General features: G+C 69.5%; 57 protein-coding genes (2 of these 57 running past the window's edge). 15 read left to right on the top strand and 42 right to left on the bottom strand.

Annotation, left to right across the window (positions count from 1 at the left end; translation table 11 throughout):
* The 22 genes from nagZ to AC3EGR_RS16695 all read right to left on the bottom strand — a co-directional run.
* On the bottom strand, window positions 1–404 hold the 5' end (the start) of the coding sequence (gene nagZ / locus AC3EGR_RS16800) for a beta-N-acetylhexosaminidase (RefSeq protein WP_488547650.1). Its footprint begins 682 nt before the window's first position; the window shows 404 of its 1,086 coding nt (coding positions 1–404); the start codon lies at window positions 402–404; the stop codon falls past the left edge of the window.
* Window positions 401–805 carry a holo-ACP synthase gene (acpS, locus tag AC3EGR_RS16795; RefSeq protein WP_488547649.1) on the bottom strand — a complete coding sequence of 135 codons (405 nt, stop codon included), beginning with the start codon at window positions 803–805 and terminating at the stop codon, window positions 401–403. The genes nagZ and acpS overlap by 4 nt, the downstream gene beginning before the upstream one ends.
* Entirely contained in the window at window positions 802–1,563 is a 762-nt protein-coding gene (locus AC3EGR_RS16790; protein ID WP_488547648.1) for a pyridoxine 5'-phosphate synthase, read from the bottom strand. Before AC3EGR_RS16790 ends, acpS begins: the two co-directional genes overlap by 4 nt.
* Window positions 1,560–2,309, bottom strand: coding sequence for a DNA repair protein RecO (gene recO / locus AC3EGR_RS16785; protein ID WP_488547647.1), 750 nt, complete (start codon window positions 2,307–2,309; stop codon window positions 1,560–1,562). Before recO ends, AC3EGR_RS16790 begins: the two co-directional genes overlap by 4 nt.
* An 87-nt stretch (window positions 2,310–2,396) precedes the next feature.
* Window positions 2,397–3,374: a GTPase Era gene (gene era, locus AC3EGR_RS16780; protein ID WP_488547646.1), complete on the bottom strand. Its 978-nt coding sequence runs from the start codon at window positions 3,372–3,374 to the stop codon at window positions 2,397–2,399.
* The gene (rnc, locus tag AC3EGR_RS16775) at window positions 3,371–4,054 is read right to left on the bottom strand and encodes a ribonuclease III (RefSeq protein ID WP_488547645.1); all 684 of its coding nucleotides are present in this window, start codon (window positions 4,052–4,054) and stop codon (window positions 3,371–3,373) included. The genes era and rnc overlap by 4 nt, the downstream gene beginning before the upstream one ends.
* 10 nt (window positions 4,055–4,064) lie before the next feature.
* Window positions 4,065–4,421, bottom strand: a complete 357-nt coding sequence (locus AC3EGR_RS16770; RefSeq protein WP_488547644.1) for a DUF4845 domain-containing protein — start codon at window positions 4,419–4,421, stop codon at window positions 4,065–4,067.
* 16 nt (window positions 4,422–4,437) lie between these two features.
* Entirely contained in the window at window positions 4,438–5,403 is a 966-nt protein-coding gene (gene lepB / locus AC3EGR_RS16765) for a signal peptidase I (RefSeq protein WP_488547678.1), read from the bottom strand.
* Entirely contained in the window at window positions 5,403–7,214 is a 1,812-nt protein-coding gene (gene lepA / locus AC3EGR_RS16760; RefSeq protein WP_488547643.1) for a translation elongation factor 4, read from the bottom strand. The genes lepB and lepA overlap by 1 nt, the downstream gene beginning before the upstream one ends.
* 510 nt (window positions 7,215–7,724) lie before the next feature.
* The gene (locus AC3EGR_RS16755) at window positions 7,725–9,263 is read right to left on the bottom strand and encodes a DegQ family serine endoprotease (protein ID WP_488547642.1); all 1,539 of its coding nucleotides are present in this window, start codon (window positions 9,261–9,263) and stop codon (window positions 7,725–7,727) included.
* 132 nt (window positions 9,264–9,395) lie between these two features.
* A complete protein-coding gene (locus tag AC3EGR_RS16750; RefSeq protein WP_488547641.1) occupies window positions 9,396–10,430 on the bottom strand; it encodes a MucB/RseB C-terminal domain-containing protein in 1,035 nt (344 codons plus the stop codon).
* Between the two features lie 11 nt (window positions 10,431–10,441).
* Window positions 10,442–11,014, bottom strand: coding sequence for an RseA family anti-sigma factor (locus AC3EGR_RS16745; RefSeq protein ID WP_488547640.1), 573 nt, complete (start codon window positions 11,012–11,014; stop codon window positions 10,442–10,444).
* Window positions 11,015–11,027: 13 nt separating this feature from the next.
* Complete coding sequence (gene rpoE / locus AC3EGR_RS16740) at window positions 11,028–11,669, bottom strand: RNA polymerase sigma factor RpoE (protein WP_488547639.1); 642 nt, start codon at window positions 11,667–11,669, stop codon at window positions 11,028–11,030.
* Complete coding sequence (locus AC3EGR_RS16735) at window positions 11,666–12,121, bottom strand: hypothetical protein (RefSeq protein ID WP_488547638.1); 456 nt, start codon at window positions 12,119–12,121, stop codon at window positions 11,666–11,668. The genes rpoE and AC3EGR_RS16735 overlap by 4 nt, the downstream gene beginning before the upstream one ends.
* A 10-nt stretch (window positions 12,122–12,131) precedes the next feature.
* Complete coding sequence (fabF, locus tag AC3EGR_RS16730) at window positions 12,132–13,373, bottom strand: beta-ketoacyl-ACP synthase II (RefSeq protein ID WP_488547637.1); 1,242 nt, start codon at window positions 13,371–13,373, stop codon at window positions 12,132–12,134.
* A 6-nt stretch (window positions 13,374–13,379) separates the two neighbouring features.
* Complete coding sequence (gene acpP / locus AC3EGR_RS16725) at window positions 13,380–13,619, bottom strand: acyl carrier protein (protein ID WP_488547636.1); 240 nt, start codon at window positions 13,617–13,619, stop codon at window positions 13,380–13,382.
* A 94-nt stretch (window positions 13,620–13,713) separates the two neighbouring features.
* Window positions 13,714–14,466: a 3-oxoacyl-ACP reductase FabG gene (fabG, locus tag AC3EGR_RS16720; RefSeq protein WP_488547635.1), complete on the bottom strand. Its 753-nt coding sequence runs from the start codon at window positions 14,464–14,466 to the stop codon at window positions 13,714–13,716.
* Window positions 14,463–15,413 carry an ACP S-malonyltransferase gene (gene fabD, locus AC3EGR_RS16715; RefSeq protein ID WP_488547634.1) on the bottom strand — a complete coding sequence of 317 codons (951 nt, stop codon included), beginning with the start codon at window positions 15,411–15,413 and terminating at the stop codon, window positions 14,463–14,465. The genes fabG and fabD overlap by 4 nt, the downstream gene beginning before the upstream one ends.
* A 39-nt stretch (window positions 15,414–15,452) precedes the next feature.
* Window positions 15,453–16,430, bottom strand: a complete 978-nt coding sequence (locus tag AC3EGR_RS16710) for a beta-ketoacyl-ACP synthase III (protein WP_488547633.1) — start codon at window positions 16,428–16,430, stop codon at window positions 15,453–15,455.
* A gap of 2 nt (window positions 16,431–16,432) precedes the next feature.
* Window positions 16,433–17,485: a phosphate acyltransferase PlsX gene (gene plsX / locus AC3EGR_RS16705; RefSeq protein ID WP_488547632.1), complete on the bottom strand. Its 1,053-nt coding sequence runs from the start codon at window positions 17,483–17,485 to the stop codon at window positions 16,433–16,435.
* Window positions 17,486–17,564: 79 nt separating this feature from the next.
* Window positions 17,565–17,747 (bottom strand): 50S ribosomal protein L32, encoded by a 183-nt coding sequence (gene rpmF / locus AC3EGR_RS16700; protein ID WP_187074695.1) that lies wholly within the window; start codon window positions 17,745–17,747, stop codon window positions 17,565–17,567.
* Between the two features lie 132 nt (window positions 17,748–17,879).
* Window positions 17,880–18,422: a YceD family protein gene (locus AC3EGR_RS16695; protein ID WP_488547631.1), complete on the bottom strand. Its 543-nt coding sequence runs from the start codon at window positions 18,420–18,422 to the stop codon at window positions 17,880–17,882.
* A 25-nt stretch (window positions 18,423–18,447) separates the two neighbouring features.
* On the opposite strand from AC3EGR_RS16695, the gene AC3EGR_RS16690 reads away from it, so the two are divergent.
* On the top strand, window positions 18,448–19,053 hold the full coding sequence (locus tag AC3EGR_RS16690) for a Maf family nucleotide pyrophosphatase (RefSeq protein ID WP_488547630.1): 606 nt from the start codon (window positions 18,448–18,450) through the stop codon (window positions 19,051–19,053).
* Complete coding sequence (locus AC3EGR_RS16685) at window positions 19,053–19,811, top strand: SAM-dependent methyltransferase (protein WP_488547629.1); 759 nt, start codon at window positions 19,053–19,055, stop codon at window positions 19,809–19,811. Before AC3EGR_RS16690 ends, AC3EGR_RS16685 begins: the two co-directional genes overlap by 1 nt.
* Before the next feature lie 51 nt (window positions 19,812–19,862).
* Here the strand turns inward: AC3EGR_RS16685 and AC3EGR_RS16680 are convergent, their stop codons facing one another.
* From AC3EGR_RS16680 to AC3EGR_RS16665, 4 genes are read right to left on the bottom strand one after another with little or no spacing between them, the layout of a single operon-like run.
* Entirely contained in the window at window positions 19,863–20,882 is a 1,020-nt protein-coding gene (locus AC3EGR_RS16680) for a S49 family peptidase (protein WP_488547628.1), read from the bottom strand.
* 10 nt (window positions 20,883–20,892) lie between these two features.
* Window positions 20,893–21,276 carry a Rieske (2Fe-2S) protein gene (locus tag AC3EGR_RS16675; protein WP_488547627.1) on the bottom strand — a complete coding sequence of 128 codons (384 nt, stop codon included), beginning with the start codon at window positions 21,274–21,276 and terminating at the stop codon, window positions 20,893–20,895.
* Window positions 21,273–21,938: an HAD family hydrolase gene (locus AC3EGR_RS16670; protein ID WP_488547626.1), complete on the bottom strand. Its 666-nt coding sequence runs from the start codon at window positions 21,936–21,938 to the stop codon at window positions 21,273–21,275. The genes AC3EGR_RS16675 and AC3EGR_RS16670 overlap by 4 nt, the downstream gene beginning before the upstream one ends.
* Window positions 21,898–22,944 (bottom strand): RluA family pseudouridine synthase, encoded by a 1,047-nt coding sequence (locus AC3EGR_RS16665; RefSeq protein WP_488547625.1) that lies wholly within the window; start codon window positions 22,942–22,944, stop codon window positions 21,898–21,900. Before AC3EGR_RS16665 ends, AC3EGR_RS16670 begins: the two co-directional genes overlap by 41 nt.
* 506 nt (window positions 22,945–23,450) lie before the next feature.
* Here AC3EGR_RS16665 and AC3EGR_RS16660 point away from each other — a divergent pair.
* Window positions 23,451–26,708, top strand: a complete 3,258-nt coding sequence (locus tag AC3EGR_RS16660; protein ID WP_488547624.1) for an Rne/Rng family ribonuclease — start codon at window positions 23,451–23,453, stop codon at window positions 26,706–26,708.
* 90 nt (window positions 26,709–26,798) lie between these two features.
* Here the strand turns inward: AC3EGR_RS16660 and AC3EGR_RS16655 are convergent, their stop codons facing one another.
* The 4 genes from AC3EGR_RS16655 to hemC are packed head-to-tail and all read right to left on the bottom strand — an operon-like array spanning window position 26,799 to window position 30,799.
* Window positions 26,799–28,052 (bottom strand): heme biosynthesis HemY N-terminal domain-containing protein, encoded by a 1,254-nt coding sequence (locus AC3EGR_RS16655; RefSeq protein WP_488547623.1) that lies wholly within the window; start codon window positions 28,050–28,052, stop codon window positions 26,799–26,801.
* A 3-nt stretch (window positions 28,053–28,055) separates the two neighbouring features.
* A complete protein-coding gene (locus tag AC3EGR_RS16650; RefSeq protein WP_488547622.1) occupies window positions 28,056–29,141 on the bottom strand; it encodes a uroporphyrinogen-III C-methyltransferase in 1,086 nt (361 codons plus the stop codon).
* The gene (locus tag AC3EGR_RS16645; RefSeq protein ID WP_488547621.1) at window positions 29,138–29,893 is read right to left on the bottom strand and encodes a uroporphyrinogen-III synthase; all 756 of its coding nucleotides are present in this window, start codon (window positions 29,891–29,893) and stop codon (window positions 29,138–29,140) included. The genes AC3EGR_RS16650 and AC3EGR_RS16645 overlap by 4 nt, the downstream gene beginning before the upstream one ends.
* 3 nt (window positions 29,894–29,896) lie before the next feature.
* Window positions 29,897–30,799: a hydroxymethylbilane synthase gene (gene hemC, locus AC3EGR_RS16640; RefSeq protein ID WP_488547620.1), complete on the bottom strand. Its 903-nt coding sequence runs from the start codon at window positions 30,797–30,799 to the stop codon at window positions 29,897–29,899.
* 75 nt (window positions 30,800–30,874) lie between these two features.
* On the opposite strand from hemC, the gene ppc reads away from it, so the two are divergent.
* Window positions 30,875–33,673, top strand: coding sequence for a phosphoenolpyruvate carboxylase (gene ppc, locus AC3EGR_RS16635; protein ID WP_488547619.1), 2,799 nt, complete (start codon window positions 30,875–30,877; stop codon window positions 33,671–33,673).
* A gap of 64 nt (window positions 33,674–33,737) precedes the next feature.
* On the opposite strand, the gene AC3EGR_RS16630 is transcribed toward ppc, so the two are convergent.
* From AC3EGR_RS16630 to AC3EGR_RS16615, 4 genes are read right to left on the bottom strand one after another with little or no spacing between them, the layout of a single operon-like run.
* Window positions 33,738–33,986: a DUF3297 family protein gene (locus tag AC3EGR_RS16630; RefSeq protein ID WP_488547618.1), complete on the bottom strand. Its 249-nt coding sequence runs from the start codon at window positions 33,984–33,986 to the stop codon at window positions 33,738–33,740.
* 14 nt (window positions 33,987–34,000) lie between these two features.
* Window positions 34,001–35,194: an AI-2E family transporter gene (locus AC3EGR_RS16625; RefSeq protein WP_488547617.1), complete on the bottom strand. Its 1,194-nt coding sequence runs from the start codon at window positions 35,192–35,194 to the stop codon at window positions 34,001–34,003.
* 40 nt (window positions 35,195–35,234) lie between these two features.
* Entirely contained in the window at window positions 35,235–35,972 is a 738-nt protein-coding gene (locus AC3EGR_RS16620) for a LytR/AlgR family response regulator transcription factor (protein ID WP_488547616.1), read from the bottom strand.
* A 23-nt stretch (window positions 35,973–35,995) separates the two neighbouring features.
* A complete protein-coding gene (locus AC3EGR_RS16615; protein ID WP_488547615.1) occupies window positions 35,996–37,033 on the bottom strand; it encodes a sensor histidine kinase in 1,038 nt (345 codons plus the stop codon).
* Between the two features lie 104 nt (window positions 37,034–37,137).
* Between AC3EGR_RS16615 and argH the strand changes: the two genes are divergently transcribed.
* From argH to AC3EGR_RS16595, 4 genes are all read left to right on the top strand, one after another.
* On the top strand, window positions 37,138–38,535 hold the full coding sequence (gene argH, locus AC3EGR_RS16610; RefSeq protein WP_488547614.1) for an argininosuccinate lyase: 1,398 nt from the start codon (window positions 37,138–37,140) through the stop codon (window positions 38,533–38,535).
* Window positions 38,536–38,691: 156 nt separating this feature from the next.
* Entirely contained in the window at window positions 38,692–39,840 is a 1,149-nt protein-coding gene (locus AC3EGR_RS16605) for an alpha-hydroxy acid oxidase (RefSeq protein WP_488547613.1), read from the top strand.
* Window positions 39,841–39,874: 34 nt separating this feature from the next.
* Entirely contained in the window at window positions 39,875–41,104 is a 1,230-nt protein-coding gene (gene dinB / locus AC3EGR_RS16600) for a DNA polymerase IV (RefSeq protein WP_488547677.1), read from the top strand.
* 94 nt (window positions 41,105–41,198) lie between these two features.
* The gene (locus AC3EGR_RS16595; protein ID WP_488547612.1) at window positions 41,199–41,465 is read left to right on the top strand and encodes a hypothetical protein; all 267 of its coding nucleotides are present in this window, start codon (window positions 41,199–41,201) and stop codon (window positions 41,463–41,465) included.
* A gap of 3 nt (window positions 41,466–41,468) precedes the next feature.
* Here the strand turns inward: AC3EGR_RS16595 and queF are convergent, their stop codons facing one another.
* From queF to AC3EGR_RS16570, 5 genes are read right to left on the bottom strand one after another with little or no spacing between them, the layout of a single operon-like run.
* Window positions 41,469–42,314, bottom strand: coding sequence for an NADPH-dependent 7-cyano-7-deazaguanine reductase QueF (gene queF / locus AC3EGR_RS16590; protein ID WP_488547611.1), 846 nt, complete (start codon window positions 42,312–42,314; stop codon window positions 41,469–41,471).
* Between the two features lie 9 nt (window positions 42,315–42,323).
* Window positions 42,324–43,205, bottom strand: a complete 882-nt coding sequence (locus tag AC3EGR_RS16585) for an alpha/beta fold hydrolase (protein WP_488547610.1) — start codon at window positions 43,203–43,205, stop codon at window positions 42,324–42,326.
* A complete protein-coding gene (locus AC3EGR_RS16580) occupies window positions 43,202–44,065 on the bottom strand; it encodes a 2OG-Fe(II) oxygenase (RefSeq protein WP_488547609.1) in 864 nt (287 codons plus the stop codon). Before AC3EGR_RS16580 ends, AC3EGR_RS16585 begins: the two co-directional genes overlap by 4 nt.
* Window positions 44,062–44,838, bottom strand: coding sequence for a peroxide stress protein YaaA (gene yaaA / locus AC3EGR_RS16575; protein WP_488547608.1), 777 nt, complete (start codon window positions 44,836–44,838; stop codon window positions 44,062–44,064). The genes AC3EGR_RS16580 and yaaA overlap by 4 nt, the downstream gene beginning before the upstream one ends.
* Before the next feature lie 8 nt (window positions 44,839–44,846).
* Entirely contained in the window at window positions 44,847–45,125 is a 279-nt protein-coding gene (locus AC3EGR_RS16570; protein WP_488547607.1) for a hypothetical protein, read from the bottom strand.
* Between the two features lie 77 nt (window positions 45,126–45,202).
* On the opposite strand from AC3EGR_RS16570, the gene hemA reads away from it, so the two are divergent.
* The 5 genes from hemA to AC3EGR_RS16545 all read left to right on the top strand — a co-directional run bounded on the left by hemA (window position 45,203) and on the right by AC3EGR_RS16545 (window position 50,050).
* The gene (hemA, locus tag AC3EGR_RS16565; protein ID WP_488547606.1) at window positions 45,203–46,474 is read left to right on the top strand and encodes a glutamyl-tRNA reductase; all 1,272 of its coding nucleotides are present in this window, start codon (window positions 45,203–45,205) and stop codon (window positions 46,472–46,474) included.
* 105 nt (window positions 46,475–46,579) lie between these two features.
* Window positions 46,580–47,677 carry a peptide chain release factor 1 gene (gene prfA, locus AC3EGR_RS16560; RefSeq protein WP_488547605.1) on the top strand — a complete coding sequence of 366 codons (1,098 nt, stop codon included), beginning with the start codon at window positions 46,580–46,582 and terminating at the stop codon, window positions 47,675–47,677.
* Window positions 47,674–48,498 carry a peptide chain release factor N(5)-glutamine methyltransferase gene (gene prmC, locus AC3EGR_RS16555; protein ID WP_488547604.1) on the top strand — a complete coding sequence of 275 codons (825 nt, stop codon included), beginning with the start codon at window positions 47,674–47,676 and terminating at the stop codon, window positions 48,496–48,498. The genes prfA and prmC overlap by 4 nt, the downstream gene beginning before the upstream one ends.
* A 48-nt stretch (window positions 48,499–48,546) precedes the next feature.
* Entirely contained in the window at window positions 48,547–48,876 is a 330-nt protein-coding gene (gene grxD / locus AC3EGR_RS16550) for a Grx4 family monothiol glutaredoxin (protein WP_488547603.1), read from the top strand.
* Between the two features lie 178 nt (window positions 48,877–49,054).
* Window positions 49,055–50,050, top strand: coding sequence for an AAA family ATPase (locus tag AC3EGR_RS16545; RefSeq protein WP_488547602.1), 996 nt, complete (start codon window positions 49,055–49,057; stop codon window positions 50,048–50,050).
* 3 nt (window positions 50,051–50,053) lie between these two features.
* On the opposite strand, the gene AC3EGR_RS16540 is transcribed toward AC3EGR_RS16545, so the two are convergent.
* A complete protein-coding gene (locus AC3EGR_RS16540) occupies window positions 50,054–50,731 on the bottom strand; it encodes a lytic transglycosylase domain-containing protein (protein WP_488547601.1) in 678 nt (225 codons plus the stop codon).
* On the bottom strand, window positions 50,728–52,473 hold the full coding sequence (locus tag AC3EGR_RS16535; protein ID WP_488547600.1) for a proline--tRNA ligase: 1,746 nt from the start codon (window positions 52,471–52,473) through the stop codon (window positions 50,728–50,730). The genes AC3EGR_RS16540 and AC3EGR_RS16535 overlap by 4 nt, the downstream gene beginning before the upstream one ends.
* A gap of 93 nt (window positions 52,474–52,566) precedes the next feature.
* Between AC3EGR_RS16535 and AC3EGR_RS16530 the strand changes: the two genes are divergently transcribed.
* Entirely contained in the window at window positions 52,567–53,223 is a 657-nt protein-coding gene (locus AC3EGR_RS16530) for an RNA pyrophosphohydrolase (RefSeq protein WP_488547676.1), read from the top strand.
* Complete coding sequence (locus AC3EGR_RS16525) at window positions 53,213–53,764, top strand: CNP1-like family protein (protein WP_488547599.1); 552 nt, start codon at window positions 53,213–53,215, stop codon at window positions 53,762–53,764. The genes AC3EGR_RS16530 and AC3EGR_RS16525 overlap by 11 nt, the downstream gene beginning before the upstream one ends.
* A gap of 40 nt (window positions 53,765–53,804) precedes the next feature.
* Here the strand turns inward: AC3EGR_RS16525 and proB are convergent, their stop codons facing one another.
* Window positions 53,805–54,838: the 3' portion of a glutamate 5-kinase gene (proB, locus tag AC3EGR_RS16520; protein WP_488547598.1), read on the bottom strand. The gene runs 100 nt beyond the window's last position; the window shows 1,034 of its 1,134 coding nt (coding positions 101–1,134); its start codon lies off the right edge, out of view — the gene reads right to left on this strand; its stop codon occupies window positions 53,805–53,807.

Raw genomic sequence — 54,838 nt, 5'->3', positions numbered from 1 at the left:
AGGTCCAGCACCGGCGTGAAGCTGAAGTCCACGCCGCAGGCGCGCAGCTCGGCGCCGAGCACGTAGCCCGCGCCCGTGGCAGCAGCCATCGCCTGCATCGCGGCTTCGCCCTCGCGGCCACCGTGCCGCAGCCACATCTCCCCGAAGCGGCGCATGGGCGGCAGGTGGGTGAAGCCGTCGGTGCGGAAGCGCTGCACGCGCCCGCCCTCGTGGTCCACCGAGATCAGCAGGTCGGGGCGGACCGCCTTGATCTCGGCGCACAGGGCGGCGAGCTGCTCGCGGTCCTGCCAGTTGCGGCCGAACAGGATCATGCCGCCCACCAGCGGGTGCGCCAGGCGGCGGCGGTCGTTGGCGGACAGGGCCAGGCCGGCGACGTCGATGATCACCGGTGCATGTTCACTCATTGCTTCTTCTCTTTCTGTTCGACGACCACGAAGCTCGCCGCGTAGTCGCTTTCGTCGGTGACGGTCACCAGGGCGCTGAGCCCCTTCGCCTCGCACCAGTCCTTGAGTTCGCCGTGCAGCACGATGACGGGCTTGCCGCTCGCCAGCTTGCCAACTTCGCAGGAACGCCAGGTCATGGGCATGCGCATGCCCAGCCCCACGGCCTTGCTGAAGGCTTCCTTGGCCGAGAAGCGCGTGGCGAGGTAGCGCACGCCGCGCTCGGGCCAGCGCGCGCTGCGCGCTTTCCAGGTGGCGAATTCGCCTTCGCTGAGGATCTTGTGCGCGAAGCGGTCGCCGTGGCGCTCCAGGGACGCGCGGATGCGCCGCACGTCGCAGATGTCGGTGCCTATCCCGTAGATCACTGGTCGAAGCCGCCCATGCGCGCACCCTGGATCGCCGCAAGGTAGGCCCGCACCGTGGCGGCATAGCCCAGCTCCAGGGCGTCGGCAACCAGGGCATGGCCGATGGAGACCTCCAGCACGCTGGGCACCGCGCGCAGGAAATCCGGCAGGTTGGCGCGGCTGAGGTCGTGGCCCGCGTTGACGCCCAGGCCGCACGCATGCGCCGCCTGCGCGGCCGCGGCGAAGCGGCGCAGCTGCTCGCCCTGGTGGGTGGTGCCCCAGGCCGCGGCATAGGGCTCGGTGTACAGCTCCACGCGATCGGCACCGACGGTCTTGGCGAAGGGGATCGCGCGCGGGTCGGCGTCCATGAACAGGCTCACCCGCACGCCCAGCGACTTGGCTTCGGCGATCAGGGGCTTCACGCGCTCGCCGTCCTTCTCCAGGTCCCAGCCATGGTCGCTGGTGAACTGGCCCTCGCTGTCCGGAACGAAGGTGCACTGGTGCGGGCGCAGCTCGCGCACGAAGTCCATCAGGTTGTGGAAGGGATTGCCCTCGATGTTGAACTCGGCCCGCGGCCAGTCCTTCTTCAGCAGGGCGTGCAGCTCCCGCACGTCGTGCGCGCGGATGTGGCGGGCATCCGGCCGCGGGTGCACGGTGATGCCGTGCGCGCCGGACTGCAGGCACAGGACGGCCGCGCGCGTGACGCTGGGGATGCCCAGGTGGCGCGTGTTGCGCACCAGCGCGACCTTGTTCAGGTTGACGGACAGCGCGGTGTTCATAGGGCTTGGAGATCCATCATCAGTTGCCGCGTGCGCAGGGTCGAGACGCCGCAATGGTAGTGCAGCAGGACGCGCAGTTGCGGCTTGAGCTCGCCCATGCCCGCGACCTGCCGCAAGGTGGCATGGAAAGGCGCCGGGTCGTCCAGCGCCTGCTGCAGCGCGAGCCACTGCGCGCCTTCCAGGCTGCCACGCTCGTCGCCCTCTTCCGCCTCGACCAGCCCGCCTTCCGCGCGCAGGCTGTAGCGCTGCGTGGGGTCCAGGCGCGCCAGCGTGCCGGTCTGCGCGTCCAGCGTCGGCAGCAGGCCGATCTCGCGCAGCAGCAGCAGCTCGAAGGCCCGCAGGGCGGGCTGCAGGGTCAGGGGATCGTCCGTCGCCAGCATGCGCACGGCGGCGGCGTAGACGTCGAACAGCGGCGGGTGCGGATCGTCGCGCGCCAGCAGGCGCAGCAGCAGCTCGTTGAGGTAATAGCCCGAAAGCAGCGCCTCGCCCGTGGGCATCACCTGGCCGCCCAGCCACTCCGCGGATTTCAGCGTGCGGATCTCGGCGTCGCCGCCGAAGGTCACGTGCAGCGGCTGCAGGGGCAGCAGCACCGGCCGGAAGTTGGAGCTGGGCTTCTTGGCGCCCTTGGCGACGACCGCGATGCGGCCGTGGTGCCGCGTGAGCACTTCCAGGATCAGGCTGGACTCGCTCCAGTCGTAGCGGTGCAGGACGAAGGCGGGTTCGTCGGCGATGCGGCGGGTGGCCATGACGAAAGGACGTGGCCGCTACGCGGCTTCCATCACGAAACGACGGGTCATGCTGTCACCGCGGCGCGCAGCGCCAGGGTCATCTGGTCATTCATAGCCGAAAGACCGCACCCGCGCCTCGTCGTCGGCCCAGCCCGATCGCACCTTCACGAAGATCTGCAGGAACACCTTGGCGTCGAACAGCTGCTCGAGCTCCTGGCGGGCCTCGGTGCCTATGCGCTTGAGCTTTTCACCGCCCTCCCCGATCACCATGGCCTTGTGGCTGTCACGCTCGACCACGATGGTCGCCGCGATGCGCACCATGCGCTTGAACTTGGGGCTCGGCTCCTCCTCGAACTTGTCGATGACCACCGTGGAGGTGTAAGGCAGCTCGTCGCCGGTCAGGCGGAACAGCTTTTCACGCACCATCTCGCCGGCCATGAAACGTTCGCTCTTGTCCGTGAGTTCCTCGGCCTCGTAGAACCAGGGCTGCTGCGGCAGGTACTTCGCGCACACTTCCAGCAGGCGCTGGACGTCCTTCGCATTCTTGGCCGAGATGGGCATGAACTCGGTGAAAGGATGGCGCTGCTGCATGTCGCGCAGCCAGGGCGCGAGCTCGCCGCGGCGGTGCACCAGGTCCAGCTTGTTGGCGATGAGGATGGCCGGGATGCCCGGCTTGAGCAGCGCCAGGACCTTGGCGTCGCCCAACGTGAAGTTGCCCGCCTCCACCACGAACAGCACCACGTCGACGTCGCCGACGACGCCCGTCACGGCGCGGTTCAGCGAGCGGTTCAGCGCGGAGCCGTGGCGGGTCTGGAAACCGGGCGTGTCGACGAACACGAACTGCGTGCTGCCCTCGGTGCGCACGCCCGTGATGCGGTGCCGCGTGGTCTGCGCCTTGCGCGAGGTGATGCTGATCTTCTGCCCGACCAGCGCGTTGAGCAGCGTGGACTTGCCCACGTTGGGCTTGCCCACGATCGCGACCAGTCCGCAGCGCTGCGCGCCGGAAAGGGCCTCGCCGGCGCCGGCGCCGGCCTCCGGGCCGGCGTCTTCGTCCGGGCCGGCCATCTCGCCTTCGGTATTCATTTGAGCTTCGTTTTCAACACCAGCAGCATAGCGGCTGCGGCGGCCTGTTCGCCGGCTCGCCGCGATGCGCCGGTGCCGCGTTCGGCAAGGCCGAGCTCGCTGACCTCGCACTCGACGTCGAAGGTCTGCTTGTGGGCGGCCCCCACGGTGCCGACCACGCGGTACAGCGGCAGCTTCATCTTGCGGCCCTGCAGCAGTTCCTGCAGCTCGGTCTTGGGATCCTTGGCCGCTGCCTGCATCTCCGGCTTGATCTCCAGCTCGCTGAAGAGCCGGTGCACCAGCGCCTCGGCCGAGGGGTAGCCGGCGTCGAGGTAGACGGCGCCGATCACGGCTTCGAGCGCATCGGCTAGGATGGAGGGTCTCTTGTGGCCGCCGGAACGCGCCTCGCCCTCGCCCAGCCGGATGAGCCCCGGCAGTTCCAGCCCGACGGCGAGCTGGTGCAGCGTTTCCTGCTTGACCAGGTTGGCCCGCACGCGCGACAGGTCGCCCTCCGGCAGGTCCTTCAGGCGCCCGTACAGCAGCGCCGCGACCGAGAGGTTGAGGACGGCGTCGCCCAGGAACTCCAGCCGCTCGTTGTGGTCGGCCGAGAAACTGCGGTGCGTGAGGGCCCGCGCCAGCAGGGCGGGGTCCTGGAAGCGGTGCCGCAGGCGGTCCTGCAGCGCCGCGAGCGCGTCGGCCACGTTCGGGGTACTACCTTCCGGGGCGCGATTGCCCCTCGTACTTCATGGTCAGCCAGGCCGGCCCGGCCAGGTGGAACTCCTTCTCGTAGGCGAAGGAGACCTGGATCTGGTCGCCGTTCTTCGTGATGGTGAGGTCCTTGCCCTGGATGGACGAGATGCTGTTGATGTCCGCCGCCTTGTCGAAGGACGAGCGCACTGCCGCGACGGTGGGCTCGTCCTTGGCCTTGTTGATGGCCTTCAGCGCCGCCTGGTACTCGAGCACCGATGGAAAGATCTGCAGCCCGATCGCGCCCAGCACGCCGAGCACGGCCAGGAAAAAGATGATCGTGAGCAGCGACGCGCCCGCCTGCCGCGACTTGAGTCCCATGAAGCCCTCCGTCCTATTATTCGAATGCCCCGATGCGCTTGAAGTCCCCGAAGTTCATCCAGATCAGGAAGGCCTTGCCCACGATGTTGCGGTCCGGCACGAAACCCCAGTAGCGCGAGTCGAGTGAATTATCACGGTTGTCGCCCATCATGAAGTAGTGCCCCTCCGGCACCTTGCAGACGACTCCCTCGACACTGTAGCGGCAATTCTGCTTGAACCGGAATTCCTCCACGCCCGGGACGAAGGCGGGGCGCTCGTCGTCGTTCAGGAGGCGGTGGGTCTTGTCGCCCAGCTTCTCCTCGAACTGCTTGAAGTAGCGCATCGCGTCGCGGTCGAAGTAGTCCGGCAGCCGCGACTGCGGCACCGGCTGGCCGTTGATGGTCAGCTTCTTGTTCAGGTAGGCCACTTCGTCGCCCGGCACGCCCACCACGCGCTTGATGTAGTCCAGCGAGGGTTTGGGCGGGTAGCGGAACACCATCACGTCGCCGCGCTTGGGCGCCGTGCCCTCGGTGAGCTTGGTGTTCAGCACCGGCAGGCGCAGGCCGTAGGTGAACTTGTTCACCAGGATCAGGTCGCCCACGAGCAGCGTCGGGATCATCGAGCCCGAGGGGATCTTGAAGGGCTCGAACAGGAAGGAACGCAGGACGAAGACGGCCAGGATCACCGGGAACAGGCCGGCAGTCCAGTCCAGCCACCAGGGCTGCGCCAGCACCCTGTGCCTGGCGTCGGCCAGCTGCGGGTCGTCCGCGACGATGCCGCGCGAATCCAGCGCCGCGCGGCGTTCGGCGGTACGCGCCTCCAGCTCCGCGGCGGCGCGCCGGCGCCTGGGCAGGTAGACCAGGCGCTCGGCGATCCAGTACACGCCGGTGACGATAGTCGCCAGGAACAGCAGCAGGGCGAAGTTGCCTTCGACGAGCTCGAAATACCACGCGCCGGCGTAACCGACGAAGGCCGCGAGGACCGCGGCGGTGAGAAAAGGCATCATTCTTCGACTTGGAGGATGGCCAGGAACGCTTCCTGAGGCACTTCGACCGAGCCGATCTGCTTCATGCGTTTCTTGCCAGCTTTTTGTTTTTCGAGCAGCTTGCGCTTGCGGGTGATATCGCCGCCGTAGCATTTTGCCAGCACGTTCTTGCGCAGCGCCTTGACCGTCTCGCGGGCGATCACGTTGGCGCCGATCGCCGCCTGGATGGCGACGTCGAACATCTGGCGGCTGATGATCTCGCGCATCTTGGCCACCACCGCGCGGCCGCGGTACTGCGCCTGGGTGCGGTGCACGATGATGGACAGCGCGTCCACCTTTTCGCCGTTGAGCAGGATGTCGACCTTCACCACGTCGGAGGCGCGGTACTCCTTGAACTCGTAGTCCATGGAGGCGTAGCCGCGGCTGACGGACTTGAGCTTGTCGAAGAAGTCCAGCACGATCTCGCCCAGGGGCAGCTCGTAGGTGAGCATCACCTGGCGGCCGTGGTAGGCCATGTTGATCTGCACGCCGCGCTTCTGGTTGGCCAGCGTCATCACCGCGCCGACGTATTCCTGCGGCATGTAGAGATGCACCGTGACGATGGGCTCGCGGATCTCCTGGATGCGGCCCTGCTCCGGCATCTTGGCCGGGTTCTCCACCATCGCCACTTCGCCGTCGGGCTTGAGCACCTGGTAGACCACGCTGGGCGCGGTGGTGATCAGGTCCTGGTCGAACTCGCGCTCGAGGCGCTCCTGCACGATGTCCATGTGCAGCAGGCCCAGGAAGCCGCAGCGGAAGCCGAAGCCCAGCGCCTGGCTCACCTCCGGCTCGTAGTGCAGCGAGGCATCGTTGAGCTTGAGCTTCTCCAGGCTGTCGCGCAGCGAGTCGTACTGGTTCGCCTCCACCGGATACAGGCCCGCGAACACCTGCGGCTGCACTTCCTTGAAGCCGGGCAGCGGCTCGGTCGCGGTGAAGGCGGCGCCGCCGGTGCCGGCCTTGACCATCGTGACGGTGTCGCCGACCTTGGCGGCCTGCAGTTCGCGGATGCCCGCGATGATGTAGCCCACCTCGCCGGCCTGCAGCATGTCGCGCGGCGAGTTCGCCGGCGTGAACACGCCGAGTTGCGTCGTCTCGTAGGTCGCCTCGGTCGCCATCAGCTTGATGCGCTCGCCCTTGGCGAGGCGGCCGTCGACCACGCGCACGAGCATCACGACGCCCACGTAGCTGTCGAACCAGCTGTCGATGATCATCGCGCGCAGCGGCGCGTCGGGCTTGCCCTTGGGCGCGGGAATGCGCGCGACGATCGCCTCGAGGATCTCGTCGATGCCCATGCCGGTCTTGGCGGAACACGGGATCGCATCGGCGGCGTCGATGCCGATCACGTCCTCGATCTCCTCCTTGGCGCGATCGGGGTCGGCCTGCGGCAGGTCCATCTTGTTCAGGACGGGCACCACCTCGACGCCGAGGTCGAGCGCCGTGTAGCAGTTGGCGACGGTCTGCGCTTCGACGCCCTGGCTCGCATCGACGACGAGCAGTGCGCCTTCGCATGCCGACAGCGAGCGGCTCACTTCATAGGAGAAGTCGACGTGTCCCGGCGTGTCGATCAGATTGAGGTTGTAGACCTGTCCGTCGCGCGCCTTGTAGGCGAGCGCAGCGGTCTGCGCCTTGATGGTTATCCCACGCTCCTTTTCGAGATCCATCGAGTCCAGGACTTGCTCTTCCATCTCGCGATCGGAGAGTCCGCCGCAACGCTGGATCAGGCGATCGGCGAGCGTTGATTTGCCGTGGTCGATGTGCGCGATGATCGAAAAGTTTCTGATGTGATTCATCAACGGGAACGGATAAGTGATTGATTCAAAAGCCGCGCACCAAGAAAAAAGGGCGCGTCATGAAGGTGACGCGCCCTGAACCAACAATCTATGGCAACTGCGATAGTTGGAGCTTCATTGTAGGCAAAACGCGCCGGGCGTACAGACACGGGGTGACTCGGACTCGGCCGTTGCGGACCCGCAACTCGCATTCTGTACACAGGTTTTCAACAATCCGGGAAGGCCCTTGGCAGGACAACATGTGGGCCACTTGTGGACTGCCTGCCAGCCCTCGCCCGGCATCCCGCATGGTGGTGGTGGAGCCCTGCGATATGCCGCGGCAAGCGGCCGATGCGGGCGATTCTACCGAATCCGGTTCTTAGGACCGACCAGATGTGAGCGGGCGCCAACCTGAAGCCCTGCACGACCGTTCACCAAAAATCCTTCGCCGCCTGTCGTTTTTGGATCAGCCCTGGAAAAAAGCCCCAAAGCCCTTGCACGGGCCTGGGGCTTTGCTTGCGCTGGACCGCGTCAGCCGCGCGCCGGGCGCAGCAGCAGGTAGCTGGCCAGCTCGCCCCGGCGCAGCAACACCGGGATGGGCTTGCTCTTGTCCAGTTTGGCGACCACGGCGTCGAACTCCTTGACGCTGTTGATCTCGGTGTTGCCGATGGCCACGATGATGTCGCCCTCGCGTACGCCCGCGCGCTGGGCCGCGCCTTCGCTCACCGAGTCCACCCGCACGCCGCCCTTGACCTTGGCTTCGCGCTTCTGCGTCGCCGTGAGCTCACTCACCGCCACGCCGATCGACTGCGCCGCCGGGGAGGCCTTCGGCGTCTCGTCCTTCTGCGGCGTGCCGCGCGGGCGTGCCGCAGCAGCCGTCTCCTGCTCTAACTCGGCAACGGTGACGCCCATGTCGCGCGAGCCGCCGCGGCGGAACACCGTCAGGTTCACCTTGCTGCCCGGCTTGGTGTTGCCCACCAGGCGCGGCAGGTCGGTGGCGCGTTCGATCGAGGTGCCGTTGAACTTGGTGATGATGTCGCCGGCCTCGATGCCCGCCTTGTCCGCGGGCGAACCCGTCTCGACGCTCCGCACCAGCGCGCCTTGCGGGCGGCCCAGGCCGATGGACTCGGCCACGTCGCGCGTCACCTGGTCGATCTGCACGCCGATGCGGCCGCGCTGCACGCGCCCGCTCACGCGCAGCTGCTCGGCGACGCGGCTGGCCTCGTCGATCGGGATGGCGAAGGAGATGCCCATGAAGCCGCCGGAGCGCGAGTAGATCTGGCTGTTGATGCCGACCACCTCGCCGCGCATGTTGATCAGCGGGCCGCCGGAGTTGCCGGGGTTGATCGCCACGTCGGTCTGGATGAAGGGCAAGTAGTCGCCGGTGTCGCGGCCCTTGGCGCTGACGATGCCCGCGGTGACGGTGTTGTCCAGGCCGAAGGGCGAGCCGATGGCCATCACCCACTCGCCGACCTTCAGCTTGCTCACGTCGCCCACGCGCACCGCCGGCAGGCCGGTGGCCTCGATCTTCACCACGGCGACGTCCGTGCGCTTGTCGGCACCGACGATCTTGGCCTTGAACTCGCGCTTGTCGGTGAGCGTGACCAGCACTTCGTCGGCCCCGTCCACCACGTGCGCGTTCGTCATCACGTAGCCGTCGGGGGTGAGGATGAAGCCCGAGCCGACGCCGCGCGGCTGCTCCTCCTCGCCGCCGCGGTCGCCCCGGTCACCGCGCTCGCCCCGCGGCGCGTTCGGGTTGGGCCGCGGCTGGCGCGGGGCATTGGGCATGGGCACGCCGAAGAAGCGCCGGAAGAACTCCTGCATCTCCTCGTCCATCTGCCCGTCGCCGCTGCCGCGGCTCGCCCCCGCGCGACCGCGCTCCAGGGTGCGGATGTTGACGACGGCGGGACCGACCTGGTCGACCAGGTCGGTGAAGTCGGGAAGGGACCGCGGCTGCGGCGCGGACTGCGCGTGCGCCGGAGCCACCGGGGTGAAGGCGGCCGCGCCGGCAAAGGCCAGGGCCATTGCCAGAGCGCAGCTGCGCAGGTTGATGGAATCCATGCGGAACATAGAGACCTCTCTTGACGGTCGGAACACGGTGAATCTGCTGAGAATACGGCCAGAACGTAAAGTTGCGCGTCAGCGAACAGCGCAAGGGCCGGATTTACCCGCGCACGGCATGGGTGAAGAGCAGATGGGTCCTCAGCGGCGCCGCTCAAGGCCGAGCGCGAACGCGCGCAGCGTCTGCGGCGGCACCTCGCCCACGACGGTGACCCACCAGTCCTGCATGCGCCGGGTCAGGGTGTTGGTGGACCCGCTGGAGAAGGTCCCCTCCTGCACGTGGCGCTCGCGGTCGTAGTCCTCGATGAACAGCGACACCGAGGCCAGGCCATCGGAGAAGATCCACTGCAGCACGCCTTCGGACGGCCGCTTGTAGCAGTTCTGGGGCCGGAAGCCCGCGATGGCCGACTTGAGGCCCCATCCCTCCGCCGCCGCGGTGGTCTTGACCGCCTGCGGTTTTTCCACGCGCCAGCCCTCGGGCACGGCCATCTCGCGGATCAGGCGGTCCATGCGCACGGGCGCGTCGAGCTGCAGCTCGGAAAAGGCGGCCTGCTCGAGGACGCGGCCGGCGTCGTCCAGGGTCTGCAGCTTCACCACCAGGCCGCTCTTCTTCTCGCTCCAGATCCGGTAGCCGAATCGCAGCGCGTCCTTGGGCAGCAACTGCACGATGTCGGCGTCGAAGCCGGCCACGCGGTCGCTGCCCACGCGGCGCGCCGTGTAGAACTCGGGAATGGTCGCTTCGTCCGGCTTGGTGAGCTCGGGAAAGATGCCCAGGGCTTCGCGCCGCTCGCTGCGCACGGTCCGGCTCTCGGGCAGGAAGGTCAGGACCTCGTCGTCGCGGCGGAAGGTGGAGCGGCGCTCGCCCGTCAGGCTCTCGACCCGCTCGACCTGGCGCTGGCCGTCGCAGGCGTGCCAGATGCGGGCGCTGGACATCGAGCCCCCGCTGGAGGAAACCACGAAGGTGCCGATGTAGCTGCGCAGGCGCGAGGCGTCGTGCATGCGCTCCAGCCACTCGCCTACGCTGCGCTCGGCACGGCCGTCGCTCGGCCGCGGATCGGCCACGCGCGGCGCAGCCGCGGCCTGGGTCGCCGCCAGCGTCAGGGCGGTGGCCGTCCACAGGACCAGCACGCCGTACGCAACGCGCAGGCTGGCCGGGCCGGGAGCGAATCGCGGCATGCCCAGCGCCATCAGCGTGCGGGCCCCTCGAAGGTGGCGTTGCGCAGGAAACCCGAGGTCGTGCCCAGGGCGGTGGCGCCGCCCAGCTGGCGGTGCGCGGCCAGCAGCTTGTCCAGGCGCGGGTCGCGCATCAGGGGTGCGGCGCTGGCCTCCACCACGGCGGCACTGGCCGGCGCAGCGGCGAGCTGCGGCTGGCCGCCGCTGCCCGCGCCCCACATGTTCCAGCCCACCGACGCCACGGCGGCCACCGAGGCGACGCCGGCCGCGACCTTCCAGCGCCAGTCGTTGGCCGCCTCGCGCGGCGGCGCCACCGGCACCGCACGCACCGCGGCCACGGGCGCCGCAGCCTGTTCTTCCTGCAGCCGGCGCTGCAACTTCGCCAGGAAGGCCTCGGACGGGGTGCACGTGTTCGCGCGCCCGGTGCGCAGCACCTCGCCGACCACGTGGTAGGCACACCAGGCCTCGCGTCCCTGCGCGTCGGCTGCGGCCGCCTGCACGCCCAGGGCGATGGCCTCGCCCTGCAGCTGCCCGTCGGCCAGTGCCGAAATCAATTCCTGGTTGTCCATCTTGTCCATCGCATTCATGTCGCGCCTCTTTTCACCAGCGCTTGCCCGACTGGTTTTCCAGCAGGGGTTTCACCTTGGCCGATATCGCCTCGCGCGCCCGGAAGATCCGGGAGCGCACCGTGCCGATCGGGCAATTCATCACCTCCGCGATCTCTTCGTAGCTGAGGCCCTCGATCTCCCGCAACGTGACTGCCTGGCGCAGTTCGTCGGGGAGGGCCTCCATGGCAGAGTTCACGGTCTGGGCGATTTCCTTGGCCGCCAGCACCGTCTCCGGCGTCTCGGCGGAGGTTAGTTCGTTCTCGACGCCGGAAGTTTCTTCGTCATCATCGCCGCCCTTCAGGGAGCTTTCGGAAACCACCGGATCGCGCTTGAGGTCGACCAGGGCTTTTTTCGCGGTGTTGACTGCGATCCGGTACAGCCAGGTATAGAACTGCGCCTCGCCGCGGAACTGGGACAGGGCGCGGTAGGCGCGGATGAAGGTTTCCTGGGCGATGTCCTCGACCAGGTCGGTGTCACGCACCATGCGCCCGATCAGGCGCTCGATGCGGCGCTGGTACTTCAGGACCAGCAACTCGAACGCCTTCTGGTCGCCCGCGACCGTGCGTTGCACGAGCATCAGGTCGGTATCGCCGGAGGAAGGGGGAGGCGCGGGAGCGGCGGGCGTCTTGTTCATTGTTCGGCCGCCGGGGGGGTGCCGGCAGCAGGCACTTGCGTGCTGGCGCGGGAATATACCGCACGCCGAAGCGCGTCCCAGTGGGACGCGTCCGACGCGCGCTCCAGCCACAGCCAGCGCGTGCCGCCCTCGCCGCGCCAGCGAACGAGGAGGCGGGATTGCAGGTCCAGTGCCGCTTCGGGCGCCCCCGCGGCGACGCGCCCGCCCTCCTCCCAGCGCCAGCCCACCCCGTCCCAGCACAGGCTGCCCACCGGCGAGCGACGCCAGGCGTGGTGCGACAGGGCGGCGCAAACGAGCACGGTGACCAAGCCGGCCACCTGGCGCCAGCCGAAAGGAGCCTGCCAGGACCAGGCGGCGGTCACGGCCAGGGCGAGGACGGCCACGCCGGCGCCCAGCCGGCGCGCGAACGGACTGCGCCCCACCGGGTAGCTCACCGATGGGGCGCCGTGCATGGGAGGAAACTCAGATGCGCTTGAAAACCAGCGAGCCGTTGGTGCCGCCGAAGCCGAAGTTGTTCTTCAGCGCCACGTCGATCTTCAGGTCCCGCGCCGTGTTGGCGCAGTAGTCCAGGTCGCATTCGGGGTCCTGGTTGAAGATGTTGATGGTGGGCGGGCTCTTCTGGTGGTGGATGGCCAGCACGGTGAAGACGGATTCGATGCCGCCGGCGCCGCCGAGCAGGTGGCCGGTCATCGACTTGGTGGAGTTCACCACCACCTTCTTCGCGTGCTCGCCCAGCGTGTTCTTGATCGCGTTGGTCTCGTTGACGTCGCCCAGGGGCGTCGAGGTGCCGTGCGCGTTGAGGTAATGCACCTGGTCCGGGTTCATGCCGGCATTCACCAGCGCCGCCGCCATGGAGCGGCGCGGGCCGTCCACGTTGGGCGCGGTCATGTGGTAGGCATCGGCGCTCATGCCGAAGCCGGCCAGTTCGGCGTAGATCTTCGCGCCGCGCTTCTTGGCGTGCTCGTATTCCTCGAGCACCAGCACGCCGCCGCCTTCGCCCAGCACGAAGCCGTCGCGGTCCTTGTCCCAGGGGCGGGAAGCCGTCTTCGGGTCCTCGTTGCGGGTGGACAGCGCGCGGGCCGCGGCGAAACCGCCGATGCCCAGCGGCGACACCGTGGATTCGGCACCGCCGGCAACCATGACGTCGGCATCACCCGCCTCGATGAGGCGCGCCGACAGGCCGATCGCGTGCAGGCCGGTCGTGCAGGCCGTGACCACCGCGATGTTGGGGCCCTGGAAGCCGTGGCGGATCGAGACGTGGCCGGAGATCATGTTGATGATCGACGCGGGCACGAAGAACGGCGAAATGCGGCGCGGGCCGCGGTTCACGTATTCGGAGTGGGTCTCCTCGATCATCGGCAGCCCGCCGATGCCCGAGCCGATGTTCACGCCGATGCGCGTGGCCAGTTCGGGGGACAGCTGCTCGCCCGAGGGCAGGCCGGCATCCTTGATCGCCTGGTCGGCCGCGGCCAGCCCCAGGTGGATGAAGCGGTCCATGTGCCGGGCTTCCTTCTCCGGCATGTAGTCGGCCACGTTGAAGCCCTTGACCTCGCCGGCGAAGCGGACCGACAGGTTGCCGGCATCGAACGAGGTGACCGTGTCGATGCCGCTCCTTCCCGCGAGCAGGTTGGACCAGGACTCGGCGACGGTGTTTCCCACCGGGCAGACACAGCCCAGTCCCGTCACGACAACGCGGCGACGCATGTTGGCTCAGGCCTTCTGGTGCTGCTGGGCGTAGTCGATCGCGTTCTGCACGGTCGTGATCTTCTCCGCGTCTTCATCGGGGATTTCGATGCCGAACTCGTCCTCGAGGGCCATGACCAGTTCCACCGTGTCCAGAGAGTCGGCGCCGAGGTCGGCCACGAAAGACTTTTCGTTGGTGACCTGGGACTCTTCCACGCCGAGTTGCTCGGCGATGATTTTCTTGACACGTGCTTCGATATCGCTCATGGGGTTCCCTCTGGGGGTTTATGTGAATCCGCGATTTTAAGCCGGGCGGAGGGTCCGGCTGGGCAGTGCCCGGGTGGCTGGACGGATGGCCGGTTCAGGCCATGAACATCCCGCCGTTGATGTGGATCTCCTGGCCGGTGACGTAGCCGGCCTGCGGCGACGCCAGCCAGGCCACCGCGTGCGCGATGTCGGCGGGCTTGCCCAGGTGGCCGAGCGGAATCTGGCCCAGCAGGGCTTTCTGCTGCTCTTCCGGCAGGGCGGCCGTCATGTCGGTCTCGATGAAGCCCGGCGCGACGCAGTTGACGGTGATGCCCCGGCTGCCGAGCTCGCGGGCGAGCGCGCGGGTCATGCCCGCAACGCCGGCCTTGGCGGCCGCGTAATTGGCCTGGCCGGGGTTGCCGGAGGCGCCGACGACGCTGGTGATGCTGATGATGCGGCCATAGCGCTGCTTCATCATGGTGCGCATGACCGCGCGGCTCATCCGGAACACGGCCTTGAGGTTGGTGTCGGTGACCGCGTCCCAGTCCTCGTCCTTCATGCGCATGGCGAGCTGGTCCCGGGTGATGCCGGCGTTGTTGACCAGCACATGCAAGGCGCCGTACTGCTTGGCGATCGCGTCGACCAGCGCTTCCCCCGCCTTGGCGTCGTTGACGTCGAGCCGGGCGCCCCTGCAATCGGTGTACTGCGACAAGGCCTGGGTGATCTTCTCCGCGCCTTCGTCGCTCGTCGCGGTGCCGATGACCTTCAGGCCGCGGGCGGCGAGTTCGTGGGCGATCGCGGCGCCGATGCCGCGCGAAGCGCCGGTCACCAGGGCCACCTGCCCGTGCATGTCGATGTGGGTGCTCATGCCAGCATTCCCTTTGCTTCCGCCAGCGTGGCCGGGTCGTAGATCGAAGCCGCGTTGAGCGTGCCGTCGATGCGTTTCGCGAGGCCGGCCAGCACCTTGCCGGGGCCGCACTCGATGATGGTGTCGATGCCGCGGCCCTGGATGGCCCGCACGCACTCGACCCAGCGCACCGGCCCGAACGCCTGCTCGTACAGGGCGGCGCGGATGCGGTCCGGGTCGCTTTCGGCCTGGACCTCGATGTTGTTCACCACCGCAATCCTGGGGGACTGCAACGGCGTCGCAGCCAGCTTCTGCCTGAGCTTCTCGGCCGCCGGCTTCATCAGGCTGGAGTGGAAGGGCGCGGACACCGGCAGCGGCAGCGCGCGCTTGGCGCCCATGCCCTTGAGCAGCTCGCAGGCCTTGTCGACCGCCGCCTTGCTGCCGGCGATCACGGTCTGCGCCGGATCGTTGAAGTTCACGGCTTCGACGACCTCGTCGGTGTTGGTGCCGAACGTGCGAACGGCCTCGGCGCAGCCTTCGATCACCTTCTGCGCCTCCAGGCCGAGGATCGCCGCCATGGCGCCGGTGCCCACGGGCACGGCTTCCTGCATGGCCTGGGCGCGAAAGCGCACCAGCGGCGCGGCGTCGGCCAGCGTCAGCGCGCCGGCGGCGACCAGCGCCGTGTATTCGCCGAGCGAGTGGCCCGCGACCACGGCCGGCTCCGCGCCGCCATCGGCGCGCCAGGCGCGGTAGGCCGCGATGCCCGCCACCAGCATCACGGGCTGGGTGTTGGTGGTGAGCGCCAGCGCCTCCTTGGGGCCCTGGCGGATCAGCGCGCCCACGTCCTCGCCCAGCGCCGCCGAAGCTTCCTTCAGCGTCTCGGCGACCGCGGGGTGGTCCCCCCACGCATCGAGCATGCCGACGGCCTGCGAGCCCTGGCCCGGGAACACGAAAGCGAACGGTTTCATGCTTGTCTCTCTATGGTGATGACCGAAGCCGCGCGGGCTTCAGAAGTCCAGCAGGACCGCGCCCCAGGTGAAGCCGCCGCCCACGCCTTCCAGCATGAGGGTGTCGCCCTTGCGGACCTTGCCGGAACGCACGGCTGCATCCATCGCCAGCGGGATCGAGGCGGCGGAGGTGTTGCCATGCTGGTCCACCGTGACCACCAGCTTTTCCGCCGGCAGCTTCAGCTTGCGGGCCGTGCCCTGCATGATGCGGATGTTGGCCTGGTGCGGGATGAGCCAGTCGATGTCGGCCTCGGTCTTGCCCGCCTTGGCGAGCGTCGCGCGCGCGGCCTGCTCCAGCACGCCCACGGCGAGCTTGAAGACGGCCTGGCCGTCCATGCGCAGCAGCGGGTTGCCGTGCACCTTGCCGCCGTACACGCCGCCGGGCACGCACAGGATCTCCACGTGCTTGCCATCGGCATGCAGGTCGCTGGCCAGGATGCCGGGCGTATCCGACGCTTCCAGCACCACGGCGCCGGCGCCGTCGCCGAACAGCACGCAGGTGGTGCGGTCGTTGAAATCCAGCAGGCGCGAGAACACCTCCGAACCGACCACCAGCGCCTTGCTCGCCGAGCCGGTGCGGATCATCGCGTCGGCCACCGTGAGCGCGTAGACGAAGCCGCTGCACACGGCCTGCACGTCGAAGGCGGGACAGCCGGCGACGCCCAGCTTGTTCTGCAGGATGGTGGCCGTCGAGGGGAAGACCATGTCCGGCGTGGACGTCGCGACGATGATGAGGTCGATGTCGGAGGCCTGGCGGCCGGCCATCTCCAGCGCGTGTTTCGCCGCCTCCAGGCCCAGGTCGCTGCTGCCCACGTCGCGTTCGGCGAAGTGGCGCGCCCGGATGCCGGTGCGTTCGACGATCCAGTCGTCGGAGGTTTCCACGCCGGTTGCGGCCAGTTGCACCGCGAGATCCGCATTGGTCACGCGCCGGGGCGGCAGGTAGCTGCCCGTGCCCGTGATCCGGGAATATCTGTTCATTCTCAATTGGTGGCGGTTTCGAGCGGGGCGTCGCCGGCGGCGCTCGCCAGGAGCGGCCGGGCGTGCGCGATGCGGCTCTGCACGCGGTCCAGCAGATTGTTCCGGGCCGCATCATACGCGCGGTTCAGGGCCTGCTCGAAGGCGAAGGCATCGGCGGAGCCGTGGCTCTTGAACACCAGTCCGCGCAGGCCCAGCAAGGCCGCTCCGTTGTAGCGGCGGTGGTCCACGCGGCGCTTCAGGGCGTTGAGGACGGGCATGGCGACCACCGCGGCCAGCTTGGTGAGGGCGCTGCGGGCGAACTCCTCCTTCAGGAAGCCGGAGATCAGCGAGGCCACGCCTTCGCCCGTCTTGAGCATCACGTTGCCGACGAAGCCGTCGCACACCACGATTTCGGTCGTGCCCTTGAAGATGTCGTTGCCTTCCACGTTGCCGTGGTAGTTCAGGTCGCCGGCCGCGCCCGCCGCGCGCAGCAGCTCGCCGGCTTTCTTGATCACGTCGTTGCCCTTGATCACTTCCTCGCCGATGTTCAGCAGGCCCACGGTGGGGTTGTCGTGCCCCTCCATCGCCGAGACCAGCGCCGAACCCATCACGGCGAACTGCAGCAGGTGCAGCTCGGTGCAGTCCACGTTGGCGCCGAGGTCCAGCACCGTGGTGGCCTCGCCCTTGGCGTTGGGCAGCTGCGTCGCGATCGCCGGCCGGTCTATGCCTTCCAGGGTCTTGAGCAGGTAGCGGGCGAGCGCCATCAGCGCGCCGGTGTTGCCGGCGGACACCGCGGCCTGCGCCTGGCCTTCCTTGACCTGCTGGATGGCCACGCGCATCGAGGAGTCCTTCTTCCTGCGCAGCGCCACTTCCACGTGGTCGTCCATCGCGACCACCTCGGAGGCGGGCACGACACGGGCACGCGGATGCTGCAGGGATGCGAGCGCCGCGGGAGCGCCCACGAGCAGCAGCTGCGCGTCGGGATGGGCTTCGAGGAACTGCCTGCAGGCCGCCAGCGTGACGGCGGGGCCGTGGTCGCCCCCCATGCAATCGACAGCCAGGGTGGTCGTCGTCATGGCGTCAACTGTAGAGCCGAACCGACAAGAAAAAGGCCCGGCGCGCGCAGCGCGGCCGGGCCTCTCGCCTGGATCGTGTTCAGGCGTCGTTCTTGGTCTTCAGCACCTTGCGGCCCTTGTAGAAGCCGTTGGGGCTGATGTGGTGACGCAGGTGCGTCTCGCCGGTGGTGGGCTCGACTGCGATGCCCGGCACCGTCAGCGCGTTGTGCGAACGGTGCATGCCGCGCTTGGAAGGCGACTTCTTGTTTTGCTGGACGGCCATGAGGGGCTCCTGGAATCCTGGTGCCGCCCGAAGCAGGCAGCCGGTGGTTGGGTTGGTCGGGGCGGCAAGTGGCATGCGCTGCCGAAGCGGCAGGCGCGCTCTTGGCGCGAAGCCCGCGATTATAGCCCAAGGCTACTTCCCCGTCTTCAGGCGGCCGAGCACGGCGAACGGGTTCTCCCGTTCGCCCCCCGCCGCCTCGAACTCCGCGTCGGCCGCGGACATCTTCACGGGCTCCGGGCAGGCCTCGTGGCGCGGCGCGACCGGCATCTCCATCAGCAGCTCGTCCTCGACCAGCTCCAGCAGGTCGAAACTGTGGGACAGGGCCAGCAGGTCCTCTTCCGCCGCGTCGTCCTGCGCCGCAGCCGTGGCCTCGTCGCCGACGAAGCGGAACGACCGGTCCACGGCGACCGGCAGGTGCACCGGCTGCAGGCAACGCTGGCACACCAGGGGCAGGATCGCGTCGGCATCCAGGTGCAGCCAGACCTGCGGCTGGACGTGGCTGGGGTTGCGCATCTCGCCGTGCGCGTGCCAGTGCACGGCCAGCGAGGGGTCGGCGTCGACGGTTTCACCGGACAGGCGCGTAAAGCCGCGCAGTTCGGTACTCGCCTGCAGCACGGCGCCTTCCTCGGCGAAGCGCTGCACGTCCAGGCGATGCGGGTCGAAGTCCTTGGCCATGAATCCAGTGTAAGAGAATCCCGGGATGCCCCCTGCCCCGGCCACGTCCCCGTCGCGCCCGCTCGTGCTCGGCTCGACCTCCGTCTACCGCCGCGAGTTGCTGTCGCGCTTGCGCCTGCCCTTCACCGTCGAGCCGCCGCAGGTGGATGAAACCCCGCGCGCGGGTGAATTGCCCGCTGAGCTTGCCCGGCGCCTGGCGGCGGCCAAGGCGGCGGCAGTGGCGGCGCGGCATCCCGAGGCAGTGGTGATCGGGTCCGACCAAGTCGCGGACCTGCAAGGCGAGCCGCTGGGCAAGCCCGGCAACCATGCGAACGCGCTGGCGCAGTTGCGGCGCATGAGCGGCCGCACGGTCGTCTTCCAGACCGCGCTGACCGTGATGTGCCAGGCCAGCGGTTTTGCCCAGCATGAACTCGCACCCGTGCGCGTGCGTTTCCGCGAGCTGGCCGAGGACGAGATCGAAGCCTACCTGCGCGCCGAGCAGCCCTACGACTGCGCGGGCAGCGCGAAGAGTGAAGGCCTGGGCATCGCCTTGCTGGAGGCGATCGACAGCGACGACCCGACGGCGCTGGTGGGCCTGCCCCTGATCCGGACCTGCCGCATGCTGCGCGCGGCCGGCCTGCGCGTCTTCTGATGGCCGGCCGGCTCTACCTCGTCCCCACGCCGCTGGACTTCGGCTGCGAGCAGCAGGCGCCGATCACGCAGGTGCTGCCCGCCGGCACGCTCGCGGTCGCGGCGGGCCTGAGCCGCTGGATCTGCGAGAACGCCAAGTCCGCGCGCGCCTTCCTCAAGCGCGTGGGCGAAGTGCAGCCGCTGGCGGCCCCCATCCAGCAACACGCCATCCAGGAGTTGCCGCGGGAGGTGCACAAGAAGGGGGACCACGCGCCCGGCGCCTTCGATGCGAAGCCGCTGCTGCAGCCGGCCTTGCAAGGCGAGGACGTGGGGCTGCTGAGCGAGGCCGGCATGCCCGCCGTGGCGGATCCGGGCTCCTCCGTCGTGCGCGCGGCGCAGGACCTGGGGATCGAAGTGGTGCCGCTGGTGGGTCCGGTTTCCCTGCTGCTGGCGCTCGCCGCCAGCGGCCTCAACGGCCAGAACTTCGCCTTCGTGGGCTACCTGCCGCAGGAGGCGGCGCAGCGTACGCAGCGGCTGCGCGAACTGGAGGCGCTCGCGCAGCGCACGGGCCAGACCCAGATCTTCATCGAGACGCCCTACCGCAATGCCGCCCTCTGGCAGGCGATGGTGCAGGCCCTGAAGCCGGGCACGCGGATCGCGCTGGCTTCGGGCTTGACGCTGCCGGGTGCGCGCTGCCGCAGTGCCACCGCCTCCTCGTGGAAGCAGCAGGCCTGCCCCGTTTCCAACGACACCCCGACCGTGTTCGCGATCGGCATGTAGGCCGGCGGCGTCGCCGCCGGCAGGTGAGCGGGAGCGAACCCCACCGCCCTGCTAGCGCAGCGGCTGCACCGTCCTCAGCGCCTTCACCGCGCCCTCGCCCATCGCGGCGCCGAAGCGCTTGGCCAGCTTCTCCGCCACGTTCTCGCGCCGTGTGTAGTCCACCAGGTCTTCGGCCTTGATCACCTCACGCGCGACGAAGTCCAGGTTGCCCAGCTGGTCGGCCAGGCCCAGGTCCACCGCCTGCTGGCCGGTCCAGAACAGTCCGCTGAACAGCTCGGGCGTGTCCACCTTCAGCCGCTTGCCGCGGCCGGTCTGCACCACGTCGATGAACTGCCGGTGGATCACGTTGAGCATGTCCTGCGCGTGCTGGCGGTGCCGCTCCGTCTGCGGGCTGAAGGGATCGAGGAAGCCCTTGTTCTCGCCGGCGGTGAGCAGGCGCCGCTCCACGCCCAGCTTTTCCATGAGGCCGACGAAGCCGAAGCCCTCCATCAGCACGCCGATGCTGCCCACGATGCTGGCCTTGTCGACGAAGATGCGGTCGGCCGAGACCGCGATGTAGTAGGCCGCCGAGGCGCAGGACTCCTCCACCACGGCGTACAGCGGCTTCTTGTACTTGGCCTTGAGCCGCCGCAGTTCGTCGTTGATGATGCCGGCCTGCACCGGGCTGCCGCCGGGCGAGTTGATCAGCAGCACCACGCCCTGGGAGCCCTCGTCCTCGAAGGCGGCCTTCGCGGCGGCGATGATGAATTCGGCGCTGGCCTCGCTCTTGGGCCCGATCTCGCCCTCGATCTCGATCACCGCGGTGTGCGGCGTGAGCTTCTCGCCGCTGACGTTGCCCTTGTAGGAGAGCACCCAGACCAGGAAGATGAAGAAGGCCAGCCAGGCCAGGCGCACGAAGGTGCGCCAGCGCCGCTGGGCGCGCTGCTCCTCCAGCGTGGCGAACAGCAGCCGCTCCATGGTGCTGCGCTCCCAGCCGGGGGCACCGGCCGCGGGAATGGCGGCGCCGACGACCGGCGGGGCCGCAGGCGCTTCGGCCGGACGTTCCGGCGGAAGGGTGTCGTTGTCGTTCATGGGGAATCTCTTAGAAAGAGATCGGTTGGAGATTCCAGGCAGTATGCCAGTGCACGACGCCGTCTTTTTCCGAGAGGGAGATGCGCACCAGGGAGCCGCGGCAGGGCCCGCCGCCGCAGGCGCCGGTGTCCGGCCGGTATGCGGCGCCGTGGGTGCTGCACAGGAGCCACTCGCCCGTGTCGTCGAAGAAGCGGTCCGGCTGCCAGTCCATCTCCATCGCGACGTGCGTGCAGCGATTGAGGTAGGCATGCGCCTGCCCGCGGTAGCGGATGGCGAACGCGCGGCAGGTCTGGCCGCCGTAGACCACGTCGAAGGACACCGCGAGCCCGCCGTCGACCAGGTCGCGGGAATTGCACAGGGGCACCAGCTCGGCGTCCTCGGGCGCGCCGCTCATGCGTTCTCGAGCAGCCAGTCGTGCAGCTCGCGCACCGAATGCACGATGGCCACCGGCTCCAGGGCGGCGAATCCGTCCGTGTCGTGCGCGCCATAGCTGACCGCCACGCTGGGGCAGCCGGCATTGCGCGCCATCTGCAGGTCGTGGGTGGTGTCGCCGATCATCAGCGTGCGCGCGGGCTCGGTGCCGAACTCGCGCATCAGCTCGTGCAGCATGCGCGGATCGGGTTTGCCGGCGGTCTCGTCGGCGGTGCGCGAGCCGTCGAACAGGCCGGCGAGCTCCACGGCGCGCAGCGTCTCGTCCAGGCCGCGGCGGGACTTGCCGGTGGCCACGGCGAGCCAGTGGTGCCGGGCGCGCAGGTCGGCGAGCATGGGCAGCACGCCGTCGAACAGCGACAGGTCTTCCTGGTGCGTCAGGTAGTGCTTGCGGTAGTTGGCCCCCAGCTCGCTGTAGCGCTCGCGCGGCACGTCCGGGGCCGCATGGGCCAGGGCGTCCATCAGCCCCATGCCGATCACGTACGCCGCCGCCTGGTCGGTCGGAACCGTGCCGCCCACGTCGCGCACGGCCTTCTGGATGCAGCGGACGATGATCTTCGTGGAGTCGAAGAGGGTGCCGTCCCAGTCAAAGGCGATCAGGTCGTACCGGAGCGGAGGCGCGGACATGGTCGTGGAATTTCTGCAGCTCGGGGGGCAGGGGCGCCTGCAGCGCGATGCGCTCCGCACTGGCGGGATGGTCGAACTGTAACCGCCACGCGTGCAGGAACATGCGCTTGAGGCCCTGCCGGGCCAGGGCCTTGTTGAGTTCGAAATCGCCGTACTTGTCGTCCCCCGCGATGGGGTGGCCGGCGCTGGCGAGGTGGACGCGGATCTGGTGGGTGCGGCCGGTCTTGATGGTTACTTCGAGCAGGGTCGCTTCGCGGCCATCCTCACCCCGGCCCTCTCCCGCCGGCGGGAGGGGGAGGAAAGTGCGCTCCGCGACTTTGACGAGGGTGATGGAGCGCATGCCGTCCGGGTCGTCCTTGGCCACGACGCGCACCCGCCGCTCGCCATCGGCCTGCAGGTACTTGTGCAAGGGCTGGTCGATCACCTTCCTGTTCGCCGGCCAGGCGCCGGTGACCAGCGCCAGGTAGGTCTTGCCGGTCTCGCGCTCGCGGAACTGGTCCTGCAGCTTCGTGAGCGCCGAACGCTTCTTGGCCACCAGCAGGATGCCCGAGGTCTCCCGGTCGAGCCGGTGCACGAGTTCCAGGAACTTCGCCCCGGGCCGCGCCTGCCGCAGCTGCTCGATGACGCCGAAGCTCACGCCGCTGCCGCCATGGACGGCCACGCCCGCCGGCTTGTCGATGGCCAGCACGTGCTCGTCCTCGAACAGGACGGGGAATTCGCGCGCGGGGGCAGGGTTCTGCGCCTTGGCGGCCGCGGCCTGGGACAGGCGCACGGGTGGCAGGCGGACCAGGTCGCCCAGGGCGATACGGGTGTCGGCCGAGGCCCGGCCCTTGTTCACCCGGACCTCGCCGGAGCGGATGATCCGGTAGACATGGGTCTTGGGCACGCCCTTGAGCATCCGGATGAGGAAATTATCGAGGCGCTGGCCCGCGGATTCCTCTCCCACTGTCAGAAATTGGACCTCCGCGCTTGCAGGGGACGGCTCGCCCCCTATAATCAGTTTCACCAGAGTTACGCCGTAAGTGGTTGATTTGGCTGGCAGTTTAGTCCACGCACCCCACCACGGCGCCCTGGCAGGTCGATGCCACCGGCAGCGATGCGTGCAGATTCCGGGCCACAGCCCGTCATGGCGCGCACGTTTCCGGCAGGTCTGACGCTTCGAAATACTGATTCGGAATACAAGGTTCGCCAGCCCTCGAAGGCTGGTGGACGGATCAAAGCGAGACAAACGGTGCTTCTGGTTTACCTCCTGGCTTTCTGGCGCTGGCTCCTGCCGGCGCCCGCCATGCAGGCACCGTGGCCACTGGCGGGCTCCTTCCCCACCGCAGTCCCTGCGGCGCGGCGCTGGCGTCCTCTCGCCCTCATCCCTGTGCCTTTGCGAAGGTTGCTGAGCTAGCGCTCGGCAGGCCTTTCCGCACTCCGGCAATTCCATCCGTTTCGTCGCGTCCGTCGGGCATCGTTGGACCTCTCGCAGGAGGGTCCTGGTTGTTTTGACAACAAGAAGGTGACGCTATGAAGCGGATGCTGATCAACGCCACGCAGGCGGAAGAACGCCGGCTGGCGATCGTGGACGGGCAGAAACTGCTCGACTACGAAATCGAGATCGAAGGGCGCGAACAGCGCAAGGGCAACATCTACAAGGCGGTCGTGACGCGGGTCGAACCCTCGCTCGAGGCCTGCTTCGTGGACTACGGCGAAGACCGCCACGGCTTCCTGCCGTTCAAGGAGATTTCCAAGCAGTACTTCGCCGCCGGCGTGTCCGTGTCCCAGGCACGCATCAACGAGGCGATCAAGGAAGGCCAGGAACTGCTGGTCCAGGTGGAGAAGGAAGAGCGCGGCAACAAGGGCGCGGCGCTGACCACCTTCATCTCGCTGGCCGGCCGCTACGTCGTGCTCATGCCCAACAACCCGCGCGGCGGTGGAGTTTCCCGACGGATCGAGGGCGAGGACCGGCAGGAGCTCAAGGAGAACATGGACCAGTTGGAATATCCCAACGGCATGTCCATCATCGCGCGCACGGCCGGCATCGGCCGCAGCGCCCCCGAGCTGCAGTGGGACCTGAACTACCTGCTCAAGCTGTGGACCGCCATCGAAGGCGCCTCCAAGGGCGGCAAGGGCGCGTTCCTGATCTACCAGGAGTCCAGCCTGGTGATCCGCGCGATCCGTGATTACTTCAATCACGACGTCGGCGACATCCTCATCGACACCGACGACATCTACGAGCAGGCGCACCAGTTCATGGCGCACGTCATGCCCGAGCATGCCGCCCGGGTGAAGCGCTACCGCGACGACGCCGCGCTGTTCAGCCGCTTCCAGATCGAGCACCAGATCGAGTCGGCCTATGCCCGCGAGGTCAAGCTGCCGTCGGGCGGCGTGATCGTGATCGACCACACCGAGGCGCTGGTCTCGATCGACGTGAACTCGGCGCGCGCCATCAAGGGCGGCGACATCGAGGAAACCGCCACCCGCACCAACCTGGAGGCCGCCGACGAGGTGGCGCGCCAGATGCGGCTGCGCGACCTGGGCGGCCTGATCGTCATCGACTTCATCGACATGGAGGAGTCCAAGAACCGCCGCGAGGTGGAGAACCGCCTGCGCGACGCGCTGCGGCAGGACCGCGCCCGCGTGCAGTTCGGCTCCATCAGCAAGTTCGGCCTGATGGAGATGAGCCGGCAGCGCCTGCGCCCGGCCCTGTCCGAAGGCGCTTCCATCCCCTGCCCGCGCTGCGGCGGCCACGGCCACATCCGCGACACGGAAAGCTCGGCGCTGCAGATCCTGCGGATCATCCAGGAAGAGTCCATGAAGGACGGCACCGCGGCCGTGCACTGCCAGGTGCCGGTGGAAGTCGCCTCCTTCCTGCTGAACGAAAAGCGCACCGAGATCGCCAAGATCGAGCTGAAGCAGCGCGTGGCCGTCCTGATGGTGCCCAACAAGTCCCTGGAGACGCCCAACTACAAGCTGGAACGCCTCAAGCACGACGATGCGCGCCTGGACAACCTCAAGGCCAGCTACCACATGGCCGAGGAGTTCGAGGACCCCACGACCGTGACGCGCCGCTCGCACGAGCGCGTGAACAAGCAGGAGCCGCTGATCAAGGGCGTGCTGCCCGACGCGCCCGCGCCCATGCCGGTGGCCAGGCCGCCGGCGCCGGAACCGGTCGCCAAGGCCGCACCGGCGGCCACCACCGCCCCGGCCCCCGCGCCGGTCGCGACGCCGGTACCGGCAGCGCCGGCCGAGCGTGGCTTCTTCTCCTGGTTGAAGACCGCTTTCGGTCTCGCGCCCGCCGCCCCGGCGGTGACGCCGACCGTGACACCGGCTGCCGCGCAGCCGCGCCGTGACGAGAAGCGCGCCGAAGGGCGAGGCGATGGCCGCCGCGACGGCCGCCGTGATGGCCGTGGCGAACGCGGCGAGCGTGGCGGGCGCGACCGCCGCCGCGATGGCGAACCGCGCCGTGACCAGCGCGCCGGCGCTGAAGCGGCCGAAGGCCAGCAGCGACCCGAGCAGCAGCAGCGCGACGGCCAGCCGCGCGGCGAAGGCCGGCGTGAACGTGGCGAGCGCGGGGAGCGCGGCGGCCGCGAACAGCGGGAAGGACGCGAGCAGCGCGAACCCCGGGAAGCGCGCGAGCAGCGCGAAGGACGGGAACAGCGCGAGCCGCGGGAAGCACGCGAGCCACGCGAAGGCCGCGAGCCGCGCGAGCAGCGTGAGCCCCGCGAAGCGCGCGAGCAGCGGGAAACGCGCGAGCAACGCGAGCCGCGGGAAGCACGCGAGCAACGCGAGCCGCGTGAAGCACGCGAGCAACGCGAGCCGCGTGAACAGCGCGAGCCGCGGGCTGCGCGCGAAGGCCGCGAGCCGCGCGACGACCGCGAGCCGCCGGAAAGCCGCGAACGGCACGAGGCGCGCCTGCGCCGCGAAGCCGAGCGCCAGGCGCGCGAAACCCGCGATGTCACCGAGACGCGCGGCGAGATGCCGGAGGGCTTCGTGCCCGCACCGGAAGGCGAAGGCGTGTCGGCCGAGCAGCGGCCGGAGCGCGGTGAGCGCGGTGAACGCGGTGAGCGCGGTGAGCGCGGTGAGCGCCGCGAGCGGGGCGAACGCCGTCCGCGCGAAGACGCGCCCGCCGACGCCGCCGCTGCCCTGGCCGGCGCAGCGGGATCCGTCGGTGACGTCACCGAGTCGGCCGAGTCGCTGCTGCCTCCGGGCGCCAATCCGGTGCTGGAGTCGCACACGCACTTCGACGAGGCCCGCCCCGAGGGTGAGCAGGGCGAGCGCCGCGACCGCCGTTCGCGCGACCGCTATGGCCGCGACCGCCGCGAACGTGGCGACCGCACCGAGCGCCCCAACGAGGCCGTCGTGGCGACCGGCGCCGAAGTCTCCCCCGCGGAGATGGAAGTGTTCGCCGGCCACGCGCCGCTGCCCGAGGAGCACCATGCCGCCGGCCGCGCGCCGCAGCAGGCAGCCGCCCCGGCCGCACGCGCGGAGCAGCCCGCCGCGCAGCAGGCCCCGCGCGCCGAGGCGATCCACACGCGTGGCGTGCCGCGCGTGCAGCCTTTCGCGCTGCCGATCGACGACCTCAGGAACGTGGCCGAAGGCTCGGGCCTGCAGTGGGTGAACTCGGACGCCCACAAGATCGCGGCGGCCCAGGCCGCCATCGCCGCCGAACCGAAGCCCGCGCACGTGCCGCGCGAGCGGCCGCCGGTGGTCGCATCCGACGAAGGTCCGCTGGTGCTGGTGGAGACCAAGCGCGACCTGCGCAACATGGATCTGCCGTTCTGACGGCGGGTTCACCGCAAATAAAAAGGGCGCCTCGTGCGCCCTTTTTATTTGCGCGGTGGGGTTCGCTTGCCCTCACCACCACCCTACCCCTCACTCCCCCGCCGCCCTCTTCCACGCGATCGCCGCCGACTGCGTGTCCTCGCGCTGCTCGGCGAGCTCGGCCAGCGCGCGCCAGGCATTGCGGTGCAGCCTGGCATCCTGCAGGCCCAGCGCAGCCTGCGTCAGCAGTTGCTGCGCCTTGCCCCAGAGCTGTCGCTTCATGCATGCCATGCCGGCCAGGTACTGCAGGGTCGCGTCACGCGGGTTCGCCTTCTGCGCCGCCTCGATGCGCGCGAGCCAGGCCGCGTCCAGCGAGTCCAGGCCCTCCTCCAGCGCGCACACCAGCTTCACGCGCAGGCCGTCGTTGAGTTCGCCTTGCGCTTCCCACACGGGCAGCAGCCAGTCGCGCGCGATGCGCGGTTCGCCCCGCAGGGCCACGAGCCGCTGCGCCGCATGGATGGCGATCTCGGGCATCACCCGCTCCGCCGGCTCCAGCGCGGTCCAGGCGCGGTGCAGCTGGGCGATGTCGTACGCGCCATTGAGCAGGTCGATGGCCAGTCCGCGCACGATGCTGCGCGCCGCCACCGGCGAGAAGGCATGGTGCTTGGCGAGCAGGCGCGCCGTCTCCAGGGCTTCCAGCGGCTGGCCGGCCTGGCGCGAGGCGCGCAGCCGCGTGCGCAGCGCCAGCGTGCGCCGCGCCGCGCCCTGCGGCAGTTCCTGCAGCAGCTGCATCGCCGCTTCGGGGTCGCGGTCATCGAGGGCCCAGCGCGAGGCGCGCAGCAAGGCGCCTTCGCGCGTTTCCTGCGCATCGCGCGCCGACGCCTGGGCCAGCGCCTGCTGCAGGTGCTCCTCGCGCGCGGCGCGGTCCTGCAGGGCATGCGCCGATTCGCCGGCGAGGAGGTGGGCGACGGCGCGCAGCTGCGCGGCATTCGCCGGCTTCTGGCCGGACGCGGTGAGCGAGGCTTCCTGTTCCAGCACCGCCTCGCCCGCCTTGCGTGCGCGGATGAAGCGGCCGGCCAGCATGTGCGACAGGCCTTCGAGCAGCGCGCCGTACATGGCGCGCTCCTTCTGCTGGGTGCGCCAGCGCAGCGCCTGGCGCGGCAGGTCGAACAGCGCGGCCAGCGCACGCATGACCGCGTGCACGAAGAAGAAGGACCCGACCAGCAGCAGCACCACCAGGTTCAGCGACAGGTCGATGCGGTAAGGCGGCCAGAACAGCGTCACCGTGCCCTGGTTGTTGCCCGCGAACAAGGCTCCCGCCACCGCGATGGCGAACAGGATCAGCAACCAGAGCGCGGCACGCATGGCTTACTTCCCGGCGCCCAGCGTCGCCAGCACGGCGAGCGTTTCGTCGATCCGCGGCAGGTCCGCGGTGCGCACCTGCGCCTGCACCTGCTGCAGCTGCGTCGCGATCGCCTGCGTGCGGCGCGACGAGGCGTCGAAATACTTCGTCAGCGCCGCGGTGGCCGCGCTGACGTCGGCGCGCGCCGCCTCGTTCTGCCGCGCGAGCAGCGACAGGCGCACGTTCAGCAGCTTGAGCTTCATGTTCTCGCGCAGGAAGAAGGCCTGCTCCGGCGCCACCAGCATCGCCTCGGGCTGGTCGATGCGGCTCACGCGCACGAGACCCCGGGCGTCTTCCAGCACGGCGTCGCGCCAGCGTTCCCACCAGATCGCCGGCAGGGAGGAGGCGGAGGCAGTCTTGCGCGGAGCTTCCGCGGCCAGCGAGCGCGCGGGCACCGCATTGGCGACCGGCAACTCGTCGACCTGGCGCACGATGTCGTCCAGGCGCGCGAGCAGCCCCGGCACGTCGGTGACGGTGGTGGCGCGGATGCGCTCGATGTCGCGCGTGATGGACACGCGCAGGCGCGCCAGCCGTGGCTGCGCGGCGCGCGCGAGCCGCTGGTCCGCGGTGCGCAGGGCCGCCAGCAGGGGTTCCGCGCTGCCAGTGAGCTGGGTCTGCTGCTGCGCCAGGCGCAGGGCCGATTCGATGTCCACCACCAGGTTCTCGTCGCGCGAGCGCGAGAGGCTCTGGATCAGGTCTTCCAGCTGGCCACGCTGCAGCGCGACCTCCGACAGGCGCGACTCCAGCACCACCTGCCGCGCCGCGGTGTCGCGCGCGACGTCCTGGGCCTGGCGCGCCAGCGCCCGCGCCTCGATCGCATTGGCGCCGGTGTCGGCACTCTGGCGCGCCAGCTGCTCCTGGATGTTCGACAGGCGCTGCCACAGCATCAGGCTCGACAGCACCCCGGCGCCCGCGAGCAGGACCAGGGCCATCAGCGTGCCGCGCGACACGGTGGCGGAGCGCACGTGCGCCTCGCCCACGGTGCCAGGCGGCGCCGGCAGCACGGGGGGCAGCTCGGGCGGTGGCGGAGACGACGGAGGCAGCGAACTCATCGGGATGATTCTATCGACGCGAGCACCGCGTCCCACCCCGGATGTGTGGCTTGCACATCACCGAATCCCAGTGCGCGCACGCTCTGCGCGATCCGCGGGTGGGTGGCGAGCGCCCGCGCCCGCGACCAGTCCTGGCCAGGAAGCAGCGACCGCAGGTTGTTCGCTGCTTCCGAGCTGCTGAACAGCCACAGCGAGCCATCGCCGGCGGCCTGCCGCGCCCCCGCGCATTCGGCCTCGCCCCAGGCCGGTGCGGCACGCGTGTAGGCCACGACGGTGTCGACGCCCACGCCCAGCGCCTGCACTTGCTGCAGCAGCCAGTCGCGGCCCTGCCCGCGCCCGTCCGCGTCACCGCCGCGCACGAGCAGCAGCCGGTCCCCGCTCTTCAGCTGCCCTTGCACCTGCTGCCAGAGGCTTTCCGAATCGAACTGGGCCGCATCGGGCGCGGGCGCATCGATGCGGGTCGCGGGCACGCCCGCTTGCCGCAAGGCGTCCTGCGTCGCCGGCCCCGGCGCCCAGGCGCGCGCGCGCAGAAACGTCGGCTGGGCAGCGAAGAAACCCTGCACCGCATTGGCGCTGACGAACATGACGGCCGCATAGCGGTCGGCGTCCGCCGCCGCGCGGCCCAGGGCTGCGGCATCGGGCGCGGGGGCGATGGCCAGCAGCGGCAGCACCAGCGCCTCCAGGCCGCGCTCGCGCAGGCGCGCCGCCCAGCGCTCGGCCTCCTGCACGGGGCGCGTCACGACGACGCGCATCGGCTAACGCGCCCCGCCGGCACGCAGCCGCGCAGCCACCGCCTCGCCCAGGGCGGCCGCCTGCTCCAGGTCGGCCACCACGTCGGCACTGCGGGCGCGCACCAGCACGCCGGCCTGGTCCGGATCGCCCCAGGCGGCATGCAGCTGCAGGTATTCCCCATCGAAATGCGCGTGCGCCGCCAGCGGCATGGAGCAGCTGCCGCCCATGGCGCGGCTGACGGCGCGCTCCGCCGCCACGGCCAGCCAGGTGGATTGGTTGGCAAGCGGCGCCAGCGCCTGCGCCACGTCGACGCGCTCGGACCGGATCTCGATGCCCAGCGCGCCCTGCCCGGCGGCCGGCAGCATCTCGGTCGGCTCGAAGACCTGGCGGATGCGGCTGGCCAGCCCCAGGCGCTTGAGGCCGGCCGCGGCGAGCACGATCGCGTCGTACTGGCCGTCGTCGAGCTTGCGCAGCCGCGTGTCGAGGTTGCCGCGCAGCGGCTCGATCTTCAGGTCCGGCCGCAGCGCGCGCAGCAGCACCACGCGGCGCAGGCTGGAGGTGCCCACCACCGCGCCTTGCGGCAGCTGGGACAGCTGCCCGTACGCATTCGAGACGAAGGCATCGCGCGGGTCCTCGCGCTCCAGGACGCAGGCCAGCGCGAAGCCGGCGGGCAGGTCCATGGGCACGTCCTTGAGCGAGTGCACCGCGAGGTCGGCGCGCCCTTCCTCCAGCGCGACTTCGAGCTCCTTGACGAACAGGCCCTTGCCGCCGACCTTGCTCAGCGAGCGGTCCAGGATCTGGTCGCCCCGGGTCGTCATCCCGAGCAGGGCGACCGGGTGGCCGCGCTGTTGCAGCAAGGCCTGCACGTGTTCGGCCTGCCAGAGAGCCAGGCGGCTCTCGCGCGTGGCGATGGTGAACTGGCTCAAGGTCGTAACCTGCTTGTCATCCGTCGGTGGTGGTCGATGCTAGCATTCCCCGCATCCCCCCACTGGAAGCGAACGATGCCTGCGACCGAGCAGCCGCCCGCGCGGCGTGCCAAGGAAAACGAACGCCCGCTGGTGGAGGACATCCGGCTGCTCGGCCGCATCCTCGGGGACGTGATCCGGGAGCAGGAGGGCGTGGACACCTACGAGCTGGTGGAGCGCATCCGCAAGCTCTCGGTGTCCTTCCGCCGGCACGACGACCAGGCGGCGGACCGCGAGCTGAAGTCCGTGCTCAAGACGCTCTCGGGGGACGAGGCGGTGCGCGTGATCCGCGCCTTCACCTATTTCAGCCACCTGGCCAACCTGGCCGAGGACCGGCACCACATCCGGCGCCGTGAAGTCCACGAGCGCGCGGGCGACACGCAGGAAGGCAGCATCGAGGTGGCGCTGGCGCGGCTGCGCTGGGCGGGCATCCACGCGCGCACCGTGTCGCAGACCCTCGCGCACAGCTATCTCTCGCCGGTGCTCACCGCGCACCCCACCGAGGTGCAGCGCAAGAGCATCCTCGACGCCGAGCGCGACATCGCGCGCCTGCTCACCGCACGCGACGAGATCAAGGCGCGGGCGCAGCCGCGCGACGCCCTCGCGCCGCGCGAACTCGCCGCCAACGAGCTGCAGATGCGCGCGCGTGTGCAGCAACTGTGGCAGACGCGCCTCCTGCGGTTCACCCGGCTGACCGTGGCCGACGAGATCGAGACGGCGCTGAGCTACTACGAGGCGACCTTCCTGCGCGAGATCCCCAAGCTCTATGGCGAGCTGGAACAGGCGCTGGGCAACCACCCCGTGGCGAGCTTCCTGCGCATGGGGCAGTGGATCGGCGGCGACCGCGACGGCAATCCCAACGTGACGGCGGAGACGCTCGCCTATGCGATGCGGCGCCAGTGCGAGGTGGCCCTGCGGCACTACCTGACGGAGCTGTTCTGGCTGGGCAGCGAGCTGTCCCTGTCCGCCCTGCTGGTGCAAGTGACGCCGCAGATGCAGGCCCTGGCCGACAGTTCGCCGGACACCAACGAGCACCGCCAGGACGAGCCCTACCGGCGCGCCGTCAGCTGGATCTACGCGCGCCTGGCGGGCTCGCTCAAGGAATTCACCGGCGGCGACGCGGCGCGGCACGTGCTGCCGCCGCAGAGCCCGTACTGGCGCGCCGAGGACCTGCTCGCCGACCTGCGCACGCTGCGCGACTCCCTGCTCGCCAACCACGGCGGCGCGGTGGTACACCAGCGCCTGCACCCGCTGATCCGCGCGGTGGAGGTGTTCGGCTTCCACCTGGCGACGGTGGACCTGCGGCAGAACTCGGAGCAGCACGAGGAAGTGGTGGCGGAACTGCTCGCCACCGCGCGGGTGGAACCGGACTACCGTGCGCTGGACGAGGCAGGCAAGCGGGCGGTGTTGCTCAAGCTGCTGTCCGATGCGCGCCCGCTGCGCGTCATGGGCGTGCAGTACAGCGAGCACGCGCGCAAGGAACTGGCGATCTTCGAGACCGCGGTGGCCATGCGCCAGCGCTTCGGGCCGCAGGCGATCCGCCACTACATCATCAGCCACACCGAGGCGGTCAGCGACCTGCTGGAAGTGATGCTGCTGCACAAGGAAGTCGGCCTGCTGCAAGGCACGCTGGACCAGGCCGCGCACACCGCGCTGATCGTCGTGCCGCTGTTCGAGACCATCGCGGACCTGCGCCATGCCGCGCCCATCATGCGCGAGTTCTATGCCCTCCCCGGCATCGCGAAGATGATGCAGCGCTCCGGCGGCGAGCAGGACATCATGCTGGGCTACAGCGACAGCAACAAGGACGGCGGCATCTTCACCAGCAACTGGGAGCTGTACCGCGCGGAGATCGCGCTGGTGGACCTGTTCGACCAGCTCGCCAATGCGCACGACATCCAGCTGCGCCTGTTCCATGGCCGCGGCGGCACCGTGGGGCGCGGCGGCGGCCCGAGCTACCAGGCGATCCTGGCGCAGCCGCCCGGCACCGTGCGCGGCCAGATCCGCCTGACCGAACAGGGCGAGGTGATCGCCTCCAAGTACGCCAACCCGGAGATCGGCCGGCGCAACCTGGAGACGCTGGTGGCGGCGACGCTGGAGGCGACGCTGCTGCAGCCCACGAAGCCCGCGTCCAAGGCCTTCCTGCAGGCCGCGGAGGCCCTGTCGCAGGCGAGCATGAAGGCCTACCGCGCGTTGGTGTACGAGACGCCCGGCTTCGTGGACTTCTTCTTCAGCGCAACGCCCATCCGCGAGATCGCGGAGCTGAACATCGGTTCGCGCCCGGCGTCACGCAAGGCCACGCAGAAGATCGAGGACCTGCGTGCCATCCCCTGGAGCTTCAGCTGGGGCCAGTGCCGGCTGACGCTCAATGGCTGGTACGGCTTCGGCTCCGCGGTCGAGGCCTTCCTCGCGGCCGGCGGACGCAAGGAGCAGGCGGCGCAGCTGCAGCGCATGTACCGGCAATGGCCTTTCTTCAAGGCCCTGCTGTCCAACATGGACATGGTGCTCGCCAAGAGCGACCTGGCGCTGGCGCGGCGCTATGCGGACCTGGTGCCCGACGCGCGCCTGCGCAGGCGCATCTTCGGCACGATGGAGGCGGAGTGGCAGCGCACGGTGGAAGCCATCGCGCTGATCTCCGGCGAGAAGCAGCGCCTGGCCAGCAACCCGGCCCTGGCGCGCTCGATCCGCCACCGCTTTCCCTACATCGATCCCTTGCACCACCTGCAGGTGGAACTGGTGCGCCGCTGGCGCGAGCGCAGCGCGGACGAGCGCGAGCGGCGGGGGATCCATCTCGCGATCAACGGGATCGCGGCGGGGTTGCGCAATACGGGGTGACGACGCAGCGGGGATTGGCGCGGCGGGGCCGTGGACGGTCCGCCAGCGAACCCCGGCGCCATGCTCACTTGTAGAACGCCTCCACCTTCCCCTTGAGCTTGAGCATCAATGGCTGCCCCTTGCGGTCCAGGGTCTTGCCGGCGGGCACCTTCACCCAGCCTTCGCTGACGCAGTACTCCTCCACGTCCGTGCGCTCCTTGCCGTTGAAGCGGATGCCCACGTCGTGCTCGAAGATGGCCTTCACGTGGTGCGGGCTGCGCGGGTCGGCCGAGAGGTGGTCGGGCAGCGGAGGACGTTCGGTGTTTTCGCTCATGCCCCTATTTTCGGCTAGTTCCCGAGGAGCTCGCCTATGGGCTTGAGGTGGTCCACGCGGTCGCACACCGCCTTGACCGCCATGAGCACCGGAATCCCCAGCAGCAGCCCCCACACGCCCCACAACCAGCCCCAGGCCAGCACGCCGATGAACACGGCCACCGGGTTCATGCTGCTGGCGCGGCTGGTGGCAAGCGGCACCAGCAGGTTGCCCTCGATGGTGTTGATCAGGAGTGAAACGCCGGCCACCGCGAGCGCCATGTTGATGCTGCCGTCGAACTGCAGGAACGCCACCAGGGCGGCGCCGCCCGTGACGACCACCGAGCCCACGTAGGGCACCAGGTTCAGAACGCCCGCCGCCACGCCCCAGACGGCCGCGTGCTTGAGCCCCAGCAGCGCGAACGCGATCCCCGTGGTGACGCCCACGGCGACGCTCGCCACGAGCTGCACCAGGAGGTAGCGCTGCATCTGCGCGTTGATCTCGTCCAGCGCCTGCACGGTGAGCTTCTTCTCCGCCAGCCCCGGTCCCGCGATCTTCACCAGCTTGCGGCGGAAGGTGTCGCCCGAGAGCAGCAGGAAGTAGGTGAGGAAGGTGACGATCACCGTCTGGCCGAGGACATTGGCCAGGCCCACGGTGCCGGTCCACAGGTGCTCGCGCAGGTCGAAGCGCGGCTTTTCCACGATCACGCGGGTCACGCCGCGCGGCGTGCTGGCCGGGGCCGTCGCCTCCGTGGCCTTCTGCAGCTCGGTGGCCGCCTGCTGCACGGTCTCCAGGGGGGAGGCCTTCTGCTGCGGCTTGCGGATCACGTCGCGGACCTTGCGGGCGGCATCGGGCAGCGAGGTGATCAGTTCGTTGGCGTCATCCGCCAGCGAGTAGGCCGAGGCGCCGGTGACCCCGAGGATGCCCAGGATCAGCACGGCGGCGCTCAGCGCGCGCGGCACCCTGCGCGCCTGCAGCCAGTCGACCACGGGCGACAGCGCATAACTGAAGACCAGGCCCAGCATCAGCGGGATGAAGAAGCCGCTGGCGTAGCGCAGCACGCCCAGCGCGGCGATCACCACCAGCACCGTGAGCGCGACGTTGCGCGCGCCCTCCGGCAGGTGCAGCAGCACGTGCGGCGGATTGAGCGGGTCCACCGGCGTGCGCGGGAGGTCGTCGATCTCGGTCGCCTGCGAAGAATCGACAGATTGGGAAGGTTCGGAACTCACTTTGGCCTTTGACTCCAGCGAGTCCCTGTTTCCTGAGATGTCAGCTTGCGAGCGCCTCCCGCACGGCGCTCAGTTGCCGGCGCGAGACGGACAGCGATTCCTCCACCCCGTTCAGGCGCACGGCCCAGCCTTCGCCCTCCTCGGCGTCGAAGTGCTTTTCCAGTGCCCGCACCGCGCGCCGGGAGACCAGCGCATTGCGGTGCACGCGCAGGAACTGGGCGCTGTGGCGCTCCTCCAGCTCGCTGAGCGAACCGTCGAGGATATAGCTTCTGGCGGCCGTCCGGACGGTGATGTACTTCAGTTCCGCCTTGAAGTACAGGACCTCGTTGACCGGCACGCGCTCGGTGCGGCCGCGGTCCTGGATCACCAGCACCTCCTGCTCCGGCTCGGCGCCCCCGTCACGGGCCTGGCGGGCCTTTTCGACGCGCACCAGTGCCTGCTCCAGGCGCTCCAGCCGCACGGGCTTGGTGAGGTAGTCGACGGCCTCCAGCTCGAAGGCGGTGACCGCGTGCTCCGCATAGGCCGTCACGAAGACCACGACCGGGGGTTCCGGCAGCGTGCGCAGCACCTGCGCCAGCGCCAGGCCGTCGGCCCCGGGCATGTGGATGTCCAGCAACACGCCGTCGAAAGCCTGCCGCCGCAGGTGCTCCATCGCCTGTGCCGCGTTCGCCGCCTCCCCGGCGACTTCGGCAGGTGGCAGCTTGCAGTCCGCCAGCAGCGTGCGCATGCGAGACCGCGCGAGCGGCTCGTCGTCGACCAACAGCATCTTCAGGCCCATGGTTCCCCTCCAAATCTCTCTCGCTACGCAGGCACTTCCATGCGCACCTGGTAGCGTCCGTCGATCAGTGCCGTCTGGAATTCCGCCTGCACGTCGTGCAGCAGGCGAAGACGGTCGCGTACATTGTCCAGCGCCACGCCATGCCCCGGCTTCCCCTGGCCGGCCGGCACCGTGTTCGTCACCTTGATCACCACCACGCTGCCCCTCTTCTGGATGGTGATCTTCACGTCCGCCCCGGTCGGACTCGGCTCCACGCCGTGCTTGACCGCATTCTCCACCAAGGGCTGCAGGAACAAGGCCGGCACTTTCGCCTTGCCGGCGTTCGGATCGATGGACCACTCCACCCGCAGGCGGTCGCCGAAGCGCACCTGCTCGATGTCCAGGTAGTGGCGCGCGACCTGCACCTCCTGCGAGAGGGTCGCCGCGTCGGCCTTGGCCACCAGGACGTGGCGGAACAGCTCGCTCAAGTCCTCCAGCAGGTGTTCGGCCCGGGTCGGGTCCTCGCGCACCAGCGCGATCGCGCTGTTCAGGCTGTTGAACAGGAAGTGGGGGCGGATGCGCGCCTGCAGCTCCGCCAGCCGGGCGGCCGTCTCGGCCGGCATGCGCCCCTTGTCCCGCAGGACCAGGGCGTTGACCACCACGCACGCCAGCAGCAGGCCGGCCAAGGCCGACGCGAGCCGCGGCGGCATGCCCAGCACGCCCGCCATGGCCAGCAGCTCGCAGGCCACGAAGGCGGCGGCGGCGCCCAGCGCCAGGCAGACGGCCTGCTGCCCCGGTGACGGCAGGCGGGCGAGCAGCCGCTCGCAGGAACAGGTGATCAGCAGCCACGCCGCCGTGGCCGGCAATGCCGCGCCGCTGGCAATGGCCAGCGCCTGCACCCAGTCCATCCAGGTGGTGGCGCGGAAAACGGCCGCGACGGCCATCACCGCTTCGACGAACAGCACCACGCGCAGCACCACGCCCGCCTGGCACACGTCGAAGGACATCCGCGGGCGCGGCTTGACCGCCGCCTGCCGGCGGGACAATTCCTGGAACGCGGATAATAGTTGTGAGTCGTCCATCAGAGTCAGTGCGCGCTGGCGCGCCCGGCCGGGCCCCCTTCCTGCCCGCATTATTGGTGAAGCGACCGTCCAGCCCATCCCCCCAGCGCATCCCTGCACGCCTTATGAGCCAACTCGATCACAAGTCCGAGGCCTGGTCCGCCCTTTTCAGCGAACCCATGAGCGACCTCGTGAAACGCTACACCGCCAGCGTGTTCTTCGACAAGAGGCTGTGGCAAGCCGACATCGCCGGCTCCCTGGCGCACGCCGCGATGCTGGAAAGACAGGGTGTCATTTCCGCAACGGATTTGGCCGACATCCGCCGCGGAATGGACCAGATCCGCCAGGAAATCGGCTCCGGCGCCTTCGAATGGAAGCTGGACCTGGAGGACGTGCACCTGAACATCGAGGCGCGCCTGACCCAGTTGGTGGGGGATGCCGGCAAGCGCCTGCACACCGGCCGCAGCCGCAACGACCAGGTCGCGACCGACGTGCGCCTGTGGCTGCGCGGCGAGATCGACCTCATCGCGGACCTGCTGGAGGACCTGCAGAAGGCCCTGCTGAAGATCGCCGAGGCCCACGTGGACGTGGTGCTCCCCGGCTTCACCCACCTGCAGGTGGCGCAGCCCGTGAGCTTCGGCCACCACATGCTGGCCTACGTGGAGATGTTCGCCCGCGACCACGAGCGGATGCTGGACGTGCGCAAGCGCCTGAACCGCCTGCCCCTGGGCGCCGCCGCCCTGGCCGGCACCACCTACCCCCTGGACCGCGAGTTCGTCGCCAGGGAACTGGGCATGGAGGGCGTCTGCCAGAACTCGCTGGACGCCGTCAGCGACCGCGACTTCGCCATCGAGTTCACCGCCGCCGCCGCGCTGGTGATGGTGCACGTGAGCCGCTTCTCCGAGGAGTTGATCCTCTGGATGTCGCAGAACTTCGGCTTCATCCGCATCGCCGACCGCTTCACCACCGGCTCGTCGATCATGCCGCAGAAGAAGAACCCGGACGTGCCGGAGCTGGCGCGCGGCAAGACCGGCCGCGTGGTCGGGCACCTCATGGGCCTGATCACGCTGATGAAGGGCCAGCCCCTGGCGTACAACAAGGACAACCAGGAGGACAAGGAGCCGCTGTTCGACACCGTCGACACGCTCAAGGACACCCTGCGCATCTTCGCCGAGATGGCCGGCGGCATCACCGTGGTGCCCCAGGCGATGGAGCAGGCGGCGCTCAAGGGCTTTGCGACGGCCACCGACCTGGCGGACTACCTGGTGCAGAAGAAGGGCCTGCCCTTCCGCGACGCGCACGAGACGGTGGCGCACGCGGTGAAGGCGGCGCAGTCGCACAACTGCGACCTCTCGGAGCTGCCCCTGGCAGTGCTCAAGCAGTTCAACGCCACCATCGAGAAGGACGTCTACGACCACCTCTCGCTGCGCGGTTCGCTCAATGCCCGCAACACGCTGGGCGGCACCGCCCCGGCGCAGGTGCGAGCGCAGGTGGAGCGGCACAGGAAGCGCCTGGGGAGCTGAAAAAGGGGCCCTCACCTCGCAGACGCTGGCGCAGGTAGGAGCCGAGGAAACGCGCAGGGGCGGCCGGGTGCATTTCCGCTCAGGCGCCGCGGAAAAAACTTCAGCGTTGCCCGTCGAGCTTGCCGTTACCATCGTGGCCGAACGAGGAGAGCCGCTTTGCCAGTGATCACCAACATCGAGGACCTGCGCGTGCTCGCGAAAAAGCGCGTGCCTCGGATGTTCTACGACTACGCCGACTCCGGTTCCTGGACCGAGAGCACCTACCGCGCCAACGAGGCGGACTTCGAGCGGCTGCTGCTACGCCAGCGCGTGGCGGTGAACATGGAAGGGCGCAGCCTGCGCACCACCATGGTGGGCCAGGAGGTCGCCATGCCCGTGGCCATCGCGCCGACCGGGCTCACCGGCATGCAGCATGCCGACGGCGAGATCCTGGCCGCGCGCGCCGCCAAGGCCATGGGCGTGCCCTTCACGCTGTCGACCATGAGCATCTGCTCGCTGGAGGACGTGGCCGAAGGCACCGGGCGCCACCCGTTCTGGTTCCAGCTGTACGTCATGCGCGATCGCGGCTTCATCGAAAGCCTGATCGACCGCGCCAAGGCGGCGGGCTGCACCGCCCTGGTCCTGACGCTGGACCTGCAGATCCTCGGGCAGCGGCACAAGGACCTGAAGAACGGCCTGTCGGCGCCGCCCAAGCCCACCGTGGCCAACCTCCTGAACCTGGCCACCAAGCCGCGCTGGTGCCTGGGCATGCTGGGCACCAAGCGCCGGCAGTTCGGCAACATCGTGGGCCACGTCAAGGGCATCGAGAACATGGGATCGCTCTCCGAATGGACGGCGCGCCAGTTCGACCCGCGCCTGTCCTGGCAGGACGTGGAATGGATCAAGAGCCGCTGGGGCGGCAAGCTGATCCTCAAGGGCGTGCAGGACATCGAGGACGCCAGGCTCGCCGCCGACTCGGGCGCGGACGCCGTGATCGTCTCCAACCACGGCGGCCGCCAGCTCGATGGCGCGCCCTCTTCCATCTCCGCCCTGCCGGCAATCGTGGAGGCGGTGGGCGACCGCATCGAGGTGCACATGGACGGCGGCGTGCGCTCCGGCCAGCACGTGCTCAAGGCGGTGGCGCTGGGCGCACGCGGCGTGTACATCGGCCGCGCGATGCTCTATGGCCTGGGCGCCATGGGCCAGGAAGGCGTGGAGCGGGCGCTGGAGATCATCCGCAACGAGCTGGACCTGTCGATGGCGTTCTGCGGCCGCACGGACATCCGCGACGTCGACCGCGGCATCCTGCTGCCCGGGACGTACTGAGGGCCGTGCCCGGCACAATCGCCGGGTGACCCGCATGCGCCGCGTCGCCCACCTGGACATGGACGCCTTCTTCGCGTCCGTGGAGCTGCTGCGTTATCCGCAGCTCAAGGGGCTGCCGGTGGTCATCGGCGGCGGCCGCCGGCGCGTGGACGACATGATCCGCGAGCGCTACGCGGACCGGCCGCTGTCGCACATCCCGCCCGAGGCCTTTCCGCTGCTGAAGGACTACGTGGGCCGCGGCGTGATCACCACCGCGACCTACCCGGCGCGGCAGTTCGGCGTGGGTTCCGCCATGGGGATGATGAAGGCCGCCAAGCTCTGCCCGCAGGCGATCGTGCTGCCGGTGGACTTCGACGAGGTGCGCCGCTACTCGCGCACCTTCAAGTCGGTGATCCAGGAGATCGCGCCGGTGATGGAGGACCGCGGCATCGACGAGGTCTACATCGACTTCACGGAGGTGCCGGGCGGCCAGCGCGAAGGCGGGCGCGTGCTCGCGCGCCTGATCCAGAAGTCCATTTTCGAGGCGACCGGCCTGACCTGTTCGCTGGGCGTCGCGCCCAACAAGCTGATCGCCAAGATGGCCAGCGAGTTCGACAAGCCCAATGGGATCTCGATCGTGTACGAGCAGGACGTGCAGACGATGATCTGGCCGCTGCCGGTGCGCAAGATCAACGGCATCGGGCCGAAATCCGAAGCCAAGCTGCACCGGCTGCACCTGCGCACGATCGGCGACATCGCCGCGCAGAGCCGCGACTGGCTGGTCGACAACTTCGGCCAGGCCTACGGCCACTGGATGCACGACGCCGCCTGGGGCCGCGACGACCGCCCCGTGGTGACCGAAAGCGAGCCCGTGTCCATGAGCCGCGAAACCACCTTCGAGCGCGACCTGCATGCGGTGCGCGACCGCGCGGAACTGGGGGCGATCTTCACCGACCTGTGCACGCGCGTGGCCGGTGACCTGCGGCGCAAGGGTTACGTGGGCCGCACCATCGGCATCAAGCTGCGTTACGAAGATTTCCGCACGGCGACCCGCGACGTCACGCTGGACCACTACACGGACGATGCGGCCACGATACGGCGTGCAGCCGGCCAGTTGCTCAAGCGCGTGGAGCTCGCGCAGCGCCTGCGCCTGCTGGGGGTGCGGGTGGGCAAGCTGGCCAGGGCGGGCAGCCTTACGGCGCCCGTGGAGCCGGCGCCCGCGCTCGCCGCGGAACACACGCCGGACCTGTTCCACGCGGCCGATGCCGGCCGGGATTCCGGCTGACATCCGGGTACGCCCAAAGGCTGATGGACGGCCGCCGCAGGCGGACTACATTGAAACGCAAGGCCCCGCCAGCGGGCGCGAGCGGAGAAACAGCATGAACCTCGATGCACTGCAACGCATCAAGCGTTGGCACGTCGCCCACCAGCGCGAGCACCCCGTGGAATACCAGGCCTGGGACGTGATGCTCACGCTGTGGCTGGCCAGCTGGGTCGGCTGGATCCCCGCCTTCTTCCTCGACGCGCTGTGGCTGGCCCCCGTCCTGGCAGTGGGCATGTCCGCGCCCAAGATCTACGTGACGTGGCGCGCGCGCGCCCACCACGCCAGGCGCTTGCGCTGCGACTGGCTGCTCGCGGTCGGTTGACGCTTACTGCCGCGCAGTCCGCACGTTGGGGGGCAAGGCCATGGGATGGCTGGTTCGCAGGGGGTTGATGTCCAGCCCGCCGCGGCGCGTGTAGCGCGCGTACACCGCCAGGCGCGAGGGTTTGCAGCGCCGCCACACGTCCATGAAGATCCGTTCCACGCACTGCTCGTGGAATTCGTTGTGGTTGCGAAAACTCACGAGGTAGCGCAGCAGGCCGCCCTGTTCGATCTGCGGCCCGGTATAGCGCAGCTGGATGCTGCCCCAGTCGGGCTGGCCGGTGACCAGGCAATTGCTCTTGAGGAGGTTGCTGGTGAGCACTTCCTCGACCGGCTGCTCGTCCACGGCCGACGTCAACAGCTCCGGCGCCGGCGTGTAGTGGGTGCATTCGATATCCAGGCGGTCGAGGCTCAGGCCGTCGAGTTCGTGCACCTGCTCCGCATCGAACATGTCCGGCATCACCAGCCGCACGCCGATGGACGCTGGCGCCGGAGCGCCGCGCCACACCGCCTCGCCCACGTCCTTGCGCAGGCGCTCGCGCACCTCGTCCACGCTGGCGAACACCGTGCCGCTGTAGCTGCCGATGTACAGCTTGAAGGACTTGCTCTCGACGATGTTGGGGGTTTCGCACGGGATGGTGAAGTGCGCCAGCGCCACCTGCGGCTTGCCGCGCGCGTTCAGCCAGCTCAGTTCGTACGAGGTCCAGAGGTCGGCGCCGAAGAAGGGGGGCGCGCCGGCAATCCCCAGCTCCTCGCGCTTGGGGGCGCGGGCCAGGGGGAACAGCAGGCTGGGGTCGTAGCGGTCGGCATAGCGCACCGGCTTGCCGAGCTGCGACGTTTCGGGGGAGTTCATCGCGACAGCCTAAGCCAGATGCGGCAGCAAGGGATCCAGCAGACGCTCGACCCCGCCTGGCGGAAGGTCATGGCCGAGTCCGGGGATCGCCACCAGCCGGGCGCCCGGGATGCGGCGTGCGGTGTCCTCGCCGCAGGCCAGCGGCACCAGCGGATCGTCCGCGCCGTGCAGCACCAGCGTCGGGACGCGGATGCCGCGCAGCTGCTGCGCCCGCTCCGTGTCCGCGGCGATGGCGGCGAGTTGCCGCGCGCTGCCGGCGGGCCGGTAGCCGCCGCGCCGCACCGAGTCCAGGATGCGCTTGCGCAGTTCCTCCGGCGGCTCCGGATAGCCGGGACTGCCGATCGCCTGGAACAGGCGCACGTAATGCGCCAGCACGGACGGCTCGCTGCGGTCCTTGGGCCGCGACAGGAGGACCTGCAGCACGTGGGGCCGTGGGCCCGGCAGGTGGCGCGCGCCGCTGGAACTCATGATGCTGGTGAGGCTGCGCACGCGCTGCGGGGCCGCCAGGGCCATGCGTTGCGCAATCATCCCGCCCATGCTGGCGCCCACCACGTGGGCCTCGGCCACGCCCAGCGCGTCCAGCACGCCGAAGGCATCCGCCGCCATGTCGGCCACGCTGTAGGGCGCACGCACCGGCAGGCCGAAGCGCAGCTTCATGCTTTCCCACAGCAGGTTGGGCACGGCAAGGTGGTCCAGCCGGGTGGACAGGCCGATGTCGCGGTTGTCGAAGCGGATCACGCGGTGGCCGGCGCGCACCAGCGCATCGACGAAGCTCGCCGGCCACGCCGTGAGCTGCATCCCCAGGCCCATGACGAGGAGCACCGGCGGCGCCTCGCCCACCGGCCCCGTGTCCTCGACCTCGAGCGCGAGGCCGTTGGCCTGCACCTTCATTCGAAGCGGCGCTCCCGCAGCCACTTGGTGGCGATCCACTTCTCGCCTTCCAGCACGGGCGCGCCGCCGTGCAGCGTGCGCGTGGACGGGTGCGCGCGGTCGTAGCTGAAGAAGACCGCGTTGCCGCGCTTGGGGGCCACTTCCAGGTGCACGTCGGGGAACACCGTGCCGCCGCCCTTGGCCGGCTCGGCCAGGTACATGACGATGGTGGCCACGCGCTGGCCGCCGCGGCGCAGGATCGTCGGGGTGCCCGGCTCGCCCGGGTCGAAGTAGTCGTAGTGCGGCTTGTATTCGGCGCCCGGGCTGTAGTGCAGGATCTGCAGGCCCTCGCCGTTTTCCTCCGGCCAGTTCACCAGCCGCGCGATGCGCTGCTCGATGCGGCGCACCAGCTCGTTCTCGCCGCGCTGGAAGAACATGCCGTTGCTGGTGCGGTCGGCGTTGACCTCCTCGCCGCCGGTCTTGGTGGCCACCGTCAGCGAGCGCGCCAGGCGCGGCTGCGCCAGGGCGATCAGCTGCTCGCACTCCTGTTCGGACAGCAGGTCGCCGAACACCACGACACGCGGGTTGTACATGGCCTGCAGCACCGCCACGCGGCGATCGCCCCCATCGAGGTACAGCGGCGACTCGTCCAGCTCGGGGTCGGGCACGGCGACCGCGGGCGGCAGGCCCTGCGCCAGGGCCTGGCTTTCCAGGTGGCCGCGCAAGGTGCTCTCCATGGCGTCGACGGCCACGTCCTCGCTCCAGCCCGAGGCCAGCATGGCCTTGAGAACGGATTCCGCGCTGTGGCCGGCCTGCGCCTGGTCCACGATCCACTTGCGCAGCTCGGGCGTCACCTGCTGCTGGCTCTGTGCGGTTGTCATGCTGCCGTCCTTCGCCGGAAGACCAGCCGGTCGGGTTGCGACGCGGCGGGATCGAAGGCATAGCCTTCGAGGTTGAAGTTCTCGAGCTTGCGCGGGGTCTCCACGCGCTTCACGATCGCGTAGCGCGCCATCAGGCCGCGCGCCTTCTTGGCCGAAAAGCTGATGATCTTCCAGCCGCCCGGCCGCCATTCCTCGAAGACGCAGTCGATCACCCGCGCCTTGAGGGCCTTGCGGTCCACGGCCTTGAAGTATTCCTGCGAGGCGAGGTTGATCACCACCGGCGTCTTGTCGCCGGCCACCACCTCGTTCAGGTGGTCGGCGATGCGGCTGCCCCAGTACTGGTAGAGGTTGGCGGCGCCGTCCACCCGCAGGGACGTTCCCATCTCCAGCCGGTAGGGCTGCATGCGGTCCAGCGGCCGCAGCACGCCATACAGGCCGCTGAGGATGCGCAGGTGCCGCTGCGCCCATTCGAGGTCGGCCGCGCCGAGCTCACGCGCCTGCAAGCCGTCGTACACGTCGCCGTCGAAGGCGAGCACCGCCTGCCGCGCATTGCGGGCGGTGAACTTCGGGGACCAGGCCTGGTAGCGCGCCACGTTCAGCGCCGCCAGCGGGTCGCTGATCGACATCAGGCTGGCGATCTCCGCCGGCGACTTGCGCCGCAGCACCTCGATGAGGTGCTGCGAATCCTTGGGGAAGGCCGGCAAGGTGTGAGGGACCTCAGGAACCGCCGACGTGTAGTCGAGCGTCTTGGCGGGAGACAACAGGAACAGCATGGGCAATTCTAGGAGCGCCAAGCGCGACCGCTGAGCCACTGGACGGTCGCCACGACCAGCACCAGGGCGGTATAAGTTCCCATCTTGCCGTCCCGCCCGAAGTACCACAGGCCGGCGCCCAGCACGAGCACGCCGGCGAGGCTGTTGACGGCGAAGCTCACCCACCAGGACCGGGGGCGCGCCGCCGGCGGGAGCACGACGCGGGCCGCCAGGGCGACGACGAAGGCGACCACCAGGGCGGGGGTGACGAAGCTGAGCAGGTGCCGGAGGATTTCGAGGGGACTCACGTACGGTTGACCTGGAGCAAGTGGGTATCCGATCCGGCATAAGTGATTGATCTCGATCGAATTTTATAATCGGGGCCATGGCAGTCTGGGCATTGGGCATCAACCACACGACGGCACCGCTGGACCTGCGGGGCCGGTTCACGTTCGCCCTCGACCAGATCGCGCCCACTTTGCACGGTTTGCGCCACAGCGTGGGCGCCCGGATGGACGGGCAGCCCGAGGCGGCCATCCTCTCCACCTGCAACCGCACCGAGATCTACTGCGCGGGCACGCAGCACGAGATCGACAGCACCGTGGAATGGCTGGCACATTCCGGCGGCGTCAACCCCGGCCTGCTGCGCAGCCACGCCTATACCTTGCAGGACGCCGGAGTCGCCCGCCACGCCTTCCGCGTGGCCAGCGGGCTGGACTCCATGGTGCTGGGCGAGGCGCAGATCCTGGGCCAGATGAAGGATGCCGTCCGGGTGGCGGACCAGGCCGGCGCCCTGGGCACGACCCTCAACCAGCTGTTCCAGCGCTCCTTCGCCGTCGCCAAGGAGGTCCGCACCTCCACCGAGATCGGAGCCCATTCGATCAGCATGTCGGCCGCCGCGGTGCGGCTGGCCGGCCAGCTGTTCGAGGACCTGGGCAAGGTGCGCGTGCTGTTCGTGGGCGCGGGCGAGATGATCGAGCTGGCGGCGACGCACTTCGCCGCCAAGAGCCCCAGGTCGCTGGCCATCGCGAACCGCACCCTGGAGCGCGGCGAGAAGCTCGCCAGCCGCCTAGGGGGCGAAGTGATGCGGCTGGCGGACCTGCCGGCGCGCCTGCACGAATTCGACGTCGTGGTGAGCTCCACGGCCAGCCAGCTTCCCATCATCGGCCTCGGCGCCGTGGAACGCGCCCTCAAGGCGCGCAAGCACCGGCCCATGTTCATGGTCGACCTGGCGGTGCCGCGCGACATCGAGCCGGAGGTCAAGGCGCTGGAGGACGTGTATCTCTACACGGTCGACGACCTCGCGAACGTGGTGCAGACGGGCACCGCGAACCGGCAGGCCGCGGTCGCGCAGGCCGAGGCGATCATCGATGCCGGCGTGCAGAGTTTCGTGCACTGGATGGACCAGCGCGGGGCCGTGCCGCTGATCCAGCAGCTCAATTCCCAGGCCGACGAGTGGCGCAGCGCCGAACTCGCGCGCGCGCGCAAGCTCCTTGCCCGCGGCGAGGACATCGACGCGGTGCTGGAGGCCCTCTCGCGTGGCCTCACGCAGAAGATGCTGCACGGCGCGATGGCCGAACTCCGCACCGGCGATGCCGACGCGCGCCAGCGCGCGGTCCAGGCGATCCAGCACTTCTTCCTGCGCAAGGAACGTTAGCGGGCCTGCGCGCCCCCCAGGTGATGCCGGGCCCCACCCGGCCTCCCGGGTCCCTCGCCGCCCGCATGGATCGCGGGCCCCGCCCGCAATGACCTCCCCTCCCCCATGAAACCCTTCCTCCGCCAGCAGCTCGAGCGCTTCCCCGTCCGCCTCCAGGAACTGGACTTCTTCCTGTCGCAGCCGGAGGTGGTGAACGACATGGCGCGCTACCGCGAGCTCACGCGCGAACACGCGGAAGTGGCCGAGGTGAACGGCGTGTACCAGCGCTTCCTGCAGCGCGAGCGCGACCTGGCGCAGGCGCGCGAGATGCTGGACGATGCCGACATGGCGGAGATGGCGAAAGAGGAGATCGCCGCCATCGAAGTCGAACTCCCGGCGCTGGAGAACGAACTGCAGACGCTGCTGCTGCCGCGGGACCCGGACGATGTGCGCAACGTGTTCCTCGAGGTGCGCGCCGGCACCGGCGGCGACGAGTCCGCGCTGTTCGCCGGCGACCTGCTGCGCATGTACCTGAAATACGCCGAGCGCCAGGGCTGGCGCACCGAGATCGTGAGCGAAAGCGAGGGCGAGGTGGGCGGCTTCAAGGAAGTGGTGGTCCGCATCGTGGGGGACGGGGCCTTCGGCAAGCTCAAGTTCGAATCGGGCGGTCACCGCGTGCAGCGCGTGCCGGCCACCGAAAGCCAGGGGCGCATCCACACCAGTGCCTGCACCGTCGCCGCGCTGGCCGAGCCCGACGAGGCCGCGGCCGTGCAGATCAACCCGGCCGACCTGCGCATCGACACCTACCGGGCGTCCGGTGCCGGCGGCCAGCACGTGAACAAGACGGACTCGGCCGTGCGCATCACGCACCTTCCCACGGGCATCGTGGCCGAATGCCAGGACGACCGCTCGCAGCACCGCAACAAGGCCAAGGCCATGCAGGTGCTGGTCGCGCGCATCCAGGAAAAGGAGCGCTCCGAGCGCGCCGCCAGGGAGGCGGCGACCCGCAAGGGCCTGATCGGAAGCGGCGACCGGTCCGACCGCATCCGCACCTACAACTTCCCCCAGGGCCGCATCACCGACCACCGCATCAACCTGACGCTCTACAAGCTGGGCGCGGTCATGGAAGGCGACCTCGACGAGGTCGTCGCCGCCCTGCTGCTTGCCCGCCGCGCCGAGCAGCTGGAGGAGCTCGAGGTCGGCATGGGCGGGGCACGCGCGTGAACCTCGCCGAGGCCCTCGCCGCCGCGGCCGCGCTGGGACTGGCGCGCCTGGACGCCCAGTTGCTGCTGCTGCACGTGCTGGGACGGGGGGCCGGCGAGCGTGGCTGGCTGCTCGCCCACGATACCGACGCGCTGGCGGCCGGCGCGGCCGAAGCCTTCCTGGCACTGGCGCAGCGGCGGGCGGCAGGCGAGCCGGTGGCCTACCTCACCGGGGAAAAGGAGTTCCACGGCCTGTCCCTGCAGGTCGACGCCCGGGTGCTCGTGCCCCGGCCCGACACCGAGACGCTCGTCGACTGGTCCCTGGAGGTGCTGCGAGATCGAAGCGCGCCGCGCGTGGTCGACCTGGGCACCGGCAGCGGCGCGATCGCGCTGGCGATCCAGGCGGCGCGGCAGGACGCGGTGGTGGAAGCCGTCGACCGCAGCGCCGGCGCGCTCGCGGTGGCGGCCGCGAACGCCCAGCGCCTGGGCCTGCCGGTGCGCTTTCGGCAGGCCAGCTGGCTGGAGCAAGCCGGCCGGTACGAACTCGTGGTGAGCAACCCGCCGTACGTTGCGGACGCCGATCCCCACCTGCCGGCCCTGCGCCACGAACCGCGCGAGGCGCTCGCCGCCGGCTCCGACGGCCTGGACGACCTGCGCGCGATCGTCGCGGCGGCCCCGGCCCACCTCACCCCCGGCGGCTGGCTGCTGCTGGAACACGGCTGGGACCAGGCCGAGGCCGTGCGCGCCCTGCTGGCCGCCGCCGGCTTCACCCAGGTGCAGAGCCGCCAGGACCTGGCCGGCATCGCCCGCTGTTCGGGCGGGCGCCGGCTTGAACTGGGATAATCCGGCACCAACTCGGCGCAGTCCCGGCACCACAGGAGAAATTCCCCCATGAGCGACGCCCAGCAACGCATCGACGACCTGGTCAAGAACAGCGACATCGTGCTGTTCATGAAGGGCAATGCGTCCTTCCCCATGTGCGGCTTTTCCGGCCGTGCCGTGCAGATCCTCAAGGCCTGCGGGGTGGACCCCAAGCAGCTGAAGACCGTGAACGTGCTGGAGGACGACGGCATCCGCCAGGGCATCAAGGAATACAGCAACTGGCCCACGATCCCGCAGCTCTATGTGCGCGGCGAATTCATCGGCGGCTCGGACATCATGATGGAGATGTACCAGAGCGGCGAACTGCAGCAGGTGCTGGGCACCCCGGCGCAGTCCTGATCCCCTCCTTGCCGGCGCGCCCGGGCGCGCCAGCACTGTCTTGTCGCGGCTGCCAATAGCCGCTTCTCCCGCTCGCGTTGTCGACTGAAGCTGACAAGGTCGTGCGAAAGCTCGTCCACGGCTTGCCCGCCTGGCACAGCCTATGCTGGAATGCAGATCAGTCGTCAAGGAGTTGGGTATGCCATCGCGTAGCCTCGTTCCCAGCAGCCATGGGCTGAAGCTGCCCATTGCCAACCTGCGCAGCGTTTTCCATCCACACGACGTGGAACGCAAGCTCGCCAAGCTGCCGGCGCGCGACCACGAGAGCCTGCGCGCGACCTACGAGCGCATGCTGGAGCGAGGCCCGGAGCGCTTCCAGGTCAAGCCCAGCGGCGTTCCGGAGATGGCGGCCCTCTACGAGCAGCTGCCCAATTTCTCCGACGCGCTCGACGATGTGAAGCGGCACGTGGCGCTCTCGCAGGACGCGGGCGACGGCATCGAGATCACCCCCATGCTGCTGCTCGGCCCGCCGGGCATCGGCAAGACGCACTTCGCCCGCCAGCTCGCCGACCTGCTGGGCACCGGCATGAGCCTGGTCCCCATGAGTTCCATGACCGCGGGCTGGCTGCTGTCCGGCGCCTCCTCGCAGTGGAAGGGGGCCAAGCCCGGCAAGGTGTTCGAGGCGCTCGTGGACGGGCAGTACGCCAACCCGGTGCTCGTCGTCGACGAGATCGACAAGGCCAGCGCCGACGCGCAGTACGACCCGTTGGGCTCCCTCTACAGCCTGCTGGAGCACGACACCGCGCAGTCCTTCATGGACGAATTCGCCGAAGTCGCCATCGACGCGAGCCAGGTGATCTGGATCATGACGGCCAACGACGAGCGCTGCATCCCCGAGCCGATCCTCAACCGGATGAACGTCTTCGAGATCGACGCGCCCACGCACGAACAGGCGCGCACCATCGCCCGCAACCTCTACCTGGGCATCCGCAGCGACCACGGGTGGGGGACGCGCTTCGACGCCGAGCCGGCCGACGACGTGCTGGACTGCCTGGCGGAACTGGCCCCGCGGGAGATGCGGCGTGCCCTGATGACCGGCTTCGGCAATGCCCGGCTGGCGCACCGCGAAAGCATCCTGCCGGAGGACCTTCCCAAGTGCGGCGGCAACAAGGCACGCATGGGATTCGTCCAATAGGGGTCAGCCCCCAGGCAGCCGCATCGGCGCAATCCTCGCCGGCAGCGCCGGCGGCGGCGCGCCATCCCTCCACTCCCACGTCCTTGCCGCGGCGAACACCGCATTCGGATACTGCGGCCGCCCGCGGCTGCCGTTGTAGCGGCCCAGGGCGAGGAACAGGTCGCCGTTCTCCCGATCGAGGTAGTGGCGCAGGATCACGCAGCCGAAGCGCAGGTTCGTCTGCATGTGGAACAGGCTGGATGCATCGCCGTTGCCGATCAGGCGCGTCCAGAAGGGCATGACCTGCATGTAGCCGCGCGCGCCCACCGGGCTCACGGCGAACTTGCGGAAGGCGCTCTCGACCTGGATCAGCCCCATCACCAGCCCCGTGTCGAGGCCGGCGCGCTTGGTTTCGTACCAGACGGTCTGCAGGAATTCCTTGCGCTCGCTCCACTCGGTCTTGCGCCGCTGCAACCGGTGGCTCATGGCGCCCAGCCAGCGCAGGTATTTCAGGCGCTGGTCGATGTCCGTGAAGTCGGGGACCGGCGGGGCGCTGTTGGCGATCGCCGAACTCAGCGCCGTGCGCACCGAGTCGGCAAGGGGCTCTTCGATCTGCCCGCCGGCATGCGCGAGCGGCATGCCCGCCGCCCACAGTCCGGCGCCGGCGAGCGCGGGCAGGAGACAAGCACGCCGCCTGATCACGCCGCGAGCTTCCCCTGCAGGAACGAGGCGATCTCGCCGGCGGCGACCTTGGTGGCCGCCGCATCGCGGCGATGCTGGTATTCGAGCTGGCCTTCCTTGAGGCCGCGGTCGGAGATCACCACGCGGTGCGGCACGCCGATCAGCTCCCAGTCGGCGAACATCGCGCCGGGGCGCTCGCCGCGGTCATCCAGCAGCACGTCGACGCCGGCGGCGGCGAGTTCGTCGTGCAGCTTCTCCGCGGCCGCCTTGACCTCGGCGCTGCGGTCCATGCCGATCGGGCACACCACCACGGTGAAGGGCGCCAGCGCGTCGGGCCAGATGATCCCGCGCTCGTCGTGGTTCTGCTCGATGGCCGCGGCGGGCAGGCGCGTGATGCCGATGCCGTAGCAGCCCATCTCGAAGACCTTGGGCTTGCCGTCCTCGTCGAGGAAGGTCGCGTTCATGGCCTTGGAGTACTTGGTGCCCAGATAGAAGATGTGGCCCACTTCGATGCCGCGCTCGATGGCGAGCTTGCCCTGGCCGTCCGGCGACAGGTCGCCTTCGACCACGTTGCGCAGGTCGGCGACGGCGTCGGGCTCGGGCAGGTCGCGGCCCCAGTTCACGCCGGTGAGGTGGTAGCCCTCCTCGTTGGCGCCGCAGATCCAGTCGCCCATGAGCGCCACGTCGCGGTCGGCAACGACCTTGACCTTCTGCTTGAGGGCGATGGGGCCGAGATAACCCGGCCTGGTGCCGAAGTGCGCCTCGATCTCGGGCACGGTCGCGAAGCGGAAGCCGCCGTCCAGCCCCGGCACCTTGCCGACCTTGATCTCGTTCATGTCGTGGTCGCCGCGCACCAGCAGCAGCCACACTTGCGAGCCGGCCACGTTGCCCTGGGCGTCCAGCTTGTCGGTCGCGAGCACCAGCGACTTCACGGTGGTGGCCAGCGGCACCTTCAGCAGGTCCGCCACTTGCTCGCAGGTGCTGCGGCCCGGGGTCGGCACCTTCTCCATGGCCCGGGCGGGCGCCGGCCGCGCGTGCCTGGGCGCCAGCGCTTCGGCCTTCTCCATGTTGGCGGCGTACTGGCTGTCCGGGGAATAGACGATGGCGTCCTCGCCGGTGGCGGCGATCACCTGGAACTCCTCGGACAGGTCGCCCCCGATCGCGCCGCTGTCCGCCGCCACGGCGCGGTAGCGCAGGCCGAAGCGGTCGAAGATGCGCCGGTAGGCCTGCGCCATGATCTCGTAGCTGCGCTTGGCCGCGGCCGGGTCCCGGTCGAAGCTGTAGGCGTCCTTCATGATGAACTCGCGCCCGCGCATGAGGCCGAAGCGCGGCCGGCGCTCGTCCCGGAACTTGGTCTGGACCTGGTAGAGGTTCTTGGGCAGCTGCTTGTAGCTGCGCAGCTCCTGGCGGGCGATGTCGGTCACCACCTCCTCGCTGGTGGGCTGCACGACGAAGTCGCGCTCATGGCGGTCCTTGATGCGCAGCAGCTCGGGGCCCATCTTGTCGAAGCGCCCGGTCTCCTGCCAGAGCTCCGCGGGCTGCACCACCGGCATCGCGCACTCCACGGCCCCCGCGCGGTCCATCTCCTCGCGCACGATCGCTTCCACCTTGCGGATCACGCGCAGGCCCATGGGCATGTACGTGTAGATGCCGGCGCCGAGCTTCTTGATCATGCCGGCGCGCATCATCAGCTTGTGGCTGGCGACTTCGGCGTCGGCGGGGGCTTCCTTCAGCGTGGAAATCAGGAACTGCGAGGCTCTCATCGAAATTGGACCGGGGATGGTGACTGCTGAGCCCTTCCAGCGCGCGGGAGCGCCGTGCATAATGAACTCAGTTCAAAGATTTGGGGTGTGATTATGCTGGACCGGGACGGCTTCAGGCCCAACGTCGGCATTATCCTGCTCAACCTGAAAAACCAGGTGTTCTGGGGCAAGCGGATCCGGACACACAGCTGGCAGTTTCCTCAGGGCGGCATCGACCGCGGCGAGAGCCCGGAGCAAGCCATGTTCCGCGAGCTGCACGAGGAAATCGGGTTGATGCCGGAGCACGTGCGCATCGTCGCGCGCACGCGCGACTGGCTGCGCTACGAGGTGCCGGAGCGCTACATCCGGCGCGACGCGCGCGGCCACTACAAGGGACAGAAGCAGATCTGGTTCCTGCTGCAGCTGATGGGACAGGACCACAACCTGAACCTGCGCGCGACCAACCACCCCGAGTTCGACGCCTGGCGCTGGAACGACTACTGGGTGCCGCTGGACGTGGTGGTGGAGTTCAAGCGTGGCGTCTACGAGATGGCCTTGCGCGAGCTCGCCCGCTACCTCCCGCGCAACGACCACCGCAACCGCTACCTGCGCAGCGGGATGCGCACGCGCGATGCCGAACACGGCCCGTACGAGGGCCATCCCACGCCCCTGCCCGCCCCCGGCATGGAACTGCCGCCCGGTGCCACCTTCGAACCCAACCCGCAGGGACGGGACTTCCCGTCCGGCACCAAGGGAAAGCATGCTTCGTAGACTGCTGGCGCTGGCCCTGGCCGGCGCCGTTGCCGCCGCCTCGGCGGCGGAGCTGGGCGCCCCGCCCGGCACCCCGGACAACAGCAACATCCCCGACGTGCCGGAGTGGAAGGAAGTCGATGCCCCGCCCCCACCGCCGCTGCGCACGACGGGCCTGATCCCCATCGACGTCGCCGGCAGCGGCGCGCTGCGTTTCGCGGTGGATCCCGCCTCGATCTCCATCGGCAAGGACGACGTCGTGCGCTACGTGGTCGTGGCCAGCAGCCGCACGGGCACCGTCAACGGCCTCTACGAGGGCATCCGCTGCGGCAGCGGCCAGGTGAAGGTCTACGCCCGCCACAACCCGGACACGGGGTGGGTGCCGGCCAGCAACAGTGACTGGCAGGACGTGTTCAAGGTCGCGAACTCGCGCCACAGCCTCGCCATCGCGCGCAGCGGCGTGTGCCAGGAGAACGCACCGAACGTCTCCGCCACGCAGATCATCCAGGACCTGAAGGCGCCGATCGACCGCCGCTTCGAGCGCGGCGGCACGAACCGCTAGACAGCCCGCGCGCTGCGGCCCAGCCTGGCGGGAACGCGCCTCAGCGCGTCACCACCAGGTTGGTGCGGTGGATCATCTCGGGTTCGGCCACGTACCCGAGCAGCTTCTCGATCTCGGTGGAGGGCTTGCGGCACAACAGGCGCGCCTCCGCGGCGGCGTAGTTCGCCAGGCCCCGGGCGATCTCCTGCCCGGAAGGGTCGCGCACCGCGATCACGTCGCCGCGCGAGAAGTCCCCCTCGACGCCTGTCATGCCGATCGGCAGCAGGCTCTTGCCCTCGGAACGCAGCTTGGCGGCCGCGCCCGCATCCACGGTCAGCGCTCCGCGCAGCTGCAGGTGGTCGGCCATCCAGCGCTTGCGCGCCTGGTTCTTCTGCGTCGGGGCGACCAGCAGCGTGCCGATGATCTCCCCTTGCGCCAGGCGCAGCAGGCAGTCCGGTTCGCGGCCCCAGGCGATCACGGTGGAGGCGCCCGAGCCCGCGGCGCGCTTGGCGGCCAGCACCTTGGTGATCATGCCGCCCTTGCCGATGCTGGAGCCGGCGCCGCCCGCCATCTGCTCCAGCGACGCGTCGCCGGCGCGCGCTTCCTGGATGAAGGTCGCGTCCGGATCCTTGCGCGGATCGGCGCTGTACAGGCCCTTCTGGTCGGTCAGGATCACCAGCAGGTCGGCCTCGACCAGGTTGGCCACCAGCGCGCCCAGCGTGTCGTTGTCGCCGAACTTGATCTCGTCGTTGACCACCGTGTCGTTCTCGTTGATCACCGGCAGCACGCGCAGCGACAGCAGCGTCAGCAGCGTCGAGCGCGCATTGAGGTAACGCTCGCGATCGGCCAGGTCCGCGTGCGTGAGCAGGACCTGCGCGGAGGCCATGCCGTGCTCGCGCAGCTTGGTCTCGTACATGTGCGCCAGGCCCATCTGGCCGACGGCGGCGGCCGCCTGCAGCCTGGCCAGTTCGCGCGGTCGGCTGGTCCAGCCCAGGCGCTTCATGCCTTCGGCGATGGCGCCGCTGGACACCATGATCACCTCGCGGCCCTGCGCAGCGAGCGCGGCCAGCTGCCGGCTCCACTCGCCGATGGCGC

The sequence above is a fragment of the Ramlibacter sp. G4-7 genome (assembly GCF_057784995.1).
This window is presented reverse-complemented; position numbering and strand designations above follow the sequence as displayed.

What these genes read in the sequence shown, in the direction of transcription:
- AC3EGR_RS16790 (WP_488547648.1), bottom strand. Translation starts at nt 1,563, where the DNA reads ATGAACACCGCGCTGTCCGTCAACCTGAACAAGGTCGCGCTGGTGCGC.
- recO (WP_488547647.1), bottom strand. Translation starts at nt 2,309, where the DNA reads ATGGCCACCCGCCGCATCGCCGACGAACCCGCCTTCGTCCTGCACCGC.
- era (WP_488547646.1), bottom strand. Translation starts at nt 3,374, where the DNA reads ATGAATACCGAAGGCGAGATGGCCGGCCCGGACGAAGACGCCGGCCCG.
- AC3EGR_RS16770 (WP_488547644.1), bottom strand. Translation starts at nt 4,421, where the DNA reads ATGGGACTCAAGTCGCGGCAGGCGGGCGCGTCGCTGCTCACGATCATC.
- lepB (WP_488547678.1), bottom strand. Translation starts at nt 5,403, where the DNA reads ATGCCTTTTCTCACCGCCGCGGTCCTCGCGGCCTTCGTCGGTTACGCC.
- lepA (WP_488547643.1), bottom strand. Translation starts at nt 7,214, where the DNA reads ATGAATCACATCAGAAACTTTTCGATCATCGCGCACATCGACCACGGC.
- AC3EGR_RS16755 (WP_488547642.1), bottom strand. Translation starts at nt 9,263, where the DNA reads ATGTTCCGCATGGATTCCATCAACCTGCGCAGCTGCGCTCTGGCAATG.
- AC3EGR_RS16750 (WP_488547641.1), bottom strand. Translation starts at nt 10,430, where the DNA reads ATGCCGCGATTCGCTCCCGGCCCGGCCAGCCTGCGCGTTGCGTACGGC.
- AC3EGR_RS16745 (WP_488547640.1), bottom strand. Translation starts at nt 11,014, where the DNA reads ATGAATGCGATGGACAAGATGGACAACCAGGAATTGATTTCGGCACTG.
- rpoE (WP_488547639.1), bottom strand. Translation starts at nt 11,669, where the DNA reads ATGAACAAGACGCCCGCCGCTCCCGCGCCTCCCCCTTCCTCCGGCGAT.
- AC3EGR_RS16735 (WP_488547638.1), bottom strand. Translation starts at nt 12,121, where the DNA reads ATGCACGGCGCCCCATCGGTGAGCTACCCGGTGGGGCGCAGTCCGTTC.
- fabF (WP_488547637.1), bottom strand. Translation starts at nt 13,373, where the DNA reads ATGCGTCGCCGCGTTGTCGTGACGGGACTGGGCTGTGTCTGCCCGGTG.
- acpP (WP_488547636.1), bottom strand. Translation starts at nt 13,619, where the DNA reads ATGAGCGATATCGAAGCACGTGTCAAGAAAATCATCGCCGAGCAACTC.
- fabG (WP_488547635.1), bottom strand. Translation starts at nt 14,466, where the DNA reads ATGAGCACCCACATCGACATGCACGGGCAGGTGGCCCTGGTGACCGGC.
- fabD (WP_488547634.1), bottom strand. Translation starts at nt 15,413, where the DNA reads ATGAAACCGTTCGCTTTCGTGTTCCCGGGCCAGGGCTCGCAGGCCGTC.
- AC3EGR_RS16710 (WP_488547633.1), bottom strand. Translation starts at nt 16,430, where the DNA reads ATGAACAGATATTCCCGGATCACGGGCACGGGCAGCTACCTGCCGCCC.
- plsX (WP_488547632.1), bottom strand. Translation starts at nt 17,485, where the DNA reads ATGACGACGACCACCCTGGCTGTCGATTGCATGGGGGGCGACCACGGC.
- rpmF (WP_187074695.1), bottom strand. Translation starts at nt 17,747, where the DNA reads ATGGCCGTCCAGCAAAACAAGAAGTCGCCTTCCAAGCGCGGCATGCAC.
- AC3EGR_RS16695 (WP_488547631.1), bottom strand. Translation starts at nt 18,422, where the DNA reads ATGGCCAAGGACTTCGACCCGCATCGCCTGGACGTGCAGCGCTTCGCC.
- AC3EGR_RS16690 (WP_488547630.1), top strand. Translation starts at nt 18,448, where the DNA reads ATGCCCCCTGCCCCGGCCACGTCCCCGTCGCGCCCGCTCGTGCTCGGC.
- AC3EGR_RS16685 (WP_488547629.1), top strand. Translation starts at nt 19,053, where the DNA reads ATGGCCGGCCGGCTCTACCTCGTCCCCACGCCGCTGGACTTCGGCTGC.
- AC3EGR_RS16680 (WP_488547628.1), bottom strand. Translation starts at nt 20,882, where the DNA reads ATGAACGACAACGACACCCTTCCGCCGGAACGTCCGGCCGAAGCGCCT.
- AC3EGR_RS16675 (WP_488547627.1), bottom strand. Translation starts at nt 21,276, where the DNA reads ATGAGCGGCGCGCCCGAGGACGCCGAGCTGGTGCCCCTGTGCAATTCC.
- AC3EGR_RS16670 (WP_488547626.1), bottom strand. Translation starts at nt 21,938, where the DNA reads ATGTCCGCGCCTCCGCTCCGGTACGACCTGATCGCCTTTGACTGGGAC.
- AC3EGR_RS16660 (WP_488547624.1), top strand. Translation starts at nt 23,451, where the DNA reads ATGAAGCGGATGCTGATCAACGCCACGCAGGCGGAAGAACGCCGGCTG.
- AC3EGR_RS16655 (WP_488547623.1), bottom strand. Translation starts at nt 28,052, where the DNA reads ATGCGTGCCGCGCTCTGGTTGCTGATCCTGTTCGCCATCGCGGTGGCG.
- AC3EGR_RS16650 (WP_488547622.1), bottom strand. Translation starts at nt 29,141, where the DNA reads ATGAGTTCGCTGCCTCCGTCGTCTCCGCCACCGCCCGAGCTGCCCCCC.
- AC3EGR_RS16645 (WP_488547621.1), bottom strand. Translation starts at nt 29,893, where the DNA reads ATGCGCGTCGTCGTGACGCGCCCCGTGCAGGAGGCCGAGCGCTGGGCG.
- ppc (WP_488547619.1), top strand. Translation starts at nt 30,875, where the DNA reads ATGCCTGCGACCGAGCAGCCGCCCGCGCGGCGTGCCAAGGAAAACGAA.
- AC3EGR_RS16630 (WP_488547618.1), bottom strand. Translation starts at nt 33,986, where the DNA reads ATGAGCGAAAACACCGAACGTCCTCCGCTGCCCGACCACCTCTCGGCC.
- AC3EGR_RS16620 (WP_488547616.1), bottom strand. Translation starts at nt 35,972, where the DNA reads ATGGGCCTGAAGATGCTGTTGGTCGACGACGAGCCGCTCGCGCGGTCT.
- AC3EGR_RS16615 (WP_488547615.1), bottom strand. Translation starts at nt 37,033, where the DNA reads ATGGACGACTCACAACTATTATCCGCGTTCCAGGAATTGTCCCGCCGG.
- argH (WP_488547614.1), top strand. Translation starts at nt 37,138, where the DNA reads ATGAGCCAACTCGATCACAAGTCCGAGGCCTGGTCCGCCCTTTTCAGC.
- dinB (WP_488547677.1), top strand. Translation starts at nt 39,875, where the DNA reads ATGCGCCGCGTCGCCCACCTGGACATGGACGCCTTCTTCGCGTCCGTG.
- AC3EGR_RS16595 (WP_488547612.1), top strand. Translation starts at nt 41,199, where the DNA reads ATGAACCTCGATGCACTGCAACGCATCAAGCGTTGGCACGTCGCCCAC.
- queF (WP_488547611.1), bottom strand. Translation starts at nt 42,314, where the DNA reads ATGAACTCCCCCGAAACGTCGCAGCTCGGCAAGCCGGTGCGCTATGCC.
- AC3EGR_RS16585 (WP_488547610.1), bottom strand. Translation starts at nt 43,205, where the DNA reads ATGAAGGTGCAGGCCAACGGCCTCGCGCTCGAGGTCGAGGACACGGGG.
- AC3EGR_RS16580 (WP_488547609.1), bottom strand. Translation starts at nt 44,065, where the DNA reads ATGACAACCGCACAGAGCCAGCAGCAGGTGACGCCCGAGCTGCGCAAG.
- yaaA (WP_488547608.1), bottom strand. Translation starts at nt 44,838, where the DNA reads ATGCTGTTCCTGTTGTCTCCCGCCAAGACGCTCGACTACACGTCGGCG.
- hemA (WP_488547606.1), top strand. Translation starts at nt 45,203, where the DNA reads ATGGCAGTCTGGGCATTGGGCATCAACCACACGACGGCACCGCTGGAC.
- prfA (WP_488547605.1), top strand. Translation starts at nt 46,580, where the DNA reads ATGAAACCCTTCCTCCGCCAGCAGCTCGAGCGCTTCCCCGTCCGCCTC.
- grxD (WP_488547603.1), top strand. Translation starts at nt 48,547, where the DNA reads ATGAGCGACGCCCAGCAACGCATCGACGACCTGGTCAAGAACAGCGAC.
- AC3EGR_RS16545 (WP_488547602.1), top strand. Translation starts at nt 49,055, where the DNA reads ATGCCATCGCGTAGCCTCGTTCCCAGCAGCCATGGGCTGAAGCTGCCC.
- AC3EGR_RS16535 (WP_488547600.1), bottom strand. Translation starts at nt 52,473, where the DNA reads ATGAGAGCCTCGCAGTTCCTGATTTCCACGCTGAAGGAAGCCCCCGCC.
- AC3EGR_RS16530 (WP_488547676.1), top strand. Translation starts at nt 52,567, where the DNA reads ATGCTGGACCGGGACGGCTTCAGGCCCAACGTCGGCATTATCCTGCTC.
- AC3EGR_RS16525 (WP_488547599.1), top strand. Translation starts at nt 53,213, where the DNA reads ATGCTTCGTAGACTGCTGGCGCTGGCCCTGGCCGGCGCCGTTGCCGCC.